We start from the raw sequence: 55,993 nt of genomic DNA on the forward strand, positions 1-55,993 counted from the left end.
TCCATGGTGGGACGGTCCGAGGCTAACCTGCGTAATGCCTTAAAAACTGCCGAATCCATCTCTCCGGCCATTCTTTTCATCGATGAATTAGATAAAGCTTTTGCCGGTGGTACAGGATCCGCCGATTCCGATGGGGGAACCTCTAGCCGCATCTTCGGCTCCTTCCTGACTTGGATGCAGGAAAAAACCTCGCCCGTCTTCGTTATGGCCACAGCTAACCGGATTGAACGGCTACCCGGGGAATTTCTCCGCAAGGGGCGCTTCGATGAAATCTTCTTTGTCGATTTGCCCAATTCCGAAGAAAGACAAGATATCTTTAATATTCACCTGACTAAACGACGCTCCGACATTTCTCGCTTCGATTTGGAGCAGTTAGCCAAGGTATCCGATGGGTTTTCCGGTGCGGAAATAGAACAGGCGCTGATTGCCGCCATGTATGAGGCCTTCGCCCAAGATCGCGAATTCACGCAATTAGACATTATTGCGGCGATTAAGGCGACTCTGCCCCTATCTCGCACCATGACCGAACAGGTAACTGCCCTGCGTGATTGGGCCAGACAACGCGCCCGACCTGCTTCGGCCTCCGTCGCTGAGTACCAGCGATTGGAGTTCTAACAGACTTTCGCCCGCTCCCAACGGGATGAAAGGCTAGTTCTCAGGGACTAGCAATGCCTCGAAAAGCCGCTTGGCGGCACTCTTTAACTCTCAATCTGTTGTTGTTAATTCTTAATCTACAAAGAGGAAATTCCAATGTCTCATTTCAGCACTCTCCGGACCAAAATCACCGATGCCGAAATCCTCAAAGCTTCTCTCCGCGACCTAGGTATTAGCGTAAAAACCGAAGCTGATGTTCGTGGTTACAACGGTCAACGGGTTCGCTCTGACATCGTTGCTGTTCTCGATGGCGAATATGATCTCGGTTGGTCCCGCAATACCGACGGCAGTTTCGATTTAATCGCTGACCTCTGGGGTGTGGCCAAAAAACACAATCAAACCGAATTGATCAACTCGATCAACCAAAAATACGCTGTGAACAAAACCCTATCCGAAGTGAAACAGCGCGGTCTGCAAAACGCTAACGTTAAGCTAGTCGTTCAAAGCTAAGATTTACAGCGCGTTCCCAAGCCTAGGGGTTGACCAGTTCGGTTAACCCTTTTTTCTGTCTGTGGGGTATGTTAAGAATAGTAAAATTAACTTGACAAAAATGCTCCGACCCGAAGAAAGAACTAAACTCGATCCGACGAAAGACAGCGATTTTTATGCTTTTCCCCGCTTTGTCACCCACGTGGATGAGGGTTTTATCGATCGATTAACCGCTCTCTATCGAGAGATATTATCGCCGAATACGCGCATTTTAGACCTGATGAGCAGCTGGGTGTCCCATTTACCGGAGGAGATGGAATTCGAGCATATCGAAGGTCACGGGATGAATAGGGAGGAGTTAGCCAAAAATCCCCGCTTGCATAGTTATTTTGTCCAAGATCTCAATGCACAGCCAAAATTGCCCCTAGGGGATAGTTCTTTTGATGCGGTGTTAATCACGGTGTCGGTGCAGTATTTGCAGTATCCAGAGGCGATTTTTGCGGAACTGTATCGCATTTTAAAGCCTAATGGTCTGGTGGTGGTCAGTTTTTCCAATCGGATGTTTTACCAAAAAGCGATCGCTGCTTGGCGCGATAATAGCGATTTAGGCCGGGTAGCGTTAGTGAAATCCTATTTTAAATCGGTGGCGGGATTTAGGGAAGTACAGGCGATCGTTCGTCCTGCTACTACCCCCAGTTTCCTGCAAATGTTAGGAATTATGGTTGCTGATCCCTTCTATGCAGTGATAGGAAAAAAAGAATCTTCTCTAGGATTATAATCACCGTTAACAATCAGATGGCTATTCCGATAATATCTGTAATTCGTTGGAATAGCCTATTTGATCTGTCCTGGTTTATTGTTCACTTGTGTTGGATGTAATTCCTCCGCAAACTGTAAACTAAGAGATTTGTGTAAGTATTGCCAGAGGATTTAACGAATACTTACAAGAATATCTCGATCTACAATATCAACTGATAATGCAAACTGGTGTAAGTACTCTCTAAAGTTGTTGAACATCAATAATTACCTCGAAATCGTTGGCATTTTTTCAAGAAAACCTGCTACATTTTTTATTCTATCAATCACAAAATCACGCTCTAAATATGACAGCAAAGCTCCAGCTTTTGGCCCACGCTCTTTACCTAAGAACGATAAATAAACAGCTTTAAATGCAAGGGGTTGCTGCATTTCTAACTCTTTTGCTGTTGCAAATAAAGTTGTTTGCAATTCGTCAGCTTCCCAAACCTTAACATCTGTCAAGCTATGAGTTAGCTGTCTGAGATAAGCAACCTGTTCCAGAGTCAAGTCCCTAACTTTCTCAGGAACCCTGTCAAGATAAAGAACCAATTTCTCTTCTTCGTCAGCATAGTCCGCCAACCATTTTTGGGCAACTGAAATCCTTTGATTGGCAATTTGCCAATCATATTCTTTTAAAGGCTGAGTACTACGTTTTTCAATCTCTTGACGAATATCGAGGTGAGGCACTTGCAGTAAAGAAATCAGCGTGCTGAGATCAACAGGATGGTAAGGCTTAATTGCTCCATCAAGTTGAGAGTAAAACAATGGCATTAACTCTTCAGGCAAAGCAGATTCTTGCTGGGCATCTGCTGATAAAGCTTGATACTTATCAGCTAGAGAATCGTAGTCTCTAAATAGCCTGGTTGTCGTTTCATAATTGGGCGCAAAGTTAATAACCGTCTTAGGCTGAGTTCGTAGCATTAAAAATCGAAGTAGCTCAGGAGGAAGTAACTCAGCAATTTCTTTGGCGCTTGAACCAACCCCCTTTGATGAACTCATCTTCGTGCCATTGACCAAAATGAATTCGTAGGGTGAATGGAAAGGTGGCTGTTTTCGTAGCACTTTTCGGCAAATTGCATTCGCAACATCTCTAGATCCTCCTTTCTGGGAGTGATCTTTACCCGCAAGCTCAATGGTGATTCCCAATAGATCCCACTTTGCCACCCACTCAACTTTCCAAGGTAATTTACCATTGCCATCAAAAGGAGAAACCCAGCCTGAATGACCACAACCTTGAACCCAATCCGTTGCATCAGGTTTGCAAGTGTAGAAAACTTCTGACCCGTTATAATCTGACACAACCGTTGTTGCAATCTTGCCGCAATTTTCACAAGCGATCTGAAAGGGATACCAGTTATCTGGCCGACGCGCTTTGCTCACCTCTAGATAGGCTTCTCTGACCAAATGAGCGTTTTTGAGGAAGGTATCAATGTAGGAATTTAATCGACCTGAGCGGTATAGATCACGCAAATAGTAAACCTCTGGTCTAACCCCCAAATGCTCGAAAACCTCTAGAAACTCCCCCATGAAGTACTTTGCATAATCGCTGGCACTATTGTCCGGTGAAGGGACATTGCAAAGGGGAAACCCTAAGTAAGGTGCAAACTTCTCTCGATCGAGATAATGGGGAACAGTATCAAGTGCATCATAATCATCAACACCATAGAGGAATTTCGATGATTTACCAGAATGTTTCAAGGCTCGATAAATCACATCATGGATCACAACCCCTCTCAACGATCCAACATGAACTCTTCCAGATGGGGTTTTTGAATCGTTGACAACTTGGTTTCCTTGTGCATCCGCAGCAATTTTGTCAGCCCAAAACATGAATTAACCTTATGTATCTACAGTCTTTACATTTTACATTCTAAAGGAATATCTAACACTTGACATACTGGGTTATCTGGAGTAGGTCGAGATGAGGTGTAAATCTTTGGCCTGGGTTCAGGGGGTAGTCTTCTTTGTGCCATCTAATTAAAGACAAGATATCTTTAATATGCCTCGACTTCCCCGTATAAACATACTAACTATGGCTAAAAGTCTTACAGAGCCTGAGTTAAATCAACACAATACTAATGGACTACTGGACACAAAATCCTGAAGTCTTTACGCGGATAGGGTTTGAGGCAAAAACTTTCAAATTTGACCTTTGGACCGTTATAGCTTGTTTCGGGGCAGAAAACCAGCAAAAACATGGCTACAGAGGGAATCGCTTACTCTAGAGATTAATGACACTATCTGTTACCATCAGGTTAGGGATCACTATACAGCCAACTCTACGGAATCGCTCTACTCCAGATACAGTCAATGGTACATCGGCTCGACGGCCCAACTGAGCATCGCCGAACGTCCATTTTTAAGCGAAAAATGTACCCAGTAGCCTCTTGGCAATTTTTTCTGAGAAGCGACCTGCAGTAAGGGTTTTGTTGATTTTTTAGTATTTATGTATGGGGGAAGTCCAGATATATTTTCAAATCCTCGAATAGCAGATTTTTTATTAGTTATATAAATAAGTAGTCGTGCAAAATTAATTTCCTAGTGAAGATAGGCAAGAGGCAAGAGGCAAGAGCGGGGTTAGATATGTGTAATTAATTTTGCTTAGGTACTTATGTTGATCAATATTCTTGATTTCCTTATTTTTGAGAAAAATATAGATAACCGCATAGGTCAGAAATGTTGAATCCTTAGATAAAACTTTATACACAAGCTGAAATTGCAAAAGTGTTTTAGACAAACTCAATTATAAACAAAGTAGTGCAATTGAGAATTTAACTTATCTTATCCTATTTTTAGCCCTGAAATATATGATAGCGATGATAGTTTAAAAAATCCAAATCCGGTGAGAAGCGATCGGGAACATTTAAAGTTTTACCGCGATAGTTGATAAAATTTAGTTCTAACGTCTCGCTACCTTGATCCTGAGCCTTTTTTTCGATCTCATGGCCAATAATTAATCTTAAATCCTCATCGAAACTAATTAAACCTCGATCGAAAGCAGTATCATGAGTACGAGCTAGGCACAGGCCATTATGAGGGTTTAAACGCTGTTCGGGAAATTGACTCCAGGGTAATATATGACTAGCTGTTAGTAAGAGAGGAATGGGATTTCCTGTAATACAGCAACGATAGTTATATAGGGCTAAAATTGTCTTTCTAAAAAAGTTTTGTCCGATTCTAACTTTTCTGATTGCCTCGGTTTCTGTTTTGATATTTTCTAAAAAATCAAGTCTAGTAAAATCCTCTTGCTGTTCGTTGATAACTCCTAAAAGAACCTGTAATTTTTCCTCACTTTCTAGGGCTAATTCTGTCCAGTTATCCTCGAACTCCTGCCAGATTTGCCGATCAGCTTTACTGATACCTTTTAAACCCTGTACTCCTCGCAATTGATGCCTGGGATCGAGAGAACCAAAATTACATAATTTCATCACCAGGGCCGATGGTGTTCGCTGTAACTTTTCAGCGACTTCGATAATAACAGGATTATTGGTGTGGAATTGTCCATAGGGAAATTTATAGTATAAATTGAGAGCGATCAGCAGCTCATCCCTTGTCCATAAATTCTTAGTCATAACCCCTAGAAAATACCACCATCAGCCCTGAAATTACTGCTCAAATCAAATCGGGAAAAACTTCGCGCACTGCTGGATGAATTAACCGATGATTGGCGACATTTAACCCCTTAGCGAGGGAAACATCTTGATCCAAAGCTTTTACTCCATGGTCGGCTAATTTAATAACGTAGGGTAGGGTACTATTATTTAAAGCTTGAGTTGCCGTCCAGGGTACTGCTCCAGGCATATTAGGGACACCATAATGTACTACTCCCGACTCCAAGTAAGTCGGTTGACTGTGGGAAGTGGCCCGCAGAGTTTCCACGCAGCCCCCTTGGTCCACTGCCACATCGACAATTACAGAACCAGGGCGCATTTTGGCGACTAAAGAGCGAGAAACCAGCGTCGGCGCTCGTTTTCCTAAGACTAGCACTGCCCCAATCAATAAATCAGCCCTAGGAACCACATTTTCTAATTGTGCCGGGCTACTATAAAGCAATTCTACCCTGGAACCGAATAAAGTCTCTAAATAGGCCAAGCGATCGACGTTAATATCTAAAATAGTTACTTTTGCCCCCATACCGATGGCAATTCTAGCCGCTTCCGTACCCACCACACCCCCGCCAAGGACAACCACTTGTCCAGGACTCACCCCGGGGAAACCCCCCAGTAAAACTCCCCTACCTCCCTGTTGTTTTTCCAGATAGCGGGCCCCAAATTGTACCGAAAGACGACCGGCAATAACACTCATGGGAGTTAAGAGAGGCAAGCGACCATCAGCAAGCTCGACCGTTTCATAAGCGATCGCAGTTGTTCCCGACTCAATTAATGCTTCCGTTAAATAGCGCTCGGCCGCTAGGTGTAAATAGGTGAATAGGAGAGCTTCCTTATTTAAAAAGCCGTATTCTGCCTTAAGCGGCTCTTTTACCTTGACAACTAGCGGTTTATCCCAAACTTGTGCCGCTTTTTCCACAATTTTGGCCCCGGCTTTTTGGTAATCCTCATCGCTGAATCCAGCACCCAATCCGGCGGCCGTTTCCACGAATACCCTATGACCGCGATCATTGAGTACACGCACACTACTGGGACTTAAACCGACGCGAAACTCTTGATCTTTAATCTCTTTGGGAACACCTATTTCCATGGTTTGCTTCTGGGGGACTATTTCTAACTAGGGTATGCTGAAAAAGTTTTTCGGTGGGGGTAGGGTGTGGGGTGTAGGGTGTAGGGTTTTAGCCATTTTCAGGGGAAAAGTCCCGGAATTTCCCCCCGGATCACTCCAAAGGCCAGTACTTATCGAACAATGTTTTTAGATTTATTCAGCCAACCCTATAGTTGCGAGTAATCAGGCATACTATTTGGGAATTTTAGCGACTTTTTTGGTATTCTTCCAGCAAATCGATTAAATCCACCTGACATTTGGTGGGTAACAAATCCGCTAGAGAAACTTGCAGATGACCACCTCCGAGGGTGACTTTTATCTCCCGCAGGAGAGACATGACTGCATTCTCACTTAAACTGTCGTTTTCGAGCAAAGGGAAGACTTTTTCGGCAACGACGCTGTGTAAATGGGCCTCCCGGAGATAGAGATGCCATTTAGCCACGTCAATGTAGATATTGTCGCCGATTTGGGCGGCCAGATTTTCGATGTCCTGAGTTGTGTTAGCCATGGGGTGTTACCGAGTAGTTAGCGATCGCCGCTATATAAATCAAATGTCCCACCAATAGAATAGCCCAAATTCCCGTGAACAGATTCAACCAAGTCCAATCGGAAAATTTAATGATATGAAAAAACCACAACCCTGAATTAATCGCTAAAAAAGCCGCCACATGAACGGCGAAATTCATGCGATCATCTAAACGTCGGAAAGCGGGATCGTTTTTGCGATCGGGTTGACGGGGCCAACGAGGAGGCATAAGCAGTGATCAGTTGTCAATTATCAGTTATCAGTGTACCGGTTTTTTAGCCAATAGATAACGTCATCGACTGGTCGGGAAAGAAACTGGTCAAACTAATCCTATTGAAAGATTAAATAATACCTTTCGACAAAGGATTTCTCGGCTGGTGAGAGAGAGTCTATCTTTCTCTAAAAAAATGGAGAATCACCTTGAGGAATCCTTTGGTATTTTATCCATGACTACAATGCACAGCAAAGCAAAGGATTAAACCGCCATCACTACTACCGAATCACCAGCCACTAGGAAATTTATTTTGCACTACTACTTAACCAGTAATATTAGATAGTCAACTTACCAAAAAGCTTTAAAATATCTTGGCAGGAAGACTGGTTATTCTCTGGGGAAACCCAGAGAATGTCCCGATCAGCGAAAAAATCAAGGGAAAGATGGGCAGTATTTTAAGTGTGGCGCCGATGATGGATTATACCGATCGCCATTTTCGCTATTTTTTGCGACAAATTAGCCGTTGTCCCCTTCTCTACACGGAAATGATCACGACGATGGCGATTAAACACGGCGATCGCTATAAGTTGCTGGGGTTCTCCCTAGCAGAAAAACCTCTAGCTTTGCAGTTAGGGGGTGATAATCCCTATCTTTTGGCAGAATGTGCTAAAATAGCCGAAGATATGGGTTATGACGAGGTAAATCTCAATGTGGGTTGTCCTAGTTCTAGGGTAAAAGAGGGCAATTTCGGCGCTTGTTTGATGGCTAACCCGGAATTAGTCGCTAGGGGAATATCGGCAATGAATCAAGCTGTATCGATTCCCGTGACTGTAAAACAGAGAATTGGTATTGATGATCAGGATAGTTACGAAAATATGGCGAATTTTGTCCGTATTGTCGCAGATGCGGGTTGTCAACGTTTTACCATCCATGCGCGGAAAGCTTGGTTACAGGGATTAAGTCCCAAGGAAAATCGCACCGTCCCCCCCTTACGTTACGATGATGTTTATCGCCTAAAAAATCAGTTTCCCCATTTGTTTATTGAGATTAATGGCGGTATCATTAATTTAGAACAGGCTAGACAACATTTACAATTAGTAGATGCAGTTATGATCGGTCGGGCAGCCTACGATAATCCCTATTTGTTTGCCACAGTCGATCGAGATTTTTATGGGGAATCGGTTACTCCTCCTACCCGGGAAGAAGTAATCAAAAAAATGCTTCCCTACATCGATGAATGGGTGAGTAAAGGTTATAAATTACACCAGATCAGCAAACATCTTTTACAGCTTTTTGCCGGTCAGCCCGGAACTAAGGCCTGGAAGCGTTATATTAGTGAAAATAGCCATTTTCCTGGGGCCGATTCTGGGCTAATCTGGCAAGCTTTACAGCAGGTAAACTACCTAAATGATCTGGCCAATTCCCATTAATTTATTTTCTTTTCTATGATTACCCAATCCTCAATTACTGCCGGGGTAAAAAATTCAGCTATGGCGGATTTTGTTTATCAACCTCCCCCGGCAGCTATCACAGCTAAACGTATTTTAATTAAACCTAATTTAGGTTATCCTGTGCCACCACCAGTAACGGTTAGTCTGCCGGTATTAAGTCAAGTTTTGCGGGGATTGAGGGGGGTAAATCCTGGGGCAGAAATCATCTTATTAGAGGGAGTTTGTTCGGCTATTTCTTTGAGAGAAATTATCGATATTTTGGGTGTAAAATCTATTCTCGATCCTGGAATAAATATTCTTGATGCTGATAGTTTAACCCAGCAAGAATATCCGAATCTTTCCCCTTTTCCTGTCCGTTTTCCCTCGATGTTTGCCCCTAAAATTATCGAAGAAGTGGATTGTCGGATCACGATTGGAACCCTAAAACGCACCCATTTAAAGGATAAACCCCTGATTTCTGCTTCTTTAAAAAATCTCTATGGACTCTTTCCCCGTAGTCATTATAAAGCCCGTAGTCCCAACTCGCGGGGGCAATTACATCGCCCCTCCGTACCGCTAATTTTACAGGATGTTTATTTTTGTATCGGTCATCTTTTTGATGGGGCAGTGGTGGACGCTAATCTCAAATATTTTAGTAGCAATTGGCGCCCAGATCGAGGAAAATCTATTCCTCTCGGTCAAGTGTTTTGGGGTGATGATATGATTAGCGTCGATCGCAGTGCTTGCCTGTTAGGTAATGAACCGATGCCGAGTTATTTAGATGCGATCGATTTGCTTCGTTCTCAACTTTTAAACGGAACTAATTAGGGTTTACTGAAAAAGTTTGTTGGTGGGGTTAGGAGTCAGGAGCCGGTCGTCAGGAGGGGAAGTCAGAATAACAGAATGACCTCGCGCAATCCTGTTTAAAAAATATACAGGAGAGTGGGGATCACCGGAGCGGGGGGAACAATCCATAACTGGGTTTTTACGGAAGCGAGCGAGGTAGGGTTTGGCATTCTCCAAGATTACCCCATTGTCGAGTGAACTGCTCTTTAGATTGCCCAAAACCCCCCCTCGGTGAGCGGTTATGCGTCTATCCAGATGCTGCCGTCTTCGATGCGAAGGGGATAAACGGGTAAAGCTTGGGGTTGAGAAACTGCCGCCATCGCTTTGTTAACCACCGGGGGCCAAGTAATCCAGTCTTTGACAGCACCAGTACAGAGATCAAACGAACTACGATGCCAGGGACAAACGATCGCGCCGTCCTCGGTAATTTTGCCCTTCGTCATCGATAATTTTAAATGGGGACAACGATTACCGACGGCGTGGAATTGACCGTTATTGTTAATCAAGAGAATGGAATTTTCCCCCACTTTTACCACTTGACGGGCGCCGGGGGCAAGGGAATCTACAGATAGTACTTTTGTCCAACTCATATTTTTATTTAACTAAGGGAGAGATCGAGAATGGTTTCGGGGTAATTTTGGGCAATAATATCCTGTTTAGCCCATTGTTGGTAATCTTGCAACAATTGACTCATTAAACGCTGTTTAATCCGCAATAAAACCCCTTTTAAGAGACTATTACCGGCGATTTCTAACAGCGGACGCGGGGTTAACCATAATGGTGGTGGTAAGGCGACTTTCACCTCAAGATTGGCTTTCCCCGCTAGATAGGTTTGATTATTTTTTTCCACAGGAGCGAGTTTGCCTTGAACATTGAGGCTAAAGCGATCGTTGATATAATCAATACCTTTGATCTGACAGTCTTCTGATTGCAAAAATATCGTCCCCTCAGAGGTAGCCCAGACATTAAGAATAACCGTGGGCTGAAAATAGTACATATTCAAGAAGTTTAGGGGACGCATTTTTAGGCGAAACCTATTCTCAGACAAGTGTTCTGTTAAGCTAGTCTCAACGATAGCCTGTACTAATCTTTGCGGTTGGCGCAGATAATGCTGAATCGGGATGGTTTGTTCAGCAACAACAATTTCTAGGGATTCGGCAGCGGTAAAAGTTACTTCCATACGTTGGTTATCTTAAATTTGTCTCCCTTCTTAATTTTACTTTACAAAACTTATACTTTTCGACGGTCCAGATGTAGAAATTTTATCGCTAAGAGGGGACACAAACCAGATTTTTGCCCAAAGTTAGGCTTTTTTCAGTGATCAGTGATCAGTGGGGGTTTTAAGTCAAGAGTGGGGGTGATGGGGAAGTGGGGTGATGGGAAGTGTCGTGAAGTGAAGGCCAAAAGACTAACAGGCTCTACAATGATGACAAGTGAGACCTCTAGGGAAAGGAAAATGATTATAACAAAGCCGAGAGAGCCAATTAAAGTCTTAATTGCCGACGACCACGAGCTAACCTGTTTAGGACTCAAGATTTTAATTTCCCAGCAGCAGGATTGTCAGGTGGTGGGAATTGCGGTTAATGGTCAACAGGCGATCAACTTGGCGAAAAGTTGTCAACCAGATGTAATTATTTTAGATATACAGATGCCTGTCTTAGATGGACACAGCGCCGCTATTCAAATCAAACAATTCGACCCTTATATTCTTATTATCGCCTATAGTTCCTTGCCAAAGCTTCCAATGGAAAAAAATAATCAAAGTATAGCTTTTGACCTATACTGCTCTAAAGATATATCTTCCCAAGCTCTGATCAAAGCGATCGATGACTTGGGAAAATTAGCACAATCGGACAAATATCAATCCCGTCGAGTCGGATAGTTAACTAAGTTTTTCTTCAGGAAAAGTTGCTTGAAACTCATCGAGTAATTCATCCAACTCCTCAAGAGCTTGATTAACATCTAATCTCAGGCCGCCAATGTCGGGTTTATCGCGCAATTGCAGTAAATAATCGCGTTTATTAGCCATTTGTTGCACTTTATCGATCAAGCTGGTTTTATCCATAATTCACCCTCTGGTACTGACTGCGATTATATCTCAGTCAGCCCCTATCAGTGGCTCTCCTGCAAAAATCAAAAATCTTCTCTTGGGTGAGGAGACAGGAGGTTCCCAGGCTCTCTTGGGTTTGGTGGGTAAAATGTGTTCTAAGATATAGTCTGGCGAGCAAGTGGAATGAACCACAGAGACACAAAGGACACAAAGATCGCTCCTATGCAAGTTAAACTGATCACACAAAGAATAAGAGAGCCACTCCGACAGAGGAGGATAAAAAAGACAAGAGACAGCTAACTGATAACTGATAACTGATAACTGATAACTGATTTTCCTATGTCTCCTCTAGATTCTCATTGCACAGAAATAACTACCGTTGCCGATCCTATTTATCTAGAAATCTTTAAAAATCTCTATCAATTTATTGCCGAAGAAATGGGGATTACTCTCCAAAATACGGCAGCAAGTGTCAATATTAAAGAGCGCCTAGACTTCTCCTGTGCTATCTTTGATGAGGTAGGAAATTTAATCGCCAATGCTCCTCATATTCCCGTCCATTTAGGTTCTATGGCCGATAGTGTCAAAAGCTTAATTCAGGATAAAGGTGAGACGATTCGTCCGGGGAATGTTTATCTAGCTAATAATCCTTATAATGGCGGTACTCACCTGCCGGATGTCACAGTAATTAGTCCTATTTTTGACCGCCAAAATCAGGAAATATTATTTTATCTTGCCTCCCGGGGGCATCAAGCTGATATCGGTGGCATTACCCCCGGTTCTATGCCTCCCCATTCTGTCCATATTAGCGAAGAAGGAATTTTATTCGATAATTTTTTGCTGGTAGCAGCGGGACAGTTTCGGGAACAAGAATTAATTAATCACTTAACTAATAGTCCTTTTCCTGCACGCAATATCGCCCAAAATATTGCCGATTTTCAGGCACAAATAGCCGCTAATGCCAAGGGAGAAAGAGAATTACATAATATGGTTGATCGCTACGGATTAGCTATGGTTAAAGCCTATCAACAGTTTGTTCAAGATAATGCCGAATTGGCGGTTAGAAAAGCTATATCTGTCTTAAAAGATGGTGAATTTACTTATTATCTGGATAACGGTGCTGTCATCAAGGTCAGAATTACCATAGATATTGAAAATTGTCAAGCAACCATTGATTTTACTGGCACATCTGACCAGTTAAATAATAACTTTAATGCACCCCTGGCAGTGACAAGAGCGGCGGTTTTATACGTTTTTCGTACCCTTGTGGAGGAGGCAATTCCTTTAAATGCTGGCTGTTTCAAACCCCTCCATTTAATTATCCCATCTGGCTGTTTTCTTAATCCCGTTTATCCGGCGGCCGTAGTAGCAGGAAATGTGGAAACTTCCCAGGCCATAGTTAATGCTTTATACGGTGCTTTAGGCATTCAGGCAGCCAGTCAAGGAACGATGAATAATTTCACTTTTGGCAATCAAGAATATCAATATTATGAGACTATTTGTGGCGGTTCTGGTGCGGGAGCAAATTTTGCGGGAACTGCTGCCGTACAAACCCAGATGACTAATTCCCGTCTCACCGATCCAGAAGTATTAGAAATGCGTTATCCTGTATTAGTGGAAAGTTTTAGCATTCGCCCCGATAGTGGCGGTAAGGGACAATATTCTGGAGGTGATGGTGTGATTAGAAGAATTAAATTTCAAGAGTCCATGACTGCTAATATTTTATCGGGTAATCGCCAGATTCCCCCCTTTGGACTAGCGGGAGGAAAAGCCGGTAAAATAGGACGTAATGCCGTGGAAAGAAACGATGGAACTATTGAAGAATTGCCCGGTACTGCGACTGTAGAAATGAACCCCGGTGATATTTTTATTATTGAAACCCCCGGCGGTGGTGGCTATGGAAATTGTTGAACGATAACTTTAATTTTAATTAAGTACCTAAGCAAAATTAAGTAAGTGGTTATAATTAAATTAAAGATGGATCCCCCCTTAATCCCCCCTTAATAAGGGGGGTGTCTGACGATTTACTGATTAATTTATGACAATTATCTTAGCGATCGAAACCAGTTGCGATGAAACGGCTGTGGCTATTGTTAACAATAACCAGGTGTTGAGTAGTGTGGTTTCTTCTCAAATTGATCTCCATCGTCCCTATGGCGGTGTTGTGCCAGAAATGGCCTCCCGACAACACCTAGAAACCATTAATTTTTGTCTAGAAAAAGCTTGGCAAGAAACGGGGTTAACTTGGTCAGAAATTGATGGAATAGCCGTCACAGTTGCTCCCGGTTTAGTAGGTGCTTTAATGGTGGGAATGACGGCGGCCAAAACCCTGGCTATTATCCACGATAAACCCTTTATCGGCATTCATCATCTCGAAGGTCATATCTATGCTTCCTATCTCGCTGAATCTGATCTTAAACCTCCTTTTTTATCTCTTTTAGTCTCCGGGGGTCATACCAGTTTAATCCATGTGCAGGCCTGCGGTAAATATCAACAATTAGGAACTACTAGAGATGATGCAGCTGGAGAAGCTTTTGATAAAGTGGCACGATTATTAAACTTAAGTTATCCCGGAGGTCCGATCATTGATCGCATTGCTAAAGATGGTAATCCCCAAGCTTTTCCCTTACCTGAAGGTAAAATATCTTTACCAACCGGCGGTTTTCATGCCTACGATTCCAGTTTTAGCGGTTTAAAAACTGCCGTTTTGCGCTTAGTAGAGAAATTTGAGCCAGATAATTTACCTGTAGCTGATATAGCCGCTAGTTTTCAAGATACGGTGGCCAGAAGTTTAACCCGTCGGACCATCAATTGTGCCTTAGATTATGGCTTAAAAACTATTGCGATCGGGGGAGGAGTAGCTGCTAATAGTGCCTTAAGAAATCATCTGGAAACTGCCGCCAAAAATCATGATTTAACCGTCTATTTTCCGCCACTTAAACTCTGTACAGATAACGCCGCTATGATTGCTCGCGCTGCTGTTGATCATTATGATCTTGGTCATTTTTCTGACCTTTCTATCGGTGTTCGTTCCCGTTTACCTTTAAGCGAAGTTATGCAATTATATAATACGTCAGATTTTTAGATATCAGCCTTCGGTCTTCAGTATTCAGAATTGAGGAGATTGCTTTTATCTATTCTCCCTGTCTCCCCACCCCACTTCATAATTCATAATTGATAATTTATAATGTTTGGCTTTTTAAATCTCAATAAACCCCCCGATTGGACTTCTCATGATTGTGTGGCCAAAGTCCGAAAAATTCTTAAGACAAAACGAGTCGGCCATGGCGGAACTTTAGATCCTATGGCTACGGGAGTTTTACCGATCGCCGTCGGGGCTGCCACCCGATTACTGCCCTATTTACCCGAAAATAAGGCTTATCGGGCAAAAATCCAGTTAGGACTCAGCACCGATACCGATGATATTACCGGAAAAGCGATCGCTACTTGTCCCTGTGCCGATTTAACTTTAGAGGCAGTTAAGCCTCATTTAGCGGAATTTATCGGTAATATCGCCCAGATTCCGCCAATGTATAGTGCTATTCACCAGGATGGTCGCCGTCTCTACGAATTGGCTCGCAAAGGGGAAATAATCGCAGTGGAGCCTCGTCAGGTCAAAATTGACCAAATTACGGTTTTAGGCTGGTTAGAGGGCGAATTTCCGCAAATAGAGCTAGATATTCACTGTGGATCGGGGACTTATATTCGTTCCCTGGCCAGAGATTTGGGCAAGGTGTTAGCTGTGGGTGGCACTTTAGCCGGTTTAACTCGCACGGAAAGCTGTGGTTTTCAATTAGCTGATAGTATTAATCTGGAAGCTTTAATGGCTAATTCTGAGGGTTTAATTTCGCCTCGCATTGCCTTGGCGCATCTAGACTGGATTTCTTTGACATCAGAAAGAGTTATCGATTGGTTTCACGGCAGAAAAATTAATCTCACCGATGCAAATGTTATAATCAGTTCTCTGGTTGCTGTGGAGTCTTTAGAGGCTCAATTTCTCGGCATTGGTGAGATAGTTGTCGCAGAAGATGAATACTATCTACAGCCTAAAATAGTTATTCAGCAATAGGGTTAATATATGGGTATATCTCAGTTTTGTAGAAATGTCTATATTACATTTTGAGCGCAGGCCATTGGCGTAATAATATTATTGTAGGGGCGAATTGCATTCACCCTATTGTAGGGGCGAATTGCATTCGCCCTCCGGAAAGAGGCAACAGGAAAGGGAAAAATATGTATAATTGATTCTCTCTGGGTACTTAATAAATACTTTTTCTACATCTTAAGTATTCTTATCTGGACAAACTAAGCTTTTTTATCAACAGTATAAACCCACTGATTATGATTTTTTCTGGCCACGATTTTTTTAGAAGCAACCAAAGATTTTAGACAAAGATTGAGCATAGAAACGGGACGATTTAAGCGTTGGCTCAATTCTTGAACTGTGATTCCTTGGGGATAAAATTGCATAAGTTCAAAAATTTGTGCGCTAGTATTTAATCCTTTTGTCGGACTAATAATCTTGATAGCCAAGGCTAGTAATCGGGAGAAACGACAGGCCATTAGACCCTTGTTTGTCGCTGCTTTGTTCCGATCAATCTAGCCTTTTTTTCGAGAAGTTATTAGGGTTTAAAATGCTAATAAAATCCTGACGGAAATGGAGATTAATTTGTTCCCATAATCTCTTGAATAGCAGATAAAAGATGATCAATCTCCTCATCAGTGCCGATGGAAATCCGCACATAATTCTGAATGCGAGGATGTTTAAAATATCGCACTAATATCTGACGGTCTTTGAGTTGATTATATAACTCACTGGCACTAATCTGGGGGGGAGAAGCGAGGATAAAATTAGCTTCCGAGTCAAAAACAATAAATCCCAACTCGCGCAGAGAAGTAATTAAACGGCTGCGGGTTTGACAGACTTTTTGCCAAACTTGCTCAAAATAATTATGGTGTTTTAAAGCTGCTGTGGCTAAAGTTTGAGCGATGCGATCTAAATTATAGGAATCACGCACCTTATCCATCTGTTCGATAATTGCCCTGGAAGCAAAACCGAAACCGACTCTTAACCCCGCTAAACTATAACTTTTCGACATAGTGCGACTAATGATGACATTATCGTAACGGGAGAGAAAATCGAGATGATTGTCATCACTAAAATCCACATAAGCTTCATCAATTAATACCAATCCCGAGGCATTAGCACAGGTTGCTTCTAAATAGTCGCGATCAAGATGTTTACCGAGGGGAGGATTAGGAGAAGCTAGAAAAATTAATTTCGCTTCCGGACAAATAATCGGTCCTGCTAATTCAAATTTATCATTAGTGGGAAATTCGATAATATTTGCCCCGTGTACCCGGGCAATTGTCTCGTAAAGGGAATAGGTTAAATCCAAAAAAGCGACACTTTCGCAAGGGTTAACAAAAGTTCGCAGGGCGATATTAAGGATATCATCGGAGCCATTACCCGCGATTATCTGATCAGCTGTGATGCCGTATAATTCCGCCGCCGTTTGCCGTAACTCTTTGGAGATAGGATCGGGATAGAGTCGGACTTTCTCTAATTGCTCTGGCAGGTGGGAAAAAATTTCCGCCGGTGGGGGATAGGGATTCTCATTGGTGTTAAGTTTGGTAAATCCCGCGCTTTGGGGCTGTTCTCCCGGAGTGTAAGCGGGGGTTTGACGAACACAATCGCGTGTAGGTAGCATGGACTCTCTGGGGCGGCAATTTCTAGCAAGCTTTCCATTATAACAAATCCTCGCCGATGATCGGGGGTTGAATCGATGTCAACCCCTACCGGTAAAACTAATTAAGGTTCTACCCAACGGCCATCGGCTTTAATTAAATTAATCAACTCGGTTACACCTTCACTTTCGGGGACGCGTTTAATTTCCTCGCGACCGCGATAAAGGGAGATATAACCGGCCTGTTTCCCCACATAACCATAGTCTGCGTCGGCCATTTCTCCCGGTCCATTGACAATACAACCCATAACGGCGATATCGAGTCCGGTGAGGTGTTTAGTCGCTGCGCGCACTTGCTGCAGGACATCTTCTAAATTAAAAAGAGTGCGACCACAGGAAGGACAGGCAACGTATTCGACCATGGTTTTCCGTAGTCCCAGGGCCTGGAGAATGCTGTAACAGACGGGAATTTCCTTTTCGGGAGCTTCCGTCAGAGAAACGCGAATCGTATCACCAATACCGTCCGCTAAGAGAGTGGCAATCCCGGCAGTGGATTTAATTCGTCCGTATTCCCCATCTCCTGCCTCAGTAACCCCCAAATGTAGGGGATAATCCATACCTAACTCGTCCATGCGCTTAACCATGAGACGATAGGCGGCCACCATCACCGGCACGCGGGAAGCTTTCAGGGAAACCACTAGATTGCGAAAATCGAGGGATTCGCAGATGCGGATGAATTCTAAAGCCGACTGTACCATTCCTTCGGGGGTGTCACCGTAGGTAAAGAGCATTCTTTCGGCCAGAGAACCATGGTTAACGCCGATTCGCATCGCTTTACCTTGATCTCGCAGAGAAATCACTAAAGGTTTCAGGGTTTCGGCGATTTTTTCGCCAATTTCATCAAATTCTGCTTGACTGTACTCGCTGCGGTCGGCTTTCGGTTTCTCGAAAACGTACAAACCGGGGTTAATCCGCACTTTATCGACGTGCTTGGCCACTTCTAGGGCGATTTTCATGCCGTTGTGATGTACATCGGCTACTAACGGCACAGGTTGATAGGTGGCGAGCAGTTTTTCCCTAATTTTAGCTAAAGCGGTGGCGTGGGACAGACTCGGCACGGTGACGCGGACAATTTCACAGCCGATTTCATGGAGGCGACGGATACCGGCCACGGAACCATCTATATCAAGGGTATCCTCGTTAATCATCGACTGCACGACCACGGGATGACCACCACCGATGGTAACGCTACCTACCCGGACGGGACGGGTTTTGCGTCGGTGAATCGTGGTGTCGAATTCGGAGGCAGTTGCGGGGAGGTTGAGCGTCGATTCCAAGGTTTGCATAGGACTATCACCAACAATCACTCTCCCTATTCTCTCAAAGAACAGCAACAGATTCTAGCCACTCTAATAAAATTGGGTTAAAACGGTCAGGACATTCATCCTGCAAACAATGACCGGCCCGGTCAAATTCTACATATTTAATCCTAGTATTAAGGGAGACAAAACCCGGAGCTAACTGGACGGGAACCATGGGATCTTGTTTGCCCCAACACAATAAAATCGGGATTTGTAAACGTGGTAAAATTAGCTTTGCCGGTGGACAATATTCGGGATGATTGACAGCTTGTGCTAGGGAAATAAACGCCTCAGCTGCCCCCTCATCTAGGGTTGGGGCGGCGATAATTTGTACTAATTCGTCGCTGACTGCTTTCTTGTCTTCGTAGGCGATTCCTGTCCATTTTTTCAAGACTTGCGGACGACGCAGATAGTAAAAAATCGGTTTTAATAGCCAAGGCGAAGTGAAAAAGTTTTCGATGGGAGTGACGATATTTAATAACCAATCGGCAATCATTTCCCGCCGACGGCTGACATCGGGTAAACTGAGCATAACTAATCTGGCTACCATTTCTGGGTATTTACCCGCTAGGGCCATACTAACTAAAGAACCGATCGAATTTCCCACTAATACCACCGGTCTATTGATAAAAGTTTGCCAGAAATCGTGTATTTGTTCCACCCAGAGATTAACGGTATAGGGAACCTGCACTTTGCGCGAACCACCAAAACCTAATAAATCTACCGCGTAAACTCGATGATTTTGGCTGAGAATAGGAATATTATGGCGCCAATGTTCGATCGCCGCTCCAAATCCATGCAGTAAAATTAAAGGGGGATTATCGACATCTTGGGGGTTTTTTGCCGGCATAAAACTATAACGAATTTGCCAACCGCGCCACACCCAATCCCGTTGATAACCGATGCGTTCTGTCCAAGCTGGTGAAGTTGTCACTTAAGTCAAACAATTAAGAGGGTTTCAGGAAATATCACTCTAAGTAGGTAGGAGTTAAAAATTATCAGATGCCCCCCTTATTAAGGGGGGACTAAGGGGGGATCGGCACCCCCCTTATCAAGGGGGGAAGGGGGGATCGAACCTAAAATCCATTTTTAATTTAATTATAACCAGCTACTTAGTTTTATTATACGGGTTTCCCCGTCCCTAACCCGCAGCCGAATAACATTTTTGTACTACTTTTCCCAAATATATTTAAACCTAGGGTTGATCTAGCCTATGCTAAGAAGAGGGGGATTAAAATCGCTCCTAGACTTTAATTGCAAATTTAGGATACTGCACAGATGGGCAATCTATTTGATGATGTTAGTCGCTTTCTTGAAACCCAACTGGAAGAATTTCTCAAAAGTCATCCCCAATTAGAATTACAGGCGCTGGTGGAACAACTGCGCGAACAGGAGCGCGATACGGCTAAACTGATTAGCGCTCTAGAAAATGAGCGTCAACGTCTCGAACAGCAAATTTTGGCCACTGCCCAAGATATCCAAACTTGGCACGCTAGAATTGATAAGGCTAAGGCCGCTGGACGGCAGGACTTGGTTAAGGCTGCCAGTGAACGCGAGGCGGCTCTATTTCGTCAGGGTAATCAACTTTGGGGACGGATGGAAGGGGTGAAAAAACGTCTGACTCAATCTCAAGAGTTACTGCAACAAGTCCAACAACGTCGTCAAGAAGTGCAAATTAAAGCCGAAAAAGCCCCTAAAAATCAGTCGCGTGACTGGGAAACCACTTTTTGGGATCAACCCCAAGAATCCGACTATCAGCGCTCGAACTACGATCATCTCGATCTAAAATTTAAAGAATGGGAAATGGAAGAAGAATTGAAAAAATTAAAGCGAGAAATGGGACGATAATTACTGTTAAGTATCTAAGCACAATTAATTACACATCTAAGCCACTACTCCGTCAGACTTCTGCTGTGAGTAAACAGTGAACTGAAAACTCAAATCCGATCCCTAATAGCTGTATCCCGTCTCCTGTCTCGACTAGGAAATTAATTTTGCACGACTACTTAATTCATGATCCCTTTTTACCTTTGACTTCCTGCCAAGTGTTACCGACTCCCTGTAAAACCCCACGAATTACTAAACCAATACCCCTACCGATAACTTGGATAAGGATATAGACTACTCCATTACCCACCACCCGAAAAAAAGCGCGTAAACGAGGGGATAAAGAGTCTCTTAATTCTAAGGCGATCGAAACTAACCAGGGTATGCCTGTTAAACTGTTTAATTCTTCCTGTCGGGGGGAATAAATGGCTAGAGATTGAATTTCTCCATCGCTATAGTGAAATAATTGATATTGACTTTCAAAGATATCTTTAGGTTCTTGCCAATATTGTTGCCGTCGGTATTTCCAAGATAATTCATTGCGGATTTTAGCTAATTTTCTGGCGATGAGAAATTCTGACCGGTAAAGTTTTTGTTTGATTCTTTCCGATTCCGAGAAGTTATTGAGAATAATTACCGTCACCGCATTGGCAATATTATGAATGAGATTTTGCAGGATAATTTCGGCTCTGGCGATAGTTTCAGGAGCATTAGCTCGGTATTCTACTCCGTCAATAGTTAAACTATTTTCGTACACTAAATAGGAAAATAAGTCAAGAGTAAAAGGAATTTTATTGAGGATTTCTATTTGAATTGCCTCTCTTTCTTCCAGAATAATTTCATTAAGTTTGCCTTTACTAATTTCGTCATAAACCGAGGCATTAATTTCTAAAAATTTACGCGTAACTTTCTCCCAGATATCGTAAATAATCAGATTTAAGCGACTGGTTAATTCCCCGCTGCTAACCTGTAAATATCTCATTTCATCGACATTTTTACGAATTTCATCGAGAACTAAATATAATAATTCCCGTTGCCGATTATCCTGTAAAACATCAATTTCAAAACTAATCTTTGTTCTATTAATTAAAGGCGATCGAATAACTGCTAAAGTGGACTCAAAAACTGCCGAAACACAGAGGGGACGCTCGCGGCTTAAAATTGGTAATTCCCGATCGATATTGTTAATTATTATCGGAGGTGTCGCTGAAGCTGAATTGTAATAGCTCCCTTCCAGGGGAATTAGTTTTCTCACTAGCCATAGGGCTGCTAAAAGTTCTCGTTTTCTTCCCTGCCAATAAAAGCGATCAAAGCCGGATAAAGACTGTTGATTGAGATGGAGATCAATTAAATGTAATTCACTTTCGATGCGATTTAATCCCGTTTTGCCAGCACTGATTAACCAATGGCTAGGGGCTAAACTTGCACGGGTAGCAATGGTGAGAGGGGAAGGGACAACATCGTGGGATTCATCCCGGGAAATTTGCCCTAAAATAGTGATAAATTGCTCTAGGTTTGTGCCTTTGGGAATATAACCGGCGATGCCTAATTCTCTGGCGATTAGTTGCTGTCGGGAGTCGAGAGGAAAGGTTAATAGAACAATTTTACTTTCGGGATAGCGAGAGTGGAGAATTTCACAGTAAGACCAATCAAAGAGAGGATCAATAATAATAATTTCGGGGGCCGGATTAAGAGTCAAAGCGAAAATTGTTTCTAAATCCCCTTCGGTGACGATACTAATATTTTCTATCTGCGACAAGGCCTGCACCAGACCCAAGCGGAAAATCGGGTCATTATCGATGATAATTAGGGTGAGAGGGCGATCGATCACAAGAGTTGCAGCCTGTCAACGGATACTATTCACAGGGTCAATTATACAGTGATCTGGCTCATTTGTTTTGTTTATAGCCATAGAAATCGATGCGATAATCGGTAATTTTTACCCCCGTCGATGCCTCGACCTGTTTAATTAATTCTGGGGGAAGTTGGATATGCACATCGATGATTTCTTGACTGTCCAGACAATTGATGTGACTGTGGGAATCGCTGATGTTGCCGTAGAGTCTGCCGTCCCAGCGTTCCACAGATTCGATAATGCCTTGACCCGATAGAGCCTCTAGGTTTTGGTACACTGAGGTATGACCGATGTTTTTTCCTTGCAGATTGAGACGATCATAAATTTCTCGCGCTGATAGGTGTTCCTGCGCTTGCCACAGCAATTCTAAAATATAGCGACGCTGACGACTAACCCGCATTCCTAAAGTTTGACACCTTTCGATCGCATCTTCTAAACACCGGATCGGTTTTTGTTTTACCTCCAAATTGTCCATATTTGTATCCGTTGACCTCCGCCCTAATACATAGTCATTACCAGTTTAGCTTAGTCTTTCGATCGATGTCCACATTGCCCCAGTTTTTAGCCCATCTCAGAGCAGTTATCTCAATGGTGAGATAAAAAATTTTCGTTGTAGGGAGACAAGAGCGCCAGAGTAGGAAGGAAAAGTCTGAGCATTTGTACTAAAAATCTCAACTTACACAATTCTGGTTTTAAGTCAATAGCCTTTACAAAACTTCAAAAATTGCAACATAAAAAAATTTCATCACTGGCGGCTTTTTTTGGGCAAGAGAATCGATATAGTCCCCTGATTGTCTTGGTTTTCCCTTGATTTAAAGCTTAAAGGTTAAACTAAGCCCACAGCATACCACGATCATACCATATTATTAAATGTAGGCAACCCCGATTTACAGCTAAATTTTGGCAAATTCTGGGAAAATCAAAATCTTGTAACTTACTTGTTACATTGAACTAATCGCCCCAAATATTTAAATATTTTAATTATTTACCTTAAATTTATAATTTTTACTTATTCTTGAAGGCTGATTAACTAGGGTTGGGCAAAAAAGCTTGTAAGCTCTATTTAAAGTCAGTCGAGTCGCTTAGTATCGGGAGACAGATGTGACTTGTATAGCTTCCCAGTTTTTGAGATTTGAAGACTTTTTAGAAGCATTTTGAAAGTGTCTTAGCTGATGGATTAAATATGAATTATCAGCCATAAAAATCTTCATCAAGAATCTGTTCTAAAGAAAAAGGGCAGTCTAAGGGATATGCTTCCTCTGGAGGAATCGCAATTCCAAAGTCAGCCAATTTACTTTCCTTGATGGCAATTTTGCGACCTTTAGGATAGGTTTTATCGATGGCGATTGCTAGATGAGATTTCAAAGAAGGGGTGTTTTCTAGTAAGGCGACAACTCGTTCCCTGTGTTCGACAATGGAGCTATACCAGCTAGATTTCATGCTTTCAGGGGCGGAGGATTGTACTTTTAATTTCAGTAAATGAGCCAGCAAAATCATTAAATTTCCTTCTAAGGCATTTTTATCTGATTTACCCAATTCTTTTAACTCCTCAACCAAATGAGATACATCTAATGCCTGAAAATCTCCTTGTTCTAACTGACCTATTGTTGTTATCAGCCATAATTGAAAATCTTGTTCATAGAGTTCTGATTTAGTTATCATGATGTCTTCGATAATAGTTAATCTAGACTGAATTATACTCTATTTTGCAGATTTCGGATGTTGCAATCGGTAAATGTTAAGTTTTACTACAGGATTTAACATCTGCGCCTATGCCCTATTCCCTTATCCTTAGGATAAGCGGTTAAAATACATCTTAGCTTAAGGACTAGAGAATATTATGAGACTAGAAAGAGAAGATTTTGATTGGGCGGTACAACAAAACCTAATTACTGCCAGCCAAGCTGAAAATTTATGGACGGCTTTTATATCCCGTTATCCCCAAGAAGATGAAGTTAATCGCCCTCGCTTTAATTTTGCTAATGTAGCCTATTATTTTGGGGCATTAATTGTTATCTCTGCCCTGGGGTGGTTGATGAACGAAGCTTGGGAGAGTTTCGGTGGTGCAGGACTATTTTTTATCGCCCTGTTTTATGCAATTTGTTTTATTTTTGCGGGGAAAAATCTCTATTTTCAGCAAAATCTCAAAATCCCCGGCGGCCTTTTATTTACCATGGCAGTGGCAATGACTCCCTTAGCAATCTATGGTTTACAACGCTGGACAGGATACTGGCAAGCTGGAAATATGGCCATTTATCCAGATTTCTATACCTGGACTAAAGGCGGTTGGTTTTTAATGGAATTAGGCACGATTATCGCAGGATTAATAACTTTAAGATTTGTTAAATTTCCTTTTTTAACTGCACCGATTGCTTTTAGTCTGTGGTATATGTCAATGGACTTAACCTCTTTACTATTTGGAGAGAACGAATATACATGGAGACTGCGACTGTGGGTATCCTTTTGGTTTGGAATTGCCTGTTTAATAACTGCCTATTTAATTGATGTACGTCAGCGCCGTAGTCGGGGTGATTTTGCTTTTTGGCTGTACTTATTCGGATTAATTATGTTTTGGTTTAGTTTATCTCTCCTCATCGATGATAATGAAGCGCAACGATTTTTGTACTGTCTAATTAACTTGGGATTGATGTTATTATCCGTCCTGCTAAAAAGAAGATTATTTGTGGTTTTTGGAGGTATCGGAGTATTTGCCTATCTTTCCTATCTCTCCTATCGTATCTTTGCCGATTCAATTTTCTTTCCCTTTGCCCTAACCGTCCTAGGACTTGGTATTATCTATATGGGAGTTTTGTATCAGCGTCATTACCAAACCATGGCTAGATTTATTGAAAGTTATATCCCTCTCGAATGGCGCAATTTATTACCCAAAGATCGATAATTAGGAGAAATGGGGATATGGGGAAATGGGGAGATTCAACTAAAAAAAACCAACACCCCAACACCCCAACACCCCAACACCCGACACCATCTTTTTTACTTTTATGAAAATACTTATCGTTGACGATGAAAAAGAATTAACCGAACCCTTAGAACAAATTCTTGCTCAAGAAGGCTATGAAGTTGATATTGCTGATAATGGTCGGACGGGGTTAGAATTGGCACAAGAGAATAATTATGACCTCTTAATTCTCGATTGGATGTTACCCCAGCAATCCGGATTACAAATCTGTCAATATTTACGCAATCAAGGGGACACCACTCCCGTTTTATTTCTAACCGCTAAGGATACCATAGACGATCGAGTGGCGGGATTAGATGCCGGTGCTGATGATTATTTAGTCAAACCCTTTCAACTGCGAGAATTATTAGCGAGAGTCCGCGCTTTATTGCGTCGTTCTCCCAATTTTGAAGCTAGTAATAGCAGTAAATTAAAATGTGCTGATTTAGAACTCGATAGCGAAAATCAAGTGGCCTATCGTCACGGTCGCACGATCAGTTTATCAGCAAAAGAAATACAATTGTTAACTTTATTTATGACCCATCCGGGGCAACTTCTCACCCATGAACAAATTTATCAGCATCTCTGGTCAGAAGGAGAGCAACCTAATAGTAATGTGGTTCCTGCCCTGATGCGCTTGCTGCGTCGTAAAATCGAAGCGGACGGAGAAACACCTCTAATTAATACTGTCTATGGGAAAGGCTACCGTTTCGGGGAAAATTAGGGAATGCTGAAGGATAATGAGAATAAGTAGCTGGTTATAATTAAATTAAAAATGGATTTTAGGTTCGATCCCCCCTGCCCCCCTTGATAAGGGGGGATTAAGGGGGTATCCCCCCTTAATAAGGGGGCATCTGATAATTTTTAACGCCTACCTACTTAGCAACTGATTACTGATTACTGATATATGTTATCCTGCCTACAAATTGAAAATTTTACCCTCATCGATCGCTTAGAATTAACTTTCGGCAGCGGATTAAATGTACTGACCGGTGAGACGGGGGCAGGAAAATCGATTATATTAGATGCGATCGATATTGTTCTCGGTGGTAAAGTCAATCATCGCGTCATCCGTCAGGGAAGCCAACAATCAACCCTAGAAGCGACTTTTTCTCTGACTCCAGAATTAATTGCTTGGCTAGAAAGTCAGGAAATTGACCTATTAGAGGATAATAGTCTGACCATCAGCCGGGAATTAGTGATTACTAATAATTCCTTGCGTTCTCGCTCTCGGATTAACGGAGTCGTCGCTAATCGCCAACAAATGGCGCAAATAAGAGATTTTTTGGTAGAAATCACCGCTCAAGGTCAAACAGTTCAGTTAATGGACGCTAATCGACAGAGGGAATTATTAGATCTCTACGGGGGTGAATCCCTGCTGCAGCAGCGGGAAAAGGTAGCCACAGCCTACGCTAACTGGCAAGAAAGCAAGAATATTTTCAATAATAGATTGCAATCGGAACAAAATCGCCTACAGAGATTAGATTTATTAGAATATCAACTAAAAGAACTAGAATCAGCTAATTTAACTGACGCTAACGAGTTGGAACAGTTAGAACAGGAAAGAAACCGACTCTCCCACGGTGTCGATTTACAAAATTCCAGCTATCAAGTCTATCAACTACTCTACCAAAATGATCGCGATCAACCCGCCGTCGCTGATTTGTTAGGAAAAGCTGAAAATATCTTGACAAATATGATGGTTTATGATAGCAGTTTAGAGCCGATTTTAGAGATGGTGCGATCGGCATTAAATCAGGTGGTGGAAGCGGGACAGGAAATCAACGTTTATGGGGATAGTCTAGAGGCAGATCCGGAGAGATTGAACGAGATAGAAGAGAGAATTGTCCAACTTAAGCGCATTTGTCGCAAATATGGCCCAAGTTTAGCCGAAGCGATCGATTATTATCAGAAATTACAGCAGGAATTAGCGGAGTTGACGGGAGAAGGACAATCGATTGAGGAATTAGAAAAAATTTGTCAGCAACAGGAAAAAATCTATCAAGAAACTAGCACCCAGTTGACCTTTTTGCGACAAGAAACCGCTAGTCAACTAGAAAAACAATTGGTACAGGAATTAAAACCTTTAGCCATGGAAAAGGTGATTTTTGTCTGTCGGATTGACCCGGGTAATCCTAGCAGTCTGGGAGTCGATCAAGTGGTCTTTTATTTTAGTCCCAATCCGGGGGAAAAAATCCAACCTTTATCCAGTACCGCTTCCGGAGGAGAAATGAGTCGTTTTCTCCTAGCGTTAAAGTCCTGTTTTTCCCAATCCCAATCGGCAGCAGCCACCCTAATTTTTGACGAAATTGATGCGGGAGTATCGGGAAAAGTTGCCCAAGCAATTGCCGATAAATTAGATCAATTAGGTCAACAATATCAGGTTTTATGCGTCACTCATCAACCCTTAGTGGCTGCTTTAGCTGATCACCATTTTCGCGTTTATAAACAAATGATTGCCGAAGATGATTCCACTAATCTCTCGGAAATTCGCACGGTTGTCCGGGTTACTTCTCTCGATAATCGTCAGACGAGAAGGGAAGAATTGGCACAATTAACGGGAGGAAATTCGGCAGCGGCTGCCATCGCTTTTGCCGAGTCTTTATTGGAGAAAGCGGCTGCAAAAAAACAGCAGGATTTAACCTTGAAATTGACTGATTAACCAACGTCCTACCTGACTTTGATCTCTGGTGCGTGCCTGTTGTAAAGCTGACTCTAAAACCGCAAGTTTTAAATTAGGTAAAACCTTTGATATATCAATTCTTTTACTACCTCGATCGATTATTTCAAAGGCGAATATTTGAGGATCATCTACCTTAACACTCCAGTATTCACTAACCCCTAATTCTTCATAGAGTAAGCGTTTATTACCTAAGTCATCATTAAGGGTAGATTTTGAGATTTCAATGACTAAATCTGGTGGGGGATACTGATTCAAATCAATAATCGAAGTACCGTAGGGAATCAGATTAGCTTTCTCGGCAAAATAATAAGATATATCCGGTTGAACTTCTCGATAACCAGACCTGCGAAAACTGCAATTATCTTTGGCATTAAAGGTCAGATTTTTTAGGGTGGCATAGAGACTAACAGCGAAGATCAAAATAGCATGATCGCTGGCATGATCGTTACCAATAGGAGTCATTTCTAATCGATAATAGCCATTGTAATAATAACTTTTTCCTTGATTTTCTGGGAAGTTTTTAATTGCTTCTAAGTATTCTTCCCAACTAGCTTTAATCCATAAATCTGTCGAGATAGTAGTTTCTAGCTGTTGCATAATATTAGCCTCGATTTTATGTAGTTAACCTTGAAATTGAGTGATTAACCAACGTCCCACCTGACTTTGATCTCTGGTGCGTGCCTGTTGTAAAGCTGACTCTAAAACCGCAAGTTTTAAATTAGGTAAAACCTTTGATATATCAATTCTTTTGCTACCTCGATCGATTATTTCAAAAGCGAATATTTGAGGGTCATCTACCTTAACACTCCAGTATTCACTAACCCCTAATTCTTCATAGAGTAAGCGTTTATTGCCTAGGTCATCATTGAGGGTAGATCTTGAGATTTCAATGACTAAATCTGGTGGGGGATACTGATTTAAATCAATAATCGAAGTCCCATTTGGTATCAGATTCGCTTTCTCTCCTAGATAGTAAGATATATCTGGCTGCACTTCTCTAATTCCTCTTTTACGATAAGAACAAGTAGGGAGTCCTTGAAAAGGAATTTCTTTGAGGATAGCGTAGAGACTCACCCCCAAAAAGACAACGTGATGATCTCTAGCGTGTTCAAATCCAATAGGAGTCATTTCTAATCGATAATAGCCATTGTAATAATAACTTTTTCCTTGATTTTCTGGGAAGTTTTTAATTGCTGCTAAGTATTCTTCCCAACTACCTTTAATCCATCGGTCAGTTATCCCCCTAGTTTCTAACTGTTGCATAGTTATCCGATCCCCCTTTGAACTTTTGCTGTAATTATAGCAATTATTGCTTAAATCAGAACCAGGGAACCGAGCAAGTATAATGATAGAATAGGTTAATCGAGGAAAAATTAGCCCAATTATGACCACAACTTATGATTATATAATTATCGGTGGTGGTATCACCGGTTCTGCCTTAAGTTATGAACTAGCTAACCTAGGCAGTCGAGTCCTCTTATTAGAAAAAGAAACCCATCCCCTCAACGCCACTTTCTACAGTTACGGAGGTTTAGCCTATTGGTCGGCCACCACAGAAATCCAGAGAAAATTATATCAAGAAGGTCGAGAAATTCAGCGCAATTTATCCCAGGAATTGGGCATAGATAACGAATACCGGGACATAGACTTAATTCTCACCGTTAACCCCGAAGATGACCCAGCTACTGTGGCCGAAAAATTTGCTATCTTTGCTATTACTCCCGAAATTCTCGATCCGCAAGCAGCGATCGCTTTAGAACCCCTATTAAATCCTGCAGCTATCTCCGGAGTTTTACGACTGCCCCACGGTCACATCAACGCCGAAAAAACTAATCTTGCCTATCAACAAGCTTTTCTGCGTCTGGGAGGCACGATTATTCGGGAAGCTGTCATCGAATTAATTGAAACTGCATCGAGAATTACCGGCGTAAAAACTCCTAAAAATAATTATTCTGCTGGGGAAACTATCGTCTGTGCGGGGGGATTAACCCGGTCTTTACTGCAAAAATCCGGTATTACTGCTCCCGTCTATTTTACCCATGCCCAGGTGATCAAAATTCCCCCCACTGAGATCAAATTAAACACCCTAGTTATGCCCGCAATTCCTGCCAGATTGCTATTAGAGCAAAAAATCACCCAACTAGAAAAGCAGGGCATTTGGCAGAGAGAAACCCCAGAAATAATTGCCAGTGTTTTAGAAACGGGAGCGGTACAATTCCGGGATCAAAGTCTTTATCTAGGGCAAATTAGCGCCATTATCACCGATCCAGAGGCGATTTTAAACCCTCTGGCTGGAGAAAAAGCAATACGGGCCGCCGTGGGGACATTGCTGCCCTCTTTAGCCGCTCTCCCCGGCAGCTGTCATCATTGTCTAGTGGCTTTTGCTCCCTCGGGACGGCCTCTAGTGGGAGCGATCGCCGATAAAGTGGGATTGCAGGTATTTTCTGGCTTTACCAGTACACTTGTGTCGGCTCCGCCCCTGGCCCGACGTTTCGCGCGTCATCTGCTGGGGGAAAATGACGAGATAATTACGAGAGAAATTAACTGATGGTTGCAATTAATCCTAATCGACTTTTTCCAACTGCCAAAGAATTTGGTTTCCCTCGCGTCTGACCCGGGAGATTACCCAATTTCGCCACGGCCAATGGTCGCCGCGACTGGTAACGGCCCCTGGATTAATATCCATTAAATCGGCCACTTCGGCGCTGGTAATCAAATAACCGCGATTGGCCACTTCATCGGCAATGCGTAGGGTTTCGATCAGATGTCTTAGCTGGTCAACTCTTTCTCCCCGGGGTAATTGGATTTCATCGCCAGCGCTATTAGGTGGTTCATTCATGGTGATGGTCTGGTCAAAGTTGATTAACAATAAAAATTGTCGGTTAAGGCAAACAATCAAGCTTCCCCTATCGTTATTCTATCGATTTCATCGGAAATTTTGGGTCTGAAACCCCGCCGTTCTAGGTTGGCTTTACGTTAGAATTAAAAGGCCAGTCTCGAAAACCAAGTGGACGGCGCAGCACCTTGAAAACTCGGCTTAGGGGGTTCCGACCAGAAAAGCTTGGCCGGGTAAAAAGTCGCGCGCAACAAGTACAAGAAGCTATAGGCGGTCAACGTACCGTGGGACACACGGAATCGGGCTTCTGAAATGGGGCGAAAGTCTGTGGACTCTGTGTAAGACAGTACATGGTTTTTTAACTGTGGTATGCGACGGTGGTGGAAGCAGAAACTTAAATCGTGAGGTTTAGGAATCGCCGCACTTTTAGGGCGGCGAGGATGTCAACAATAATAGTCCTCATCAAAACAGTCCTATCTCCTCGAATCTTACCGTCACATCTTTACTAAAACCCCAAAAACCCCTTGACAAAAAACACAGAATATAGTATGTAAATCAGGGAAAGTGGTTAGCGGTTACTGATAACTGATCACTGATAACTGATAACTGAAAATAACTGCTATAAAATTGGACTAGCCTTTTTCCCCAGAAAAAAATCCCCATCCATGACCTTAATCCTCTACAACACCCTCAGTCGTCGCGAAGAACCCTTTACCCCCCTCATCCCCGGCATTGTCTCCATGTATTGCTGCGGCATTACCGTCTATGATTATTGCCATTTGGGTCATGCGCGTACCTGTGTGGTTTGGGATGTGGTGCGGCGTTATTTGGAGTATCTCGGTTATAAAGTGCGCTATATTCAGAATTTCACCGATATTGACGATAAAATTCTCAATCGGGCTAAAAATGAACATACCACCATGGCAGCCGTAGCCGAGAAATTTATCGAGGCCTACTTTGAGGATATGGCAAAATTAGGAGTCAGACCGGCGGACGCTTATCCCCGGGCCACTCATACCCTCGACGGTATCAAGCGCCTAGTCTACGAATTAGAACAAAAAGGCTATGCTTACCCCAGCGATGGCGATGTTTACTACTCCGTCCGTCGTTTTTCTGATTATGGCAAACTATCAGGGCGAAAACTGGATGATCTACAAGCCGGCGCCAGCGGCCGGGTAGAAACCGACGACCCGGAAGCAATTAAAAAACAAGACCCCTTTGATTTTGCCCTCTGGAAGGGGGCAAAACCGGGGGAACCTAGTTGGGATTCTCCCTGGGGCCAAGGTCGTCCGGGCTGGCATATTAAATGTTCGGCCATGGTCAAAGAACAATTGGGAGAAACTATCGATATTCATGTGGGGGGAAGTGATCTGATTTTTCCCCACCACGAAAACGAAATTGCCCAAAGTGAAGCGGCTACGGGTAAACCTCTGGCCCAATATTGGTTACATAATGGCATGGTTAAGGTGGCCGGGGAAAAAATGTCAAAATCCCTCGGTAATTTCATCACTATTCGCGAGTTATTGGCAAAATATGACCCCTTAGCCGTGAGATTATTAATTTTAGGCGCCCAATACCGCAAACCGATTGATTTTTCCGATGAGGGATTGCAGGCGGCCACTAATGGCTGGCATACTTTACAAGAGGGTTTATCCTTTGGTTATAAGCATCTTCAGCAAGATAATCCCGGAATTACCGACCAAGAGCTAGAAAATCGCTTTCAAGAGGCGGTAAATCACGATTTTAACTTTGCCGGTGGTTTAGCAGTGTTATTTGAAATCGCTAAGGAATTACGCAAGGAGGGTAATAATTTAACCCATGCGGGTAAGACAGACAGCAATCTGGCCCAATTAGCGGTAAAATGGCATACTTTGGTGAAATTGTCTAGGGTTTTGGGCTTAGAAATTGCCGCTGACCAGGGAGAAACCCCTGTTTCTGAGGGAATTAGTGCAGCGGAAATCGAAAATCTCATCCAACAACGGACAGAGGCAAAAAAAGCGAAAAATTACGCCGAAAGCGATCGCATTCGTGCAGAATTAAAAGCCCAAGGCATTACTTTAATCGACCAACCCGGGGGAGTGACTAAATGGTTAAGAGAGGGAGACTAGAAATTCTTTGACCACTTCCTCCACCCTGCGATTGCGTCCATCCACCTGATAGTTTAATTTCTGCATAGTGCTGGAGGTAATTTTGCCGGTGAGTTTGGCTAAAACCTGTCGCAATTGCGGATATTTTTGCAAACTATCCCGGTTAAAAATCGGTACCGCTTCGTAGGGAGGAAAATAGCGTTGATCATCTTCTAGGATGACTAAATCTAGCACGGGAATTAAGCCATCGGTGGAATTTCCCGCCACTAAATCCACCTGTTTTTCGGCTAAAGCGCGGTACATTAACCCTAAATCCATCACTTTCGGGGGTCGGGCAAAAGTTAGACCGTAGGTCTTCGCTAATCCCTTGTAACCGTCTTCCCTTTCCAAAAATTCATAACCAAAACCCGCTTGCCAATTGGGGGTATATTTAGCCACCTGCGAGAGAGTTTTAAGATTGTATTGACTGGCGGTTTCTCCCCGGATAACAATGGCGAAAGTATTCTCGAATCCTAAACTGGGAAACACTTCTAGATTAAATTTTTCTGGATAAATCTCTTGCAGCTTTTCAAAGACTAATCGGGCATCGTTAAGGGGTTTTTCTTGCAAAATTCCCGTGAAAGCCGTGCCAGAATACTCCACATAACCGTCGATTTTACCCGCTTTCACCGCTTCATGACAGATCAGAGTACCACCGAGATTAAATTGACGTTCAACCCGTAAATTCGTCTCTTTTTCGATTTCCTGTGCCAAAATTTCCCCTAAAATCACCTGTTCGGTAAAATTTTTGGAACCGATCACCACTGTGCCGGGGGATGAATGGAAAATTTGAGTCAAGAGGAAAGATAGCAAGGCCAACCCAATTAAACCTAATCCCCATTGCCATTTAGAGGGCTTTTTCGGACGTTGCGAAGGGGAAAAGGTCTTTTCTAGCCGACCGAGACTCCAATCGGCAACAAGGGCTAAAAAAGCGGCAGGAATTGCCCCCGCCAAAATTAACTGATTGTTGACCGTGGCAATACCGCGAAAAATAAACACTCCCAAACCACCGCCACCAATGGCAGCTGCGATCGTAGCCACACCGATAGCAATCACCGTTGCAATTCTCACTCCTGCCAAAATCGTCGCCCCGGCTAGGGGTAATTCGATATAGCGCAGGATTTGACCGTCGGTCATGCCTAGGGATAACCCGGCTAATTTTAATTCGGGATCAACTTTTTTGATGCCCAGATAGGTATTTAAAACAATTGGCAGTAAAGTATAGAGAGTTAGGGCAACAATAGCGGGAATTTTGCCGATTCCTCCCAAAAAAGGCACGGAAATTAAAAAACCAAATAGGGCTAAACTGGGGATAGTCTGTAGGGTGTTAACGATCGCTATAATCGGTGGGGCGAGAATAGCTTGACGACTAATTAAAATACCTAGAGGAATCCCGATTAAGCTACCCATAGCCATGGCTATTCCCGTCAAGAAAAGATGCTCTCCTGTGCGAAAAGCGATTTCCCCCCCATAATCTAGCCAAAAACTATCCATAAACTTCCCTTAAAGCGGCTGGTTCATCCTATTGTATAGAATAAATGGGATCTATTAGTTCCAGTCTTGATTTAAAGATTCTATCACCATCTTGACATTATTTCCTCCCTAAAGACCAATGACTAACAAATTTAATCCTCGGGCTAAAACTGTTGCCGATTGGGCCTATATCGGTATTGATAAACATTTTCATAAAGTTCTTAAACACGAAGCTGGGGTTTTACTCGATCAGGATACGGAAGAATTACATCAAATTCGTGTGGGAATGCGTCGTCTTCGCAGTACCTTAACCGGTTTTGCACTCGCTTTAACCATGCCGAAATCTGCCGATCAAAAACGGGTGGGTAATCTGGGCAGAATTTTAGGAGAATTGCGGGATTTAGATGTGTTAAAAGAGGCTTTTATCGGTCATTATCAGCCAATTTTGCCCCCGCAAGAACAGGATTTACTGAAGAAAGTTTTACAAGTTCTCGAACAACAAAGAAAAAAGGCATTTGCTAAGGTAGAAAAGCTGTTAAAGTCCGATAAATTTCTCAATTTTAAGGCAGATTTTGCCAGTTGGTTGGATAATCCCACCTATCAACCGATAGGAAAATTAGATATTGCCACGGTTTTACCAGACTTATTATTACCGCAAGCGAGTCGCTTTTTACTGCACGAAGGCTGGTTAGTTGGGGTAAATTTAGAGGAAAATCAAAAAGTAAGAGAGTTTTCTAGTCAAGAAATTGATGACTTATTGGAAAAAGAAGGATTATTGCTGCACGATCTCCGCAAAGAAGCCAAGCGTTCCCGCTATAATATGGAGTTATTTACTCAGTTTTATGGCGACAAATATCAAGAGTACCTAGAAGATATTAAAAATCTTCAAAGTATTCTCGGAGAAATGCAGGATTGTTGTGTTCTCTCGGATTTTCTTAGCCAAATTTTCCCCAATTGTCTGGCTAGGGAAATGCCCACCTTACTCGAAATTTTCCAAAATATCCGTCACCAAAAATGGCAAGAATGGCAACCCTTACAAAAGAAATTCCTTGACGCTGACACCAGAAAAAGTCTGCACCAGACAATTTTACAGCCTATTTTTCGTCCAAATAGTGTAAAATTGGAAACTAATCCAGAATCCTGAGATTAGGAACCGATGAATTTTTTTCAAAAGTTAAACCACGCCATTAGTCAAAACCAGACTCTACTTGTCCTCGGTTTAGATGCTAACCCCGAAATGATGCCCTCCACCCCGGGAGAATTAATCGTTAATTTAGAACAGTGGCTCAAGTTTATTATCGATGAAACTGCCCCTTTTGTCTGTGCCTACAAACCAACTTTAGGCTTTTATCAAGCTTTGGGAGCGGCAGGGTTAGAATTATTACAGCGAATTTTAACGGCAATTCCCCCTCATATCCCGGTAATTTTGGATGCTAAACACGGTGATATTAATACCAGCAGTGTTTTAGCCGAGACTATCTTTAAAACTTGGCAGGTGGACGCGGTTACTCTCAATCCCTACTCCGGACAGGATCACGTTGCTCCTTTTTTAGTTTACCCCGAGCATGGCGCTTTTATCCTCTGTCATACTTCCAATCAAGGCGCGATTAATCTGCAAGAATTCCCCAGTCGCGACAATCCTTTTTATCTGCAAGTTGTCAAAGAAGCTTGCACCTGGGGAACTCCCGAACAGGTGTTTTTAGAAGTGGGAACCACTCAACCAGAGATATTGAAAAGGATTCGCAATTTTGCTCCCGAAAGATTGATTTTATTACGCAGTATTTGGGAAGAAAAAAGTCAATTCTCCGAGTTAATTACTGTGGGTTTAAATAGTCATGGCGAGGGTTTATTAATTCCTGTACCCCAAGACTTTTTATCTCAACCCGATTTGGGGGCAAAAGTCAAGGATTTACGAGAGGAAGTCAACAAAATTCAACAAAATCACCAGCAAGAATCGAGCCAAGATGATACTTGGACTGCTAACGTTTGTCTTTTAAAACAACATCCTCATCAGGATTTAATTCTACAATTATTTGATATTGGCTGCTTGATGTTTGGCGACTATGTGCAAGCATCGGGAGAAACTTTTTCCTATTATATCGATCTGAGAAAAATTATCTCTAATCCTAATATTTTTCAGCAGGTAATTGAAGCCTATGGAGAAATATTAAAAACCTTGACATTTGACCGCATTTCTGGTATCCCCTACGGCTCTTTACCCACAGCTACGGGTTTATCTTTATTATTAAATCATCCGATGATTTTCCCCCGCAAAGAAGTAAAAGCTCACGGCACAAGAAGAGTAATTGAAGGTAATTTTCAAGTGGGGGAAACCGTGGTAGTAGTGGACGATATTTTAATTTCTGGCAAAAGTGCGATCGAGGGGGCAGAAAAGATTAAATCGGCGGGATTATTAGTTAATGATATTGTGGTTTTTATCGACCATGGTGGCCCTGTTAAAGATAAACTTCGTAGCCATGGTTATCAACCTTATTCGGTTTTAACCCTAGCAGAAATTACCGATACTCTCTACGAAGCGGGAAGACTGACAGAAGCAGAATATAGCTGTTTTTTAAATCGCTCCCATTGATATTTAGGGTTTGCAGCAAAAAGTAGGGGCGAAGCATTCGGATAGAATATCTAGGGTTTCACCGATAGGTTATTGCCCGAATGCTTCGCCCCTACAGGACGCGGGCCGATGAAGAGGCCAGGTTTTGAACCACGATTCTCTCAAAATCTTGCACCTGTGGGAGCGAAACAGAACCCTAAAACCCTTACCTCGTCTATATTTCACATTTATTCAGCAAGCTCTACTTAGTTTCTAGCCTTCTTTTTCGGTAGGAGAATCGCCGAATCCTTTCTTGGAGCCTTTTGCCTTTTGCCTGTTGCCTGTTGCCTTCAGAAGCTGATCACTGATTACCGATCACTGGAAATTGTTAAGAAACTTGACTGCGTAAGACCTTTAAGGGATTGAGGAGCTTACCTTCTTCCTTTTCCTCAAAAATAGTTAAATCTTTCGGTTTACAACGTTTTATATGCAATTTAATCCCCTGCGCTCCTTCTGTTTTCAAATCTTCTTCGTAACCAGCTTGAGCGACTTCAGCCTCGTCTTTAGCGAGAAAAGGACCAAAATAATAAGTACATCTGGGATAGTCGGTTTTAATCTCGACCCAGTAGGCTAATCCGAACCTTTCGAGTAAGCTAATCAAAAATTCTTTCATTTCGTTCCCCATCTAAATCTACTCTGGTGGTTTTGTTACGTTTGTTTACATTTCGCAAACTTCCTTCCTATTCTATTTATACTTTCTCCTTTTGGCTATTGGGAGTGTCGAAAAATACAGATTCTCAGTCCGGGGAATTTTGCCAGCGTTGCCGGTAAACCTCGTAAAGAGCCATAGCCGCCGCCACCGAAGCATTGAGACTGGGGGTTTTGCCTGCCAAGGGGATAGATACCAACTCATCGCAGGACTTTTGGGCCAACAGACTCAAACCCTCTCCCTCCGAACCTACCACCAATCCTATCGCACCCGTTAAATTGATTGTGTGTAAAGATTTACCAGTTTTTGCCGCCGTGCCGTAGAGCCAAAAACCGGCCGCTTTTAATTCCTCTAAAGCACGATTGAGATTAACCACCCTAGCGACGGGTAAATATTCCAGGGCCCCCGCCGCCACTTTCATCACCGTCGATGTCACCCCGGCGGCGCGACGTTGGGGAATAACTACCCCCTGACAACCCATAGCTTCGGCGGTGCGAATGATTGCCCCAAGGTTATGGGGATCCGTAATACCTTCAGCGATGACGATGACGGGGTGGCGACTTTTGCCCTTAGCTTTTTCGATCAGATCGGCTAATTCGATATACTCATAGGGAGACATTTGGGCGGCGATCCCCTGATGATTGGCCTTACTGGTAATCTGATCGAGACGGAGATCGTCCACCTCATCAATTACCGTGCCGTTGGCTTTGGCTTTTTCCAAAAGGGTATGATAACGGGGATCGTAACGGAGTCGATTGACTACCCAAATCCGATTCAGTTGGCGCTCCTCCTCCATGGCCGTTAAAACTACCCGGCGACCGTAGAGCAGATCATCAGCTTCTTGGTTTTCTGGAGTTACTGTCGGGGATTTAGCCAGAATTGGCCCGGTTTTTGACCGCGAGGGCCGGCGAAAATTACTATTATCGGACTTGCTACGAAATGGTCGATCGCTCATGATTGCATGGATTAATAAAAGGGGGTCGGGAATAATAGTTAGTAAAAGTATAGTCAAATATAGACAGACTGAATTCCATTGCAGAAATTCCCTTCACTTTTACTTCGAGAGATTAATTCTCCTTGGGTGAACTACGCACCTCTCTATCCCATAGCAGTTAAACGCATTTGGGAATGCTTTTCGTAAAATACCTGAGGGCTATAATTCTAGTTTTTCTAATAGTTGATGTAATCTTGAGGGGTCTTGTAGATAAAGATAGCCGAACAGGGTTTCTAAACTGCTGGCCTGCTGATAGACTTGGGCTGTCAGACGACGACGTTTTCCCGTGACCGCATTGCGTCCCCGGCGCAGAATTTCTTTTTCTTGGTCCGTCAGATAGGGCTGCAGTTGCGCTAAATCTAAAGCCTGTTGTTCGGCCCTGACTTTGCCCACCACCTGAGCGTGATAGTCTCCCAGACGCTGGGGCGGCAGTAAATAATAGGTGCGGATGTATAATTCATAAACAGCATCCCCCAGATAGGCCAGAGAAGCGGGCGATAATCGGTCAAGACCCTCTAGGATTGGTGAACCCTGGCCACTGACCTGTAAGCGAAGTTTTTCGAGAGGAGATTCCACGATTTACGCTTTTTCTAGATATTCGATCGCCGCTTCCAGGGTGGATCGCAGGGAAAAAAACTTCTCCAATCGCACCAGTTTTACGGTTTGAGTTACCCGCGCATTGGTAACAATTTGTAAACTGCCCCCTTCGGTTTTGGCCTTTTTCACCAATTTTACCAAAGCCCCTAAACCGGAGCTATCGATAAAATCAATCTGAGCCAGGCTAATAATCACATCCTTAGGACCCTGCTCCACATAGCCTTCGATCACCTTACAAAAAGTCGGTTCGGAAAAGGCATCTAAAAGACCCGTCAAACGGAAAATTTGGTACTTATCTCTGACCTCGCGGGTGCCTCGCAAGCTGACGGTCAAGTTAATTGCTTCTGGAATAATCGCCTCCTAGCTCTAGAGCCGTAAAAATCAAAACCCTAGTATATCCTAAAAATTTACGACCGATCCTTTTTTGCTTGCCGCATTAAATCAACAAATTTGCCAAACAGATAATCGGCATCGTGGGGGCCGGGACTGGCTTCGGGGTGGTATTGCACCGAGAAAAAGGGCAGAGACTTGTGTTTTAAACCCGCTACGGTGCGATCATTGAGGTTGAGATGGGTAATCTCCACTTGCGGATTTAAAGATGCCTCCTGCACCGCAAAACCGTGATTCTGACTGGTAATTTCCACCTGTTGCTGCAGTCCACAGGGTTGATTTAACCCGCGATGGCCAAATTTCAGTTTAAAGGTTTCTGCTCCTAGGGATAGGCCTAAAATTTGATGACCCATACAGATGCCAAAAGTGGGTTTTTCCCCTTGCAAAAGTTGCTTGGCTAGGGCAATACCTTCGGTGACAGCCGCCGGATCTCCCGGTCCGTTAGAAAAGAAAATACCATCGGGATTATAGGCGGCGATTTTTTCCGGGGGAGTGTCAGCGGGAACCACGATCACCCGACAACCGTAGCTGGCTAAACGCCGGAGAATATTGCGTTTGATGCCAAAATCGATCGCCACCACCGTTAACGGTTCTTGATCACTATTAATTGGTGCAAATTCCCAGGCGGACGGGGTGGGAGTCGTCCATTCGTACACTTCCTTGGTGGTAACTTCTTTAACGAGATTTAACCCCGCCATACTGGGGGCCGCCTGCACCAGCCGCAGTAAATCGTGATAATCGAGTATTTCCGTGGAAATTGCCCCATTCATCGCCCCAACCGAGCGAATTTTGCGGGTCAGGGAGCGGGTATCGATGCCATAGATGCCAATAACATGATGAGCGGCCAGATAATCCGCTAGGGATTGGGTAGAACGCCAATTACTGGGCCGGTGGCAGATGTTTTTGGCGATCGCTCCTTTCACCTGGGGACGAATTGACTCCTCATCCTCGGGGTTAACCCCCGTATTTCCCAATTCTGGATAGGTAAAAGTGACGATTTGACCAGCATAACTGGGATCGGTGAGGACTTCCTGATAACCGGTCATCCCCGTGTTAAAGACAACTTCGCCGACGGTGGTTCCCTTGGAGCCGAAGGAATAACCCTCGTAAACTGTACCATCGGCCAGAACTAATAAGGCTTTTTGACTAGCAGCACTGGATATCATCGTCAATTTTTTAATCTTGAGTAGTGGTGAGAAACAGAAGTCAAGGATAGACTAGAACAGGGACTAGAAAACGAATTGCTTAGTTTTAATTGGCTAGAGCGTTTTATGATTAAGAGTACATCCGCTTAAAGACAACAGCTTCCCCTGACTAGCCATCGGCAAGATCCTATCGCTTAAAAAATAACTATATAAGTAATATGAGTCCAAGAAAACTGACTGATGCCACGAAAAAAGAAATTCTTAAGCTTTATCGGGAAACGGAGGCCACCACTTCCACGTTAGCCGAGCGCTATGGAGTGAGTAGTTCTACGGTCAGTCGTTTTCTCAAAAATTCTTTTTCTGGCGAGGAATACGAGCAGTTAATCCAGAAAAAACGCTTGGCCCGCAATCCTCGTGGCCTCGAGGAGGAGGAGGCAGCAGCGGATCTACCAGAAAAAGCGATCGAGGTGATTAGTGTTCGGGCAGCCCAAATCGCAGCTAAGGATGAGCAGGCTTTTGAGCCACCGATCGCTTCTGTGGAACAATTAACCCTGTTAATGGATACCGTTTACCCGCCAGAAGCAGATAATCCAGAAGATACAGAAATTAATGGCGATAAGACCCTAGAAACCGCTAATTTAAGCGAGTTTTTCGTCGAAGCTATCGAGGAAGAGGAGGAAGAAGATGAGCTTGACGAGGATTGGGATGAAGAGGAGGATGAGGATGAAGATGAGGAGGAGGGGGAACTAGCGGACAGCTATTTAGGCCCGACTATCGTTAAAACCGCCCAATTACAGATCTTACCCCTCTCGGCGGCGGCTTTTCCCAAAACCTGTTACTTGGTCATCGATCGTGCTGCCGAATTAATCACCCGTCCCCTCAAGGATTTTGCCGAATTGGGTAAGGTTCCCCCTCAGGAAATCCAGCAGCGCACTCTCCCCATCTTTGAAAGTCATCGCATCGCTCGTCGTTTTTCCAAGCGCAAGGAAAAAGTGATTAAAGTTCCCGACGGTCGCCTGATCGAAAAAGCTCACGCTCAACTGGAAGCTAAAGGGATCACCCGTCTGCTCATGGATGGTCGTATCTACGCTTTAGAGTAGGGAATTAGCGGGTTAGCAGGGTGTGGGGTGTGGGGTGTGGGGTGTGGGGTGTGGAGTGTGGGGTGTAGGGTGTGGGGTGTAGGGTGTGGAAAGAATAAATAAAACTAATCTCCTGTCTCCTGTCTCGGAGTCTCCTATTTAAACAATAGATAAGTTTTTTAACAAGAGTAGTGTTAGATACTAATTACCCTATGGACTGGGGTAGAATTGGAAAAACCAGTCCAACTGTTTTAGCCAAGCTACTTAACTATGATGAAAATTAACTTGCTGTTCGCGTTATCTTCTCTTAAAAAATCGAAAAAAAACTTTACATAAACTCAAAGGAGGGCATCGTAAATTGCTCATCTAAAAGCAGAGTGAGTTATCGGACAAAGTTTTTAGGTGCTTTTGTTGATTACTTCTTAACCACCATCTTATAAGTAGAAGAAGGGAGATGAAAGTTAATCAGTTACTAAGACTCTACGAACAAGGAGAGCGGGATTTTTTAGCCATTGACTTGATGAGTCTAGATCTACAACAAGTGACTCTAATCGCTGTCAATTTTGCTGCGGCCAATTTGCGCGGAACTAATTTGAGTCGCTCTTTTTTGACTAAATCAAATCTGCGGGGAGCGAGTTTGAATTGGGCGAATTTAACCTATGCCAAATTAAGTCAAGCGCAATTAGTGGAAGCGGACTTAACCAAAGCCAATCTCACCGGGGCCTTTATGGTACAGGCAAACCTGCGTAACTCGCGCTTAAGTGGGGCGGATCTTTCCCATGCTAATCTCCGGGGAGCGAATTTATGCGGGGCGAATTTATGCGGGGCGAATTTATACTTAGTTAATCTCTTGGAGGCAACCCTAGATAAAGTCAATCTCAATTGGGCCAATTTGCAGGAAGCGCGGTTAAGTGGGGCTAAATGTCGTCAGATTTCCGCAAGGGAAGCCAATTTTAGGGGCTCTTTTCTGAAAGAGGTGGACTTTCAAGGGGCCAATTTAGAAAGGGCTAATTTTAGTGAGGCACGTCTGACGGGTAGTGATTTACGCGGGGCCAATTTAGCGGGTGCTAATCTAGCGGGAGCGCGTTTACAACAGGTAAATCTACAGGGAGCGGACTTGAGGGGTGCTAACTTGACGGGGACTTGTTTTGAGAGTGTCACTGGTTGGACAGAAACCGCCCAAGAAGATGATATTTTTCCCCTAGACTGGTTTCAGCCTCGTTTTGCTACTTAAAAGTCAATATATCTTCCGAAAGCCCGTCCTTTTCCTATCAATTAACGATTAGCTGGAGTGGTTAATCTTTGGTTAGGAATGGGGATTGGGGGAGCATTATTCGGCTCATCCTCGAAGAGTAAAGTAGGGGGAGGAGGAGGAGTGGTAGCGCCGGGAGATGCTGCTGGAGATGGACTGGGATTAACGGCAGCGGGGGGACTTTTCGGAGTGACGACGGGTGCGGGAGAGCTAAAACCGAGGAGATCTTTGCCAAAGGGAAAAACATTAGCCCAGCGTTGAATATTGGGATGACCAAACCAATCTTGACGGGACACCTTCACCGAGAGCAAAGGTGCGATCGCCCCTGATTTTTCGGCCGTTATCAATAAATCAATTTTATTAATACCCTGTTGTTGATTAAAACGACTGATGATAGTTTTCTCGGCTAATTGCGATGCTCTAGTCAATAATCCTTCGTAGGATTCTCCCTGTTGAACTGTGATGGGAAGATTAACAGTGGATTGAGCAAAAACCACGTCAACGGCGATAATTCCCGTCAGCAGCGTTAAAACAGTAATAGACTTGTACATAGGACAGACGGTTAAACAGTCACTCCCTGGTTAGGGTCGGGATCTTCCCTGTTAGAGTTCCCCGATCGCTTTCTTAAATTACCATGATCGATCTCTGGCCACAATGGAATTTTTTCGGTAGCGTAATCGTCCTTAGTCCCTAGCAATAGGCAATAGGGGAATACTTAGGGCTGGCTGAATAAATCTAAAAACTTTGTTGGATAATATCTTTAGGCTTTTTTCAAATCAAACAGTGCCGGCCATTGGAGTGATCAGAGGGAAAATTCAGGGACTTTTTCCCTGAAAATGGGTAAAACCCCACACCAACGCCAAACTTTTTCAGTATAACCTAATTATATTTGGCCTTATCGACCAGAGGTTGTTAATTATGACACAAACTAGCGAAACCGTTACCTATTCTCTCGAATCTGTCCTAACAAGGATCGAGAGTAAAATCGACAATCTCCAAAGAGATGTTAATCAAAAATTTGACAGTCTCCAAAGAGATATGGATCAGAAAATTGACAATCTCCAAAGAGATGTTAATCAGAAAATTGACAGTCTCCAAAGAGATATGGATCAAAAATTTGACAGTCTCCAAAGAGATATGGATCAAAAATTTGACAGTCTTCAAAAAGATATGAATCAAAAATTTGACAGTCTCCAAAAAGACGTTAATGATTTAAAGGTGGAAGTCACAGAAACCAAGGGAGATATTAAAACTCTTGACCAGAAAGTCGAAAGAATAGATAAACGACTGGAAAAAGTTGAAGATAGTTATGCAATCCTAGTTAAAGATATTGCGGACTTAAAAGGGTTTAAATCCCTGATTATCCCCATGGTAGTAGCTTTTTTAAGTGCCGTGGTAACTTTAGGATTGCGCGGCTTTTTTCTTGGTAATAAACCTTAATTTTTTATGTCAAGAAAGTAGTTATTTGTAAGAGGTTGTTAATTATGACACAAACTGGCGAAACCGTTACCTATTCTCTCGAATCTGTCCTGAAAGAAATTAAAGATAGCATTAAAGAGGTTAATCAGAAAATTGACTCTCTCCAAAGAGATGTTAATCAAAAATTTGACAGTCTCCAAAGAGATATGGATCAGAAAATTGACAGTCTTCAAAGAGATGTAGATGAGAAAATCGACAATCTCCAAAGAGCTATGGATCAAAAATTTGACAGTCTCCAAAAAGATGTTAATCAAAAATTTGACAGTCTCCAACAAGATGTGAATGATTTAAAGGTGGAAGTCACAGAAATCAAGGGAGATATTAAAAATCTTGATCAGAAAGTCGAAACAATGGATAAACGACTGGAAAAAGTCGAATCTAGTTATGCAATTCTAGTTAAAGATATTGCGGACTTAAAAGGGTTTAAATCCCTGATTATCCCCATGGTTGTAGCTTTTTTAAGTGCCGTGGTAACTTTGGGATTGCGCGGCTTTTTTCTTGGTAATAAACCTTAATTTTTTATTTCAATAAAGTAGTTATCTGTAAGAGGGTTTTAATTATGACACAAACTAGCGAAACCGTTACCTATTCCCTTGAATCTGTCCTGACAAGGATCGAGAGTAAAATCGACAATCTCCAAAGAGATGTTAATCAAAAATTTGACAGTCTCCAAAGAGATGTGGATCAGAAAATTGACAGTCTCCAAAGAGATGTGGATCAGAAAATCGACAATCTCCAAAGAGATATGGATCAAAAATTTAACAGTCTCCAAAAAGATGTTAATGATTTAAAGGTGGAAGTCACAGAAATCAAAGGAGATATTAAAACTCTTGATCAGAAATTTGAAACAATGGATAAACGACTGGAAAAAGTCGAAGATGGTTATGCAATTCTAGTTAAAGATATTGCGGACTTGAAAGGGTTTAAATCTCTGATTATTCCCATGGTTGTGGCTTTTTTAAGTGCCGTGGTAACTTTGGGATTGCGCGGCTTTTTTCTTGGTAATAAACCTTAAATATATCAAGGAATATTGTTATCATCAAGTTTATTTTTTACTCTACCAATAAAATCTATGAGTTTTTGTATTAATCCTCATTGTCCCAAACCGAAAAGTATCACGGAGAGTCGTTACTGTCAATCCTGTGGTTCCGACTTGCTTTTAAATGGTAAATATCGAGTCACAAATTTATTGAGTGCCAAAGGTGGATTCGGTAATACCTATGAAGTGATAGATGAACGTAAAATACCTAAAGTGTTAAAAGTTCTTACCTACGATTCTAGCAAAGCTATTGATTTATTTCAACAGGAAGCCAATCTTTTAAAACAATTAAATCACCCCGGTATTCCCAAAGGAGAAAACTATTTTATTTATCATCCCCGGGAGAGTCAAACTGCTTTACACTGTTTAGTTATGGAGAAAATTGCTGGTATTGACTTAGAAGAACATCAAAAACAAAGAGGATTTAAACCGATTGATTATAATCTCGCTTTGGATTGGTTAAGTCAGTTGGCTAATATTCTCCATGAAGTTCATAAACATAAATTCTATCATCGTGATATCAAACCCTCTAATATTATCTTAAAACCCGATGGTCAATTAGTTTTAATTGATTTTGGGGCAGCGCGACAGGTGACTAAAACCGTCCTAGCAGGAGGTAAAAATACGGGAATTTATACCCCCGGATATGCTCCTCCTGAACAATCTCTTGGTCACTCTGTCCCCCAATCAGACTTTTATGCTTTGGGCAAAACTTTCGTCTTTTTGTTAACCGGTAAAGAACCCAGTGATCCGAAAATTTATAATATTAATACAAATGAATTTAACTGGCGTAAATATGCACAAAATATCCCTTCTCGATTAGCAGATTTTATCGATAATTTAATGGCAGAAAAACCTATTGATCGACCGAAAGATACCAAAACTTTGCTAAAAATTATTACCGATATTAAAGCCAATCCCCATCAAACTAAAAAAACTAAAAATTCTGCTCCTGAAAAACCTAAAATTATTCCTATTCCCAATCCTGCACTTATTTCTTTACTCGCCGCAATTTCTCCCAGTTATGCTGGGTTTTGGCTCCGTTTCAAAGCTTCTTTAATTGATTCTTTTATCGTTTTTATTATCGCAGCTTTATTAGGTGGTTATATCTGTTTTCGCTTACAACAATGGTCAACTTTTCAAGATTTAAATCTTAACTTTGATATTCCCAAAGAAATCTGGGTTTACTATGCAGCAGGATTAAGTGCAGCCGGAACAACAATTTTTGGTTTTGCTTTATTTATAGCGGCAATTATCTATAATATTCAAGCCAAAGTTAACTTTACTCACGAGCATATTGCCATTCTGACTGCTCTTGGTTTAGGAATAGTTATTAAATGGTTATATTATGTTTTCTTAGAATATCTTTTTAAAGCCACTATTGGTAAAATGTTTTTTGATTTATCCGTCACGGATAGTCAAGGCCGACGCATATCTTTTGCAAGAGCAAATCGCCGCTACTTACTAAAATATCTCTCCACTGCTCCCTTATATTTGGGCTTTTTACTGGCAGCCTGGACAAAGAAAAAACGCGCCCTTCATGACATGATTTCTGGTACACAAATCCGCAAGAAAAAGTAACCAGATACTAAATAGGATAAGATTAACTACAATAAGGACAAGATATTCCCGTTCGGTAATTGGGGGATTGTTTATCTTTTTCATCGATGGGATGACCGCAAGCGGGACACATTTCATAATGTCCTACCTCTAGATTAGCTGTTAGTGCCACTCTTTGATCAAAAACAAAACATTCTCCTTGCCAAAGACTCTGATCGGGACTAACTTCTTCTAAGTATTTCAAAATACCTCCCTCTAGCTGATAAACTTGAGAAAAGCCTTGATTTAATAAAAAAGCTGCCGCCTTTTCACAACGAATTCCCCCCGTACAAAAAAGAGCTATTTTTTTATCGTTAATACTATCAAAATTTTCCTGAATATACTCAGGAAATTGGCGAAAATGCTGGATTTCTGGGTTAAGCGCTCCCGCAAAAGTACCGATCGCCACTTCATAATTATTACGAGTATCGATCACTACCACGTCCGGCTCTTTCAGCAATTGGTTCCACTCTTCAGTTTTGAGATAAATTCCTGTGTTTTCGAGAGGATTAGCCTTGGGTTGACCAAAAGTCACAATTTCCTTTTTTAAGCGAATTTTTAAGCGTTGAAAGGGCAAATAATCACAAACAGACTCTTTCACCTCTAGATTAGCTAAACGAGTATCGGTTTTTAACCAACTAATCACTTCAGCGATCGCTTGACGGTTCCCGGCGATCGTTGCGTTAATCCCCTCGGCTGCCAGAAGAATAGTTCCTTTAATTCCTCTTTCTTGGCAGTATTTTTGTATTTCTGGCTGTTTTTGACGATAATCTGACAAAGCCACAAACTGGTAAAAAGTGGCGACTAGATAAGACATGGCAGGCAAGGGAAAAATTAACTTGTAATATTTTTCACTATAGGTTATAATAACGAGAGTGTCTCAAAAACCAGATCGGGGGTTTAGCTCAGTTGGTAGAGCGCCTGCTTTGCAAGCAGGATGTCAGCGGTTCGAGTCCGCTAACCTCCATAGTCATGACTGATTCCCCTTTGCTTGGTGATTAGCTCAAGTCTTCTTGGGGAGACAATTAGCTAGTTAATTATTAAATGATGTCTCGTACCTATCAAGCTACTGGAATCAATCTGCAAGGAATGGCCTTCGGAGAAGCCGATCGCCTCTTAACTATTTTGACCGCCGAGTATGGTTTAATTAGAGCCATCGCTCCAGGTGCGCGCAAGTATAAATCTTCCCTGCGGGGTAGAAGTGAACTATTTGTGGTCAATAATCTGTTGATAGTCGCAGGAAAATCCCTAGATAAGGTCGTTCAAGCTGAAACTATCGAATCTTATCCCAAATTAAGTCAAAATCTCGCCAAACTAACCGTTAGTCAATACCTCTGTGAACTGGTTTTGGCGATCGCCCTGAGCGAACAACCCCAGAGGGAATTATACGAATTAATCTGCAGCCATCTGGCCAGAATTGAAGTCCTCGACGAGAATGAATACATACTTCCCTACCTTTGTCAAGCAATTTTTCATTTCTTAATAATTGCCGGCTTAGTGCCGCAAGTCCATAACTGCCTGTTGACGGGAAAAGCTTTAATTGGGAACAATTGCCTAGGATTTAGTTTCGAGGCAGGGGGAATAATAGATCTAGCTGCCCTAACAGAAACAATCAACCCGCCCAAAATCGATAGTAAACTGACGCGGCAAGAACTGCAATTACTGCAATGCCTAGGAAAAACAGATTTTCCCCCAGAAGAAAACCTTACCTCAGAACTAGCTTGGATTAACCTCGATCGTTTGCTGCGTCGCTATACTCAATATCATCTGGGAAAAACTTTTCGCTCCTCGGCATTAGTTGAGGGTTTATCTCCCTTAGAATTTTAAACAGATAGCAAAAATCATCATAATGCAACTGTTTGACTCAGAAACTGACGACGCTACGTCCAGCGCCTCCCCCACTCCTGTTTTTAATTCTTCCGATTCCTCACCGAGGCAATCCGACGCAGAAACCATGAACCGCTTGCCTAAACGTGCGCCCAAATCCAATCCTAGTCAGGGTTTTGCCCCAGTGCTAAAAAACCCGCGCTTTCTCATTCTCTGGGCGGGGGGAATTTTTTCCCAATTAGCGGATAAATTCTATTTAGTCCTGATGATCTCCCTAATTGCCACCCATTACCAAGAAGCCGATCAATCGATTAGCGGCTGGGTATCGGCGATAATGATTGCTAATACAATTCCGGCGGTGTTAGTGGGTTCGGTGGCGGGTGTATATGTTGATAGATGGTTAAAAAAACAAGTTTTAGTTATTTCTAACCTTTTACGCGGGGCTTTTGTCCTCGTCATTCCCCTATTATTGTGGTTAGTGCGCGAGCAAACTTTAGCGGTTCCCCTCGGTTGGTTGCCTGACGGTTTAAGAAATTGGCATTACCGGCTACAAGGAGAATTTAATTTACCCTTCGGTTTTTTCCTGTTGTTAGTCATTACTTTTCTTGTCTCCACCCTAACCCAATTTTTTGCCCCCGCCGAACAATCTACCCTGGCATTAGTAGTAAAACGTCGTCATCTTCTACCCGCTAATTCCCTCAGCACTTTAACCACCATGGCGGTATTAATTATCGGTTTTGCCATCGGTGAACCTCTATTAGCTTTTGCCGATAGCATTTTCGGCACTAGAGCCGGACAATTTGATATTGGCAAAGTGATGATTGTCGGTGGTTTTTATATAATTGCCGGTTTAATTCTAATTATCCTGCGAACTAGCGAAAAATATATTATTCCTACCGCAGAACAGCCCCATGTTTGGGAAGATATCCGCGACGGCATTCGTTACCTCAACAAAAATCATAAAGTTCGTAACGCTCTAATTCAATTAGTCATCTTATTCTGTATTTTTGCTGCTCTATCAGTATTAGCCGTCAGTATGGCGGAAAAACTACCCGGGTTAAAAGCTTCTCAATTCGGCTTTTTATTAGCCTCCTGTGGTGCAGGAATGGCAGTTAGTGCGATTACTTTGGGTTATTGGGGCCAAAAATTCTCCCACACCCAATTAAGTCTCTGGGGTTCTCTGGGTATGGCGGCAGCTTTAATCGGTTTATCTTTAGCAACAAAGAGTTTAATTTTAGCCTTCGCTATGACCGCTTTATTAGGGATTTTTGCCGCTTTAGTCGGGGTTCCCATGCAAACTACCCTACAGGCAGATACACCCCCCGAAATGCGCGGTAAAGTCTTTGGTTTAGAAAACAATGCCGTTAATATTGCCCTCTCTTTACCATTAGCTGTTGCGGGTATCGCCGAAACTCAATTCGGACTCCGACCGGTACTATTAGCTTTAGCAGTTATGGCAGTCATCGGCGGTGGTTTTACTTGGTATGTTTCTGGCAATTTATCTAAAGATTAGCGGAACTTTTCAGTTATCAGTTATCAGTTATCAGTTATCAGTTATCAGGAGTCAGTTATCAGGAGTCAGTTATCAGGAGTCAGGAGTCAGGAGATTGCCTTTATTTATTCTCCTATCTCCCCCGCAAAGAAGCGGGCGTTGTCAGATCAGAATATGAAGAATGAATTGCGACACAACGAGAGCCTTACTGTTAAAGCGTTTTCAAGTCTGCTCTGATGCGCCATCATCTTCAAACTTGACAACGCCACTAAACGGTTGTACGAACAGGGTTATCAACGAGAGGATATTCTCAACCTCTTTAAAATAATAGAAAACGGGTTTCTTAAAGAAACCCGTTTTCTGGATAATCCTAAGAGTGAGCTAACCCGCTACACTTTTGTCAACTTTTATTGATTTAATGTCCACTTTTACCGTAAGTATTGTCAAGTAACCTTAAACTTGTTAGAATCAAAGAGTTGTTATTTTCTGGTAGTCATTCACCGATGAGATTAGTTAAGATGATATTACATGACTAATAATGTTGATCATGATCGCTTATTTAAGGAGTTGATTTCCACCTTTTTTGTCGAATTTATTGAGTTGTTTTTTCCTGAAGTAATGAATTATTTAGACACAGACTCAATTACTTTTTTAGACAAAGAAGTATTTACCGATGTCACGGAAGGAGAAAGGCATGAAAGCGACTTAGTAGCACAAGTTAGGTTTCGCGGAAAAGAATCTTTCTTTCTGATTTATGTCGAGGCGCAGGAAAGTTCTCGAAAGTGGTTTAACCGGCGGATGTTTACTTATTTTGCTCGCTTTCATGAGAAATTTGTCTTACCGATTTATCCGATTGTAATTTTTTCTTACTCCCAGCCCAAAAAAGAAGCAATTAGTCAGTATGTAGTCGATTTTCCCGATTTTAAGGTGTTAGAATTTAACTCTGAGAGCTGAGAGGGGGACAAGCGAGCTAGAAGGTAGATAGGGCAAGCGATATCGCTCTTTGTCCTTTGATGTAATCCTTCAACCGATAGCGGCTAATTTGCATTAGCTCTTCTATATTTTTTTGGGAACATTTGATGTAGCTGGAGCCAATGATAGAGATGTTGACCCACATAAAAACTGCTGTGTCTGCGTTGACCTTTATATCTTGTTTCAGGTCTTGTGACATATTTTTGGATTCCCATATCCTTAATTTTTTTACCTTGCATTGTGGCACTTGTAGAGGCGATAGCTATAACAATTATCAGCTTTGATAGGTATTGCGGTGCTAATTGAGAACCTTCTAAGCTATAGCCTCCCGACTTAAAATCTCGAAACATATCCCCAATATCAAATCTTTTTTGATCGGCAATTATTGCCGTCTCTAAATCTCCAAAGTTAGTCAGAATATACCAAGGTTCTTTTGTTTGAAAACCCCAGTAGTTTTTTTCCACTTACCCGCTAAGTTAAACTGGACAAATCCCTGCTCTTTTGTAATATTGACATCATTTTAAAATAGTTGAGTTCCTGGACTTAAACCTAACTCTCTCATTTCTTGATAAATTCCTTCTTTTGTCTTGACATTTGTACTTTTTTTTTGTCTTAAACAAAAGTATAAACTCTGCTTCTGAAGCCACTTTCCAAGACTGACCGAGCAAAATTCTCTATCTCCTAACACCACTATTTTATGACCTGATAGCACCTTCAATATTTTCCCCAATACTCGCTGCTGTTCTTCGAGATTACTACTTCCTTTTTTATCTAATATCTACCAATATATTGGCATGGCTTTTTTGTTATAAATCAAACTCACCATCAAGATATTTATTGCTCCCCAACTTGTCCGGTCTATGGCAATATACGCTAATCCTTTTGTTGTGAATCTCTGCTGCTGTTTTAACATCTCTTTTAGGCAGAGAAACCAGATTTTTTCAATATTCAGAATTTCCAGCTTTAAAAATCTTTTTAGTTTTTTTCTCCGACTCTCAAACAGGATTGGTATTGGTAGTGCTTCTGCTAATATCTCTAACTTAGCTTGCTTTAGTATTTGCAAGGTTCCAACTATCATTAACAACAGTAGATATCCGGCTCGCCCCAGTTCATTCTCTAAGACTTTCTGGTATTGTAAAGTATGAAGCGATCGAATCTGGTAATATTGCTGCGGTGCTAAAACTGAAGCATCGTAGGTAAGATTTAATAATCCGAAACCGCAAAAAACCACTATTAGAAAGGAGACAATTAAGAACAATTTTTGCTTAAACAGCATCGGGATTAAAAACGGTGAGCTAAAAAAAATAAATTCCCCGTCCGGGACAGGGAAAAAATCTATCTTGATCAACAAAACAATTAATCCAAAAATCCCATTAAAGTTTCGGGATCATCGATTTCATTGGAAGCAACGGGACGATTACCCATGACTGTATAAGTTTCGCTAATGTGCAGATGACTGAGAGCAATCGGACGATTGCCAGAAATCGCTAGAGTGCTGCTAACTTCCATACCACTAGAGCCGACAGGACGCAATCCACCGACGGAAGAATAGGTACTAACCACTTTCAGATGGCTAACTTCTACGGGACGGCCCCCGGGTAACATTTCATCTTCCGTGAAGTGAAGATGGCTAGTACCAACAGGACGATTTTCGGGTAAGCGATGTTCGGGTTGATAGAATTTTAAGGCTTTGGAAGCCGATTCAGCGTTGTTTTTCACCGAAAGGGCGACCACTTCTTTATCTTTGGCGGTTTTAGCCGTAGTAGCTTTACCGCGTGTGCTGGTCTTTTCTTCTGTAGTTGCTGGGGTTTGAGTCCCGTTCGTTTCTAGATTTTCCACCGTCATAACCTGATACTCCTTTCCGTTAATAGCTTCGGAGAAACGATAAGATTTAAGTTTAGGGTATTCTCGAAGACTTTTAATCTTTTTTTAAAATCCTCTCTAATATTAAGATACATCTTTCTTTCCCCAAAACCCTATCAGTGTTGGTAATTTGATTGATAATTTATTTTGCCTGTTCTCTACACCTAGCCGCTAATGACCGCTTTTCAACTACAAGCACCCTTTCAACCCACCGGGGATCAACCGGCAGCGATCGATAAATTAGTAGATTCCCTGCAAAACCAGCATCGTTTCCAAACCCTCTTGGGGGCAACTGGCACCGGCAAAACCTTCACCATTGCCGCTGTGATCGAGAAAATCGGCAGGCCTACCCTTGTCCTAGCCCATAATAAGACCTTGGCTGCCCAATTATGTAACGAATTGCGGCAATTTTTCCCCAATAACGCCGTGGAATACTTTATCAGCTATTACGACTACTATCAACCGGAGGCTTATATTCCTGTCAGCGATACCTACATCGAAAAGAGTTCTTCAATTAATGATGAGATCGATATGCTGCGCCATTCAGCCACGCGCTCGCTGTTTGAACGCAGGGATGTGATCGTCGTCGCTTCCATTAGTTGTATTTATGGTTTGGGAATGCCGGCGGAATACCTGAAAGCGGCGATTTCCTTAACAGTTGGTCAAGAGTTCGACCAAAGGCAATTATTACGGGCCTTGGTGTCAGTGCAGTACAATCGCAATGATTTGGAGTTAACTCGCGGCCGTTTTCGTCTCAAGGGCGATATTTTGGAAATTGTTCCCGCTTACGAGGATCGGGTTATTAAAATTGATTTTTTTGGCGATGAGATTGAAAGTATTCGTTATCTCGATCCCCTGACGGGGGAAGTTTTGCAAAAATTAGAGCGAATTAGTATTTATCCGGCCCGTCACTTTGTTACCCCGGAGGAACGTTTAGAGGTGGCCTGTCGGGATATTAAAACCGAGTTAGATAACCGTTTATTGGAGTTAGAAAAAGCGGGCAAATTACTGGAAGCGCAACGTTTGGATCAACGGACTCGTTATGATTTAGAAATGTTGCAGGAAGTGGGTTATTGTAACGGAGTAGAAAATTATTCGCGGCATTTAGCGGGTAGGTTAGCGGGGGAACCGCCGGAATGTTTGGTGGATTATTTTCCTCAAAATTGGTTATTAGTTGTGGATGAATCTCATGTCAGTGTGCCGCAGATTCGCGGAATGTATAATGGCGATCAATCACGAAAAAAAGTTTTGATCGATCACGGGTTTCGTTTACCCAGTGCTGCGGATAATCGTCCTTTGAAGTCGGAAGAATTTTGGCAGAAAGTTAATCAATGTATTTTTGTTTCGGCCACTCCGGGAGATTGGGAATTAGAACAGTCAGAAAATCACATTGTTGAACAAATTATCCGACCGACGGGAGTTTTAGACCCAGAGATTTTTGTGCGACCAACCGAGGGACAAGTGGATGATTTATTAGGGGAAATTAAGGAGCGAGTGCGGTTAAATGAACGGGTTTTGATTACCACTTTAACCAAACGCATGGCCGAAGATTTAACCGAATACTTGCAAGAAAGGGGAATTAAAGTTAGATATCTACATTCAGAAATTCAATCAATTCAACGGATTGAAATTATCCAAGACCTGCGAGAAGGGGTCTTTGACGTGCTGATCGGGGTGAATTTGCTTCGCGAGGGGTTAGACCTGCCGGAAGTGTCTCTAGTAGCGATTTTAGACGCAGATAAGGAAGGATTTTTAAGGGCTACCCGCTCTTTAATTCAAACTATTGGCCGGGCTGCTCGTCATATTCGCGGTCAGGCAATTCTTTACGGAGATAATCTCACTAATAGTATGATTAATGCGATCGAAGAAACTAAGAGACGGCGAGCTATTCAAGAGGAATATAACCAAAAACATGGGATTATTCCGCAACCGATTGTTAAAAGGTCGAGTAATTCAATTTTGGCTTTTCTGGATATTTCCCGTCGTCTAAATTCCCAACAATTAGAGCAGGTTTGTGAGAATATAGAAGAACTTTCTTTAGAACAAATTCCCGAATTAATTCAACAACTAGAAGCGCAAATGAAAGAAGCGGCGAAAAATCTAGAATTCGAGTCAGCAGCTAAATATCGTGATCGGATTAAGCAATTGCGAGATAAATTATTAAATCACGTTAGATAAACCTATGACTAGATTTATTCATGACCAGTTTGCTAAAGATTATCTCGAAGAATTATTATCTTCTCTGGGAGAAGTAAAATCGGCACGGGTTGTACGAGGAGAAGTACGAGAAATCGATGTCTGGTTTTCACCCCAGATTCTCGATAATAATCCGAGAGAACTGCTAGGATTACTGGGAAAAATGGCGATTAATCCCTGTTTATTTGAACCCTTTCGCAATCCTGTCACTGCTACAGAAATTAGGACTTGTCTGTTAAAACTGTTGGAAGTGGAAGGAGAAATTAATCGTCGAGCAAATCGTCAGAAAACGAATGTTAACGATGGAGAAATCCCCTGTCTCTGGATTTTGACTCCCAGTGC

56 protein-coding genes, 1 tRNA gene and 3 pseudogenes (2 of these 60 only partly in view) are annotated in these 55,993 nt (G+C 42.4%); 30 read left to right on the plus strand and 30 right to left on the minus strand.

The genetic code is table 11. From position 1 onward, the window contains the following. The 3 genes from ACQY1Y_RS10365 to ACQY1Y_RS10375 all read left to right on the plus strand — a co-directional run. Positions 1-615: the end of an AAA family ATPase gene (locus ACQY1Y_RS10365; protein WP_016514970.1), read on the plus strand. It extends 897 nt beyond the left edge of the window; the window shows 615 of its 1,512 coding nt (coding positions 898-1,512); its start codon lies beyond the left edge, outside the window; it ends in the stop codon at positions 613-615. A 135-nt stretch (positions 616-750) separates the two neighbouring features. Continuing rightward, positions 751-1,104 carry a DUF1257 domain-containing protein gene (locus ACQY1Y_RS10370; RefSeq protein WP_002731874.1) on the plus strand — a complete coding sequence of 118 codons (354 nt, stop codon included), beginning with the start codon at positions 751-753 and terminating at the stop codon, positions 1,102-1,104. A gap of 100 nt (positions 1,105-1,204) precedes the next feature. Then, on the plus strand, positions 1,205-1,861 hold the full coding sequence (locus ACQY1Y_RS10375; protein WP_002741401.1) for a class I SAM-dependent methyltransferase: 657 nt from the start codon (positions 1,205-1,207) through the stop codon (positions 1,859-1,861). Between the two features lie 245 nt (positions 1,862-2,106). On the opposite strand, the gene lysS is transcribed toward ACQY1Y_RS10375, so the two are convergent. The 5 genes from lysS to ACQY1Y_RS10400 form a co-directional block, all read right to left on the minus strand. After that, positions 2,107-3,711: a lysine--tRNA ligase gene (lysS, locus tag ACQY1Y_RS10380; protein WP_149108128.1), complete on the minus strand. Its 1,605-nt coding sequence runs from the start codon at positions 3,709-3,711 to the stop codon at positions 2,107-2,109. A gap of 962 nt (positions 3,712-4,673) precedes the next feature. After that, positions 4,674-5,453, minus strand: a complete 780-nt coding sequence (locus ACQY1Y_RS10385; protein ID WP_004158479.1) for an HNH endonuclease — start codon at positions 5,451-5,453, stop codon at positions 4,674-4,676. Between the two features lie 40 nt (positions 5,454-5,493). After that, positions 5,494-6,579, minus strand: coding sequence for an alanine dehydrogenase (gene ald, locus ACQY1Y_RS10390; protein ID WP_430014518.1), 1,086 nt, complete (start codon positions 6,577-6,579; stop codon positions 5,494-5,496). A 223-nt stretch (positions 6,580-6,802) separates the two neighbouring features. Further along, complete coding sequence (locus ACQY1Y_RS10395; protein WP_002734773.1) at positions 6,803-7,105, minus strand: DUF3181 family protein; 303 nt, start codon at positions 7,103-7,105, stop codon at positions 6,803-6,805. Further along, positions 7,098-7,352, minus strand: a complete 255-nt coding sequence (locus ACQY1Y_RS10400) for a hypothetical protein (protein ID WP_002732278.1) — start codon at positions 7,350-7,352, stop codon at positions 7,098-7,100. Before ACQY1Y_RS10400 ends, ACQY1Y_RS10395 begins: the two co-directional genes overlap by 8 nt. A 61-nt stretch (positions 7,353-7,413) precedes the next feature. On the opposite strand from ACQY1Y_RS10400, the pseudogene ACQY1Y_RS10405 reads away from it, so the two are divergent. The 3 genes and pseudogenes from ACQY1Y_RS10405 to ACQY1Y_RS10415 all read left to right on the plus strand — a co-directional run. After that, positions 7,414-7,637, plus strand: a pseudogene (locus tag ACQY1Y_RS10405) (IS1 family transposase); the annotation flags it as partial. Between the two features lie 143 nt (positions 7,638-7,780). After that, on the plus strand, positions 7,781-8,767 hold the full coding sequence (gene dusA, locus ACQY1Y_RS10410; RefSeq protein ID WP_287235032.1) for a tRNA dihydrouridine(20/20a) synthase DusA: 987 nt from the start codon (positions 7,781-7,783) through the stop codon (positions 8,765-8,767). A 15-nt stretch (positions 8,768-8,782) separates the two neighbouring features. Then, positions 8,783-9,595, plus strand: a complete 813-nt coding sequence (locus ACQY1Y_RS10415) for a DUF362 domain-containing protein (protein ID WP_430014519.1) — start codon at positions 8,783-8,785, stop codon at positions 9,593-9,595. Positions 9,596-9,852: 257 nt separating this feature from the next. On the opposite strand, the gene ACQY1Y_RS10420 is transcribed toward ACQY1Y_RS10415, so the two are convergent. Then, positions 9,853-10,203, minus strand: a complete 351-nt coding sequence (locus tag ACQY1Y_RS10420; protein ID WP_008204906.1) for a Rieske (2Fe-2S) protein — start codon at positions 10,201-10,203, stop codon at positions 9,853-9,855. 8 nt (positions 10,204-10,211) lie between these two features. Next, the gene (locus tag ACQY1Y_RS10425) at positions 10,212-10,793 is read right to left on the minus strand and encodes a DUF1997 domain-containing protein (RefSeq protein ID WP_002793930.1); all 582 of its coding nucleotides are present in this window, start codon (positions 10,791-10,793) and stop codon (positions 10,212-10,214) included. A 243-nt stretch (positions 10,794-11,036) separates the two neighbouring features. On the opposite strand from ACQY1Y_RS10425, the gene ACQY1Y_RS10430 reads away from it, so the two are divergent. Beyond that, positions 11,037-11,495, plus strand: a complete 459-nt coding sequence (locus ACQY1Y_RS10430) for a response regulator (protein WP_430014520.1) — start codon at positions 11,037-11,039, stop codon at positions 11,493-11,495. Here the strand turns inward: ACQY1Y_RS10430 and ACQY1Y_RS10435 are convergent, their stop codons facing one another. Further along, positions 11,496-11,678, minus strand: a complete 183-nt coding sequence (locus ACQY1Y_RS10435) for a hypothetical protein (protein WP_002763844.1) — start codon at positions 11,676-11,678, stop codon at positions 11,496-11,498. It lies immediately after the preceding gene. Positions 11,679-12,002: 324 nt separating this feature from the next. Between ACQY1Y_RS10435 and ACQY1Y_RS10440 the strand changes: the two genes are divergently transcribed. The 3 genes from ACQY1Y_RS10440 (at position 12,003) to truB (ending at position 15,732) form a co-directional block, all read left to right on the plus strand. Then, entirely contained in the window at positions 12,003-13,574 is a 1,572-nt protein-coding gene (locus ACQY1Y_RS10440) for a hydantoinase B/oxoprolinase family protein (RefSeq protein ID WP_430014521.1), read from the plus strand. 127 nt (positions 13,575-13,701) lie between these two features. After that, the gene (tsaD, locus tag ACQY1Y_RS10445; protein WP_002734576.1) at positions 13,702-14,748 is read left to right on the plus strand and encodes a tRNA (adenosine(37)-N6)-threonylcarbamoyltransferase complex transferase subunit TsaD; all 1,047 of its coding nucleotides are present in this window, start codon (positions 13,702-13,704) and stop codon (positions 14,746-14,748) included. 102 nt (positions 14,749-14,850) lie between these two features. Further along, entirely contained in the window at positions 14,851-15,732 is an 882-nt protein-coding gene (gene truB, locus ACQY1Y_RS10450; protein WP_004158498.1) for a tRNA pseudouridine(55) synthase TruB, read from the plus strand. Positions 15,733-15,968: 236 nt separating this feature from the next. On the opposite strand, the gene ACQY1Y_RS10455 is transcribed toward truB, so the two are convergent. From ACQY1Y_RS10455 to ACQY1Y_RS10470, 4 genes are all read right to left on the minus strand, one after another. Beyond that, positions 15,969-16,226, minus strand: a complete 258-nt coding sequence (locus ACQY1Y_RS10455) for a hypothetical protein (protein WP_002768810.1) — start codon at positions 16,224-16,226, stop codon at positions 15,969-15,971. Positions 16,227-16,327: 101 nt separating this feature from the next. After that, a complete protein-coding gene (gene hisC, locus ACQY1Y_RS10460; protein ID WP_430014522.1) occupies positions 16,328-17,374 on the minus strand; it encodes a histidinol-phosphate transaminase in 1,047 nt (348 codons plus the stop codon). A gap of 101 nt (positions 17,375-17,475) precedes the next feature. Then, positions 17,476-18,696 (minus strand): (E)-4-hydroxy-3-methylbut-2-enyl-diphosphate synthase, encoded by a 1,221-nt coding sequence (gene ispG / locus ACQY1Y_RS10465; RefSeq protein ID WP_430014523.1) that lies wholly within the window; start codon positions 18,694-18,696, stop codon positions 17,476-17,478. 34 nt (positions 18,697-18,730) lie between these two features. Then, positions 18,731-19,645 carry an alpha/beta fold hydrolase gene (locus ACQY1Y_RS10470; protein WP_430014524.1) on the minus strand — a complete coding sequence of 305 codons (915 nt, stop codon included), beginning with the start codon at positions 19,643-19,645 and terminating at the stop codon, positions 18,731-18,733. Positions 19,646-19,989: 344 nt separating this feature from the next. Between ACQY1Y_RS10470 and ACQY1Y_RS10475 the strand changes: the two genes are divergently transcribed. Further along, positions 19,990-20,559, plus strand: coding sequence for a TIGR04376 family protein (locus ACQY1Y_RS10475; RefSeq protein ID WP_002776813.1), 570 nt, complete (start codon positions 19,990-19,992; stop codon positions 20,557-20,559). Between the two features lie 163 nt (positions 20,560-20,722). Here the strand turns inward: ACQY1Y_RS10475 and ACQY1Y_RS10480 are convergent, their stop codons facing one another. The 3 genes from ACQY1Y_RS10480 to ACQY1Y_RS10490 form a co-directional block, all read right to left on the minus strand. After that, positions 20,723-22,369 (minus strand): DUF3685 domain-containing protein, encoded by a 1,647-nt coding sequence (locus ACQY1Y_RS10480; protein ID WP_430014525.1) that lies wholly within the window; start codon positions 22,367-22,369, stop codon positions 20,723-20,725. 58 nt (positions 22,370-22,427) lie between these two features. Next, positions 22,428-22,868 (minus strand): Fur family transcriptional regulator, encoded by a 441-nt coding sequence (locus ACQY1Y_RS10485; RefSeq protein ID WP_002741350.1) that lies wholly within the window; start codon positions 22,866-22,868, stop codon positions 22,428-22,430. Between the two features lie 716 nt (positions 22,869-23,584). Then, complete coding sequence (locus ACQY1Y_RS10490) at positions 23,585-24,055, minus strand: DUF29 domain-containing protein (protein WP_002733042.1); 471 nt, start codon at positions 24,053-24,055, stop codon at positions 23,585-23,587. 178 nt (positions 24,056-24,233) lie between these two features. Here ACQY1Y_RS10490 and ACQY1Y_RS10495 point away from each other — a divergent pair, with 178 nt between their 5' ends. The 3 genes from ACQY1Y_RS10495 (at position 24,234) to recN (ending at position 28,014) form a co-directional block, all read left to right on the plus strand. After that, positions 24,234-25,292 (plus strand): DUF2157 domain-containing protein, encoded by a 1,059-nt coding sequence (locus tag ACQY1Y_RS10495; RefSeq protein ID WP_430014526.1) that lies wholly within the window; start codon positions 24,234-24,236, stop codon positions 25,290-25,292. A 103-nt stretch (positions 25,293-25,395) separates the two neighbouring features. After that, entirely contained in the window at positions 25,396-26,076 is a 681-nt protein-coding gene (rppA, locus tag ACQY1Y_RS10500; RefSeq protein ID WP_409886063.1) for a two-component system response regulator RppA, read from the plus strand. A gap of 183 nt (positions 26,077-26,259) precedes the next feature. Then, positions 26,260-28,014, plus strand: a complete 1,755-nt coding sequence (gene recN / locus ACQY1Y_RS10505) for a DNA repair protein RecN (protein ID WP_430014527.1) — start codon at positions 26,260-26,262, stop codon at positions 28,012-28,014. On the opposite strand, the gene ACQY1Y_RS10510 is transcribed toward recN, so the two are convergent. After that, a complete protein-coding gene (locus tag ACQY1Y_RS10510) occupies positions 27,991-28,632 on the minus strand; it encodes a Uma2 family endonuclease (RefSeq protein ID WP_271935286.1) in 642 nt (213 codons plus the stop codon). The two genes, recN and ACQY1Y_RS10510, sit on opposite strands and share 24 nt — an antisense overlap. A gap of 24 nt (positions 28,633-28,656) precedes the next feature. Beyond that, positions 28,657-29,298 carry a Uma2 family endonuclease gene (locus ACQY1Y_RS10515; RefSeq protein WP_430014528.1) on the minus strand — a complete coding sequence of 214 codons (642 nt, stop codon included), beginning with the start codon at positions 29,296-29,298 and terminating at the stop codon, positions 28,657-28,659. Between the two features lie 121 nt (positions 29,299-29,419). On the opposite strand from ACQY1Y_RS10515, the gene ACQY1Y_RS10520 reads away from it, so the two are divergent. Beyond that, positions 29,420-30,583, plus strand: a complete 1,164-nt coding sequence (locus tag ACQY1Y_RS10520) for an NAD(P)/FAD-dependent oxidoreductase (protein WP_430014529.1) — start codon at positions 29,420-29,422, stop codon at positions 30,581-30,583. A 15-nt stretch (positions 30,584-30,598) separates the two neighbouring features. Here ACQY1Y_RS10520 and ACQY1Y_RS10525 read toward each other — a convergent pair whose 3' ends face one another. Next, positions 30,599-30,874 (minus strand): hypothetical protein, encoded by a 276-nt coding sequence (locus tag ACQY1Y_RS10525; protein ID WP_002732855.1) that lies wholly within the window; start codon positions 30,872-30,874, stop codon positions 30,599-30,601. A gap of 662 nt (positions 30,875-31,536) precedes the next feature. Here ACQY1Y_RS10525 and cysS point away from each other — a divergent pair. Then, positions 31,537-32,979 (plus strand): cysteine--tRNA ligase, encoded by a 1,443-nt coding sequence (cysS, locus tag ACQY1Y_RS10530; protein ID WP_430014530.1) that lies wholly within the window; start codon positions 31,537-31,539, stop codon positions 32,977-32,979. On the opposite strand, the gene ACQY1Y_RS10535 is transcribed toward cysS, so the two are convergent. Further along, positions 32,962-34,491, minus strand: coding sequence for a glycine betaine ABC transporter substrate-binding protein (locus ACQY1Y_RS10535; RefSeq protein WP_430014531.1), 1,530 nt, complete (start codon positions 34,489-34,491; stop codon positions 32,962-32,964). The genes cysS and ACQY1Y_RS10535 overlap by 18 nt on opposite strands. A gap of 118 nt (positions 34,492-34,609) precedes the next feature. On the opposite strand from ACQY1Y_RS10535, the gene ACQY1Y_RS10540 reads away from it, so the two are divergent. Together ACQY1Y_RS10540 and ACQY1Y_RS10545 are read left to right on the plus strand one after the other, a co-directional pair. After that, positions 34,610-35,614 carry a CHAD domain-containing protein gene (locus ACQY1Y_RS10540; RefSeq protein ID WP_430014532.1) on the plus strand — a complete coding sequence of 335 codons (1,005 nt, stop codon included), beginning with the start codon at positions 34,610-34,612 and terminating at the stop codon, positions 35,612-35,614. Positions 35,615-35,626: 12 nt separating this feature from the next. Next, positions 35,627-37,060: a bifunctional orotidine-5'-phosphate decarboxylase/orotate phosphoribosyltransferase gene (locus ACQY1Y_RS10545; protein ID WP_287232747.1), complete on the plus strand. Its 1,434-nt coding sequence runs from the start codon at positions 35,627-35,629 to the stop codon at positions 37,058-37,060. 346 nt (positions 37,061-37,406) lie between these two features. Here the strand turns inward: ACQY1Y_RS10545 and ACQY1Y_RS10550 are convergent, their stop codons facing one another. The 6 genes and pseudogenes from ACQY1Y_RS10550 to carA form a co-directional block, all read right to left on the minus strand. Then, on the minus strand, positions 37,407-37,703 hold the full coding sequence (locus tag ACQY1Y_RS10550; protein ID WP_002793968.1) for a DUF1816 domain-containing protein: 297 nt from the start codon (positions 37,701-37,703) through the stop codon (positions 37,407-37,409). 112 nt (positions 37,704-37,815) lie between these two features. Next, entirely contained in the window at positions 37,816-38,682 is an 867-nt protein-coding gene (rlmB, locus tag ACQY1Y_RS10555) for a 23S rRNA (guanosine(2251)-2'-O)-methyltransferase RlmB (protein WP_002733719.1), read from the minus strand. Positions 38,683-38,781: 99 nt separating this feature from the next. After that, positions 38,782-38,871, minus strand: a pseudogene (locus ACQY1Y_RS10560) (IS200/IS605 family accessory protein TnpB-related protein); the annotation flags it as partial. Positions 38,872-38,880: 9 nt separating this feature from the next. Then, complete coding sequence (locus ACQY1Y_RS10565) at positions 38,881-39,297, minus strand: Mini-ribonuclease 3 (RefSeq protein ID WP_002734315.1); 417 nt, start codon at positions 39,295-39,297, stop codon at positions 38,881-38,883. A gap of 3 nt (positions 39,298-39,300) precedes the next feature. Beyond that, the gene (locus ACQY1Y_RS10570; protein ID WP_002733056.1) at positions 39,301-39,651 is read right to left on the minus strand and encodes an STAS domain-containing protein; all 351 of its coding nucleotides are present in this window, start codon (positions 39,649-39,651) and stop codon (positions 39,301-39,303) included. Between the two features lie 74 nt (positions 39,652-39,725). Then, positions 39,726-40,874 (minus strand): glutamine-hydrolyzing carbamoyl-phosphate synthase small subunit, encoded by a 1,149-nt coding sequence (gene carA / locus ACQY1Y_RS10575; RefSeq protein WP_430014533.1) that lies wholly within the window; start codon positions 40,872-40,874, stop codon positions 39,726-39,728. A 197-nt stretch (positions 40,875-41,071) separates the two neighbouring features. Between carA and ACQY1Y_RS10580 the strand changes: the two genes are divergently transcribed. Next, entirely contained in the window at positions 41,072-41,953 is an 882-nt protein-coding gene (locus ACQY1Y_RS10580; protein WP_103112981.1) for a helix-turn-helix domain-containing protein, read from the plus strand. A gap of 433 nt (positions 41,954-42,386) precedes the next feature. Beyond that, positions 42,387-43,166 (plus strand): pentapeptide repeat-containing protein, encoded by a 780-nt coding sequence (locus ACQY1Y_RS10585; RefSeq protein ID WP_002776869.1) that lies wholly within the window; start codon positions 42,387-42,389, stop codon positions 43,164-43,166. 41 nt (positions 43,167-43,207) lie between these two features. Here the strand turns inward: ACQY1Y_RS10585 and ACQY1Y_RS10590 are convergent, their stop codons facing one another. Next, positions 43,208-43,735: a hypothetical protein gene (locus tag ACQY1Y_RS10590; protein WP_430014534.1), complete on the minus strand. Its 528-nt coding sequence runs from the start codon at positions 43,733-43,735 to the stop codon at positions 43,208-43,210. A gap of 367 nt (positions 43,736-44,102) precedes the next feature. Here ACQY1Y_RS10590 and ACQY1Y_RS10595 point away from each other — a divergent pair, with 367 nt between their 5' ends. From ACQY1Y_RS10595 to ACQY1Y_RS10610, 4 genes are read left to right on the plus strand one after another with little or no spacing between them, the layout of a single operon-like run. Further along, positions 44,103-44,624: a hypothetical protein gene (locus tag ACQY1Y_RS10595; RefSeq protein WP_002733032.1), complete on the plus strand. Its 522-nt coding sequence runs from the start codon at positions 44,103-44,105 to the stop codon at positions 44,622-44,624. 44 nt (positions 44,625-44,668) lie between these two features. After that, the gene (locus ACQY1Y_RS10600) at positions 44,669-45,178 is read left to right on the plus strand and encodes a lipolpp family protein (RefSeq protein WP_042790277.1); all 510 of its coding nucleotides are present in this window, start codon (positions 44,669-44,671) and stop codon (positions 45,176-45,178) included. A 44-nt stretch (positions 45,179-45,222) separates the two neighbouring features. After that, positions 45,223-45,678, plus strand: a complete 456-nt coding sequence (locus tag ACQY1Y_RS10605) for a coiled-coil domain-containing protein (protein ID WP_002793975.1) — start codon at positions 45,223-45,225, stop codon at positions 45,676-45,678. Positions 45,679-45,735: 57 nt separating this feature from the next. Then, positions 45,736-47,283: a protein kinase domain-containing protein gene (locus tag ACQY1Y_RS10610; RefSeq protein ID WP_002776876.1), complete on the plus strand. Its 1,548-nt coding sequence runs from the start codon at positions 45,736-45,738 to the stop codon at positions 47,281-47,283. A 22-nt stretch (positions 47,284-47,305) separates the two neighbouring features. Here ACQY1Y_RS10610 and ACQY1Y_RS10615 read toward each other — a convergent pair whose 3' ends face one another. Continuing rightward, entirely contained in the window at positions 47,306-48,118 is an 813-nt protein-coding gene (locus tag ACQY1Y_RS10615; protein ID WP_002776877.1) for a rhodanese-related sulfurtransferase, read from the minus strand. 77 nt (positions 48,119-48,195) lie between these two features. Between ACQY1Y_RS10615 and ACQY1Y_RS10620 the strand changes: the two genes are divergently transcribed. From ACQY1Y_RS10620 to ACQY1Y_RS10635, 4 genes and pseudogenes are all read left to right on the plus strand, one after another. Then, positions 48,196-48,268: transfer RNA gene (locus tag ACQY1Y_RS10620), tRNA-Ala, on the plus strand. A 77-nt stretch (positions 48,269-48,345) separates the two neighbouring features. After that, positions 48,346-49,128 (plus strand): DNA repair protein RecO, encoded by a 783-nt coding sequence (gene recO, locus ACQY1Y_RS10625; protein WP_016515329.1) that lies wholly within the window; start codon positions 48,346-48,348, stop codon positions 49,126-49,128. A 22-nt stretch (positions 49,129-49,150) separates the two neighbouring features. After that, a complete protein-coding gene (locus ACQY1Y_RS10630; RefSeq protein WP_002733864.1) occupies positions 49,151-50,641 on the plus strand; it encodes an MFS transporter in 1,491 nt (496 codons plus the stop codon). 507 nt (positions 50,642-51,148) lie between these two features. Then, positions 51,149-51,562: pseudogene (locus tag ACQY1Y_RS10635) on the plus strand (Rpn family recombination-promoting nuclease/putative transposase); the annotation flags it as partial. Positions 51,563-51,657: 95 nt separating this feature from the next. Here ACQY1Y_RS10635 and ACQY1Y_RS10640 read toward each other — a convergent pair. The 3 genes from ACQY1Y_RS10640 to ACQY1Y_RS10650 form a co-directional block, all read right to left on the minus strand. Next, entirely contained in the window at positions 51,658-52,056 is a 399-nt protein-coding gene (locus ACQY1Y_RS10640; protein WP_002734667.1) for a hypothetical protein, read from the minus strand. Between the two features lie 314 nt (positions 52,057-52,370). Further along, positions 52,371-52,868 carry a hypothetical protein gene (locus tag ACQY1Y_RS10645; RefSeq protein WP_238406006.1) on the minus strand — a complete coding sequence of 166 codons (498 nt, stop codon included), beginning with the start codon at positions 52,866-52,868 and terminating at the stop codon, positions 52,371-52,373. A gap of 80 nt (positions 52,869-52,948) precedes the next feature. Continuing rightward, entirely contained in the window at positions 52,949-53,437 is a 489-nt protein-coding gene (locus ACQY1Y_RS10650) for a hypothetical protein (RefSeq protein WP_002733480.1), read from the minus strand. Positions 53,438-53,629: 192 nt separating this feature from the next. On the opposite strand from ACQY1Y_RS10650, the gene uvrB reads away from it, so the two are divergent. Both uvrB and ACQY1Y_RS10660 read left to right on the plus strand, forming a co-directional pair. Further along, positions 53,630-55,633 (plus strand): excinuclease ABC subunit UvrB, encoded by a 2,004-nt coding sequence (gene uvrB / locus ACQY1Y_RS10655; RefSeq protein WP_004158588.1) that lies wholly within the window; start codon positions 53,630-53,632, stop codon positions 55,631-55,633. A 4-nt stretch (positions 55,634-55,637) separates the two neighbouring features. Continuing rightward, on the plus strand, positions 55,638-55,993 hold the start of the coding sequence (locus ACQY1Y_RS10660; RefSeq protein ID WP_069475123.1) for a flagellar assembly protein H. Its footprint extends 616 nt past the window's final position; only the first 356 of its 972 coding nucleotides appear in the window; the start codon lies at positions 55,638-55,640; its stop codon lies off the right edge, out of view.

The organism is Microcystis ichthyoblabe FBCC-A1114 (assembly GCF_050500245.1).
Taxonomy (GTDB): Bacteria; Cyanobacteriota; Cyanobacteriia; order Cyanobacteriales; family Microcystaceae; genus Microcystis; species Microcystis ichthyoblabe_A.

Bases quoted from the DNA above. Each gene is read 5' to 3' on its own strand.
- ACQY1Y_RS10430 (WP_430014520.1), top strand. From the start codon at position 11,037: ATGATGACAAGTGAGACCTCTAGGGAAAGGAAAATGATTATAACAAAG.
- ACQY1Y_RS10650 (WP_002733480.1), bottom strand. From the start codon at position 53,437: ATGACGGTGGAAAATCTAGAAACGAACGGGACTCAAACCCCAGCAACT.
- ACQY1Y_RS10475 (WP_002776813.1), top strand. From the start codon at position 19,990: ATGGGCAATCTATTTGATGATGTTAGTCGCTTTCTTGAAACCCAACTG.
- ACQY1Y_RS10550 (WP_002793968.1), bottom strand. From the start codon at position 37,703: ATGGGGAACGAAATGAAAGAATTTTTGATTAGCTTACTCGAAAGGTTC.
- ACQY1Y_RS10610 (WP_002776876.1), top strand. From the start codon at position 45,736: ATGAGTTTTTGTATTAATCCTCATTGTCCCAAACCGAAAAGTATCACG.
- ACQY1Y_RS10400 (WP_002732278.1), bottom strand. From the start codon at position 7,352: ATGCCTCCTCGTTGGCCCCGTCAACCCGATCGCAAAAACGATCCCGCT.
- ACQY1Y_RS10645 (WP_238406006.1), bottom strand. From the start codon at position 52,868: ATGCTGTTTAAGCAAAAATTGTTCTTAATTGTCTCCTTTCTAATAGTG.
- ACQY1Y_RS10375 (WP_002741401.1), top strand. From the start codon at position 1,205: ATGCTCCGACCCGAAGAAAGAACTAAACTCGATCCGACGAAAGACAGC.
- ACQY1Y_RS10425 (WP_002793930.1), bottom strand. From the start codon at position 10,793: ATGGAAGTAACTTTTACCGCTGCCGAATCCCTAGAAATTGTTGTTGCT.
- tsaD (WP_002734576.1), top strand. From the start codon at position 13,702: ATGACAATTATCTTAGCGATCGAAACCAGTTGCGATGAAACGGCTGTG.
- ACQY1Y_RS10630 (WP_002733864.1), top strand. From the start codon at position 49,151: ATGCAACTGTTTGACTCAGAAACTGACGACGCTACGTCCAGCGCCTCC.
- ACQY1Y_RS10385 (WP_004158479.1), bottom strand. From the start codon at position 5,453: ATGACTAAGAATTTATGGACAAGGGATGAGCTGCTGATCGCTCTCAAT.
- ACQY1Y_RS10510 (WP_271935286.1), bottom strand. From the start codon at position 28,632: ATGCAACAGCTAGAAACTACTATCTCGACAGATTTATGGATTAAAGCT.
- carA (WP_430014533.1), bottom strand. From the start codon at position 40,874: ATGATATCCAGTGCTGCTAGTCAAAAAGCCTTATTAGTTCTGGCCGAT.
- ACQY1Y_RS10540 (WP_430014532.1), top strand. From the start codon at position 34,610: ATGACTAACAAATTTAATCCTCGGGCTAAAACTGTTGCCGATTGGGCC.
- recN (WP_430014527.1), top strand. From the start codon at position 26,260: ATGTTATCCTGCCTACAAATTGAAAATTTTACCCTCATCGATCGCTTA.
- ACQY1Y_RS10525 (WP_002732855.1), bottom strand. From the start codon at position 30,874: ATGAATGAACCACCTAATAGCGCTGGCGATGAAATCCAATTACCCCGG.
- ACQY1Y_RS10545 (WP_287232747.1), top strand. From the start codon at position 35,627: ATGAATTTTTTTCAAAAGTTAAACCACGCCATTAGTCAAAACCAGACT.
- ACQY1Y_RS10600 (WP_042790277.1), top strand. From the start codon at position 44,669: ATGACACAAACTGGCGAAACCGTTACCTATTCTCTCGAATCTGTCCTG.
- ACQY1Y_RS10420 (WP_008204906.1), bottom strand. From the start codon at position 10,203: ATGAGTTGGACAAAAGTACTATCTGTAGATTCCCTTGCCCCCGGCGCC.
- ACQY1Y_RS10580 (WP_103112981.1), top strand. From the start codon at position 41,072: ATGAGTCCAAGAAAACTGACTGATGCCACGAAAAAAGAAATTCTTAAG.
- dusA (WP_287235032.1), top strand. From the start codon at position 7,781: ATGGGCAGTATTTTAAGTGTGGCGCCGATGATGGATTATACCGATCGC.
- ACQY1Y_RS10440 (WP_430014521.1), top strand. From the start codon at position 12,003: ATGTCTCCTCTAGATTCTCATTGCACAGAAATAACTACCGTTGCCGAT.
- ACQY1Y_RS10435 (WP_002763844.1), bottom strand. From the start codon at position 11,678: ATGGATAAAACCAGCTTGATCGATAAAGTGCAACAAATGGCTAATAAA.
- ACQY1Y_RS10590 (WP_430014534.1), bottom strand. From the start codon at position 43,735: ATGTACAAGTCTATTACTGTTTTAACGCTGCTGACGGGAATTATCGCC.
- truB (WP_004158498.1), top strand. From the start codon at position 14,851: ATGTTTGGCTTTTTAAATCTCAATAAACCCCCCGATTGGACTTCTCAT.
- hisC (WP_430014522.1), bottom strand. From the start codon at position 17,374: ATGCTACCTACACGCGATTGTGTTCGTCAAACCCCCGCTTACACTCCG.
- ACQY1Y_RS10585 (WP_002776869.1), top strand. From the start codon at position 42,387: ATGAAAGTTAATCAGTTACTAAGACTCTACGAACAAGGAGAGCGGGAT.
- ACQY1Y_RS10595 (WP_002733032.1), top strand. From the start codon at position 44,103: ATGACACAAACTAGCGAAACCGTTACCTATTCTCTCGAATCTGTCCTA.
- ACQY1Y_RS10605 (WP_002793975.1), top strand. From the start codon at position 45,223: ATGACACAAACTAGCGAAACCGTTACCTATTCCCTTGAATCTGTCCTG.
- ACQY1Y_RS10395 (WP_002734773.1), bottom strand. From the start codon at position 7,105: ATGGCTAACACAACTCAGGACATCGAAAATCTGGCCGCCCAAATCGGC.
- ACQY1Y_RS10370 (WP_002731874.1), top strand. From the start codon at position 751: ATGTCTCATTTCAGCACTCTCCGGACCAAAATCACCGATGCCGAAATC.
- ACQY1Y_RS10490 (WP_002733042.1), bottom strand. From the start codon at position 24,055: ATGATAACTAAATCAGAACTCTATGAACAAGATTTTCAATTATGGCTG.
- ACQY1Y_RS10515 (WP_430014528.1), bottom strand. From the start codon at position 29,298: ATGCAACAGTTAGAAACTAGGGGGATAACTGACCGATGGATTAAAGGT.
- rlmB (WP_002733719.1), bottom strand. From the start codon at position 38,682: ATGAGCGATCGACCATTTCGTAGCAAGTCCGATAATAGTAATTTTCGC.
- recO (WP_016515329.1), top strand. From the start codon at position 48,346: ATGATGTCTCGTACCTATCAAGCTACTGGAATCAATCTGCAAGGAATG.
- ACQY1Y_RS10520 (WP_430014529.1), top strand. From the start codon at position 29,420: ATGACCACAACTTATGATTATATAATTATCGGTGGTGGTATCACCGGT.
- rppA (WP_409886063.1), top strand. From the start codon at position 25,396: ATGAAAATACTTATCGTTGACGATGAAAAAGAATTAACCGAACCCTTA.
- ACQY1Y_RS10415 (WP_430014519.1), top strand. From the start codon at position 8,783: ATGATTACCCAATCCTCAATTACTGCCGGGGTAAAAAATTCAGCTATG.
- cysS (WP_430014530.1), top strand. From the start codon at position 31,537: ATGACCTTAATCCTCTACAACACCCTCAGTCGTCGCGAAGAACCCTTT.
- ACQY1Y_RS10615 (WP_002776877.1), bottom strand. From the start codon at position 48,118: ATGTCTTATCTAGTCGCCACTTTTTACCAGTTTGTGGCTTTGTCAGAT.
- ACQY1Y_RS10495 (WP_430014526.1), top strand. From the start codon at position 24,234: ATGAGACTAGAAAGAGAAGATTTTGATTGGGCGGTACAACAAAACCTA.
- ispG (WP_430014523.1), bottom strand. From the start codon at position 18,696: ATGCAAACCTTGGAATCGACGCTCAACCTCCCCGCAACTGCCTCCGAA.
- lysS (WP_149108128.1), bottom strand. From the start codon at position 3,711: ATGTTTTGGGCTGACAAAATTGCTGCGGATGCACAAGGAAACCAAGTT.
- ACQY1Y_RS10455 (WP_002768810.1), bottom strand. From the start codon at position 16,226: ATGGCCTGTCGTTTCTCCCGATTACTAGCCTTGGCTATCAAGATTATT.
- uvrB (WP_004158588.1), top strand. From the start codon at position 53,630: ATGACCGCTTTTCAACTACAAGCACCCTTTCAACCCACCGGGGATCAA.
- ACQY1Y_RS10535 (WP_430014531.1), bottom strand. From the start codon at position 34,491: ATGGATAGTTTTTGGCTAGATTATGGGGGGGAAATCGCTTTTCGCACA.
- ald (WP_430014518.1), bottom strand. From the start codon at position 6,579: ATGGAAATAGGTGTTCCCAAAGAGATTAAAGATCAAGAGTTTCGCGTC.
- ACQY1Y_RS10485 (WP_002741350.1), bottom strand. From the start codon at position 22,868: ATGGACAATTTGGAGGTAAAACAAAAACCGATCCGGTGTTTAGAAGAT.